Raw genomic sequence first — 47,887 nt, 5'->3', positions numbered from 1 at the left:
CACCAACAGCGCTGTTGGTGGTACTTGCACACGCCACAACGACTAGGAAACCGTGGCCAGGTCCGGCGACGACACGTCATACGTCGTCCCGGTCCGTGTCAGCAACACGAGCAACACGGCCGCCTTGCGCGGGGTGTTCTCGGCGCTGCCCCACTTCACCACGCGGTTTCCGGTCAGCGTCAGCTTCACGTCGGCACCGGATGTCGCCGCCACGGCGAGCACCTCGGGCCGCAGCTTCTCCGGCAGTTCGTTCACGACCCCGACCACGGCGCGAGTGGCCGGGTCCGCGGACGACGGAGCGGCCAGCACGAGTTCGGGCACACCTGGCGCCGCCGCCGGCAGGACCGCGTAGTCCTTGCCGGTGGCGTCGACCAGGTGGAAGCCGTCGGGCATCTTCACCGAGCCGACGGGAACGCGTTCGGTGATCAGCAACCGGACGGTGCCGGGCAGCTGGCGTTCGACCTCGACCGACGAGACGCGCGGCATGGCGGCCACGCGGTCGTGGATGTCGACGAGATCCAGGCGTACCAACGGGGATCCGGGTTCGATCGCGGCGACCGCGCGGACCTCGTCGTCGGTCAGCACCACGGATCCGCGGACATCTACCTGGTGCACGCCGAGCAACGGCGTGAAGAACACGCAGTAGGTCAACGCCACCACGGTGAGCAGCGTCAGCAAAGCGACCAGGCGCCGGCGCAGGATGATCCTGCGCCGCGCCCGGTACTCGGCGCTCTTCGGTCTCCGGTTCGCAGCGGAACGAACTCGCGTGGACCTGCCGCGAACCGGAGCACTCATGACAGCGCGCTGACGATCTCGGGGCCGAGCATCGTGACGTCACCGGCACCCATGGTCACCACGAGGTCGCCCTCGCGGACCAGCGACGCCACCAACGCGGGCACTCGGTCGAACGACGGCTCGTAGTGCACGGAAGTCGTTACCTGGTCGGCGATCAGCGCGCCGGTGACACCGGGCTCCGGCTCCTCGCGAGCGCCGTACACGTCCAGCACGACCACCTCGTCGGCCAGCGACAAGGCCGCGGCGAACTCCGTGGCGAACGTGCGCGTGCGTGAGTACAGATGCGGTTGGAACACCACGACAACACGGCCCGCCGCCGCGACCGGACGCGCCGCACGCAGCTGTGCGTCGACCTCGGTCGGGTGGTGCGCGTAGTCGTCGTAGACGGACACGCCACCGGCACGACCCTTGAACTCGAACCGCCGTCGCACGCCACCGAACGCGGCGAGTCCTTCAAGCAAACCGGCCTGATCCGCGCCCAGTTCCACACCGGCCAGCAAAGCAGCCACAGCGTTCAACGCCATGTGCTCGCCCGGTACCGCGACACGAACCTCGACCGTGACGCCGTCGATCTCGACCGAAGCCAAGCCGCCGGCCTCAAAAGGCTTGTAGTCGACGATCCGCGCGTCAGCAGCCGCACGGCCGTACTCGCGCACACGAATCCCGCGCGCCCGAGCCTCGGCGATCAACCGCGCCGAGCCGGGATCGTCCACACAGGACACCAGCACCCCACCCGGCACGATCCGTTCGAGGAACGAGTCGAACACGGCCGTGTACGCCTCAACGGTGCCGTGGTGGTCGAGGTGGTCCGCCTCGACGTTGGTCACGACGGCGACCGACGGCGAGAAGAACAGGAACGAGCCGTCGGACTCGTCCGCCTCGGCCACGAACACGCCGCCTGTGCCCTGGTGGGCGTTGGCGCCGGACTCGTTCAGGTCGCCACCGATGGCGAACGACGGGTCCAACCGGCAGTGCTGCAGCGCGACGGTCAGCATCGACGTGGTCGACGTCTTGCCGTGCGTGCCGGCGACACACACGACCCGGTGGTCTTCCATCAGCGCGGCAAGGGCTTCAGCGCGACGCAGCACGGTGATGCCACGCTCGCGCGCAGCCGCGTACTCCGGGTTCGACTCCCGGATCGCGGTCGACACCACGACCTCGGTCGCGCCGCCGACCAGCTGGTCCAGGTTCGCGGCGTCGTGCCCGACGGCGATCCGCGCGCCCTGAGCGCGCAGCGCCAGCACGGTGCGCGAGTCCTTGGCGTCCGAACCGGACACCTGCACGCCGCGCGCGAGCAGGATGCGGGCGATGCCGCTCATGCCGGCACCACCGATGCCGACGAGGTGAACGCGCTCGAGACTCACTTCTTGATCACATCCAACACGGTGCGGGCAAGGATCTCGTCGGCTTCGCGACGGCCGGTGCCGAGCGTCGCCGCGGACATCTGCGCCAACCGGTGGCGGTCCGCCATCAGCGGCACGACCAGCGACGCGACCTTCTGCGGCGTCAGCTCCTCGTCCGGCACCAGCACGCCGCCACCGGCGGAGACGACCGGTCCGGCGTTCAGGGCCTGCTCGCCGTTGCCGTGCGGCAGCGGCACGAACACCGCGGGCAGGCCGACGGCCGACACCTCGGCGACGGTCATCGCGCCCGAGCGGCACAGCACGGCGTCCGCGGCCGCGTACGCCAGGTCCATGCGCTCCAGGTACGGCACCGGCACATACGCCGGTGCGCCCGGAACCTGTTGCACGGCAATGTTGTTCTTCGGGCCGTACGCGTGCAGCACGCCAACGCCGGCGCGGGCGAACTCGGCCGCGACGGGTGCCACGGCCTCGTTGATCGAGCGCGCGCCCTGCGAGCCGCCGAACACGAGCAGGACCGGCGCGTTCGGGTCCAGGCCGAAGAACCGGCGGGCCTCGGCGCGCAACGCGGCGCGGTTCAGCGTCGTGATCGAGTGGCGCAGCGGGATGCCGATGATCTGCGCGTCCGCCAGGCCGGAGTCCGGCACGGCCGCCGCGACGTGCGCGGCGAACTTGGCGCCGACCTTGTTCGCGAGACCCGCCTTGGCGTTCGCTTCGTGCACCACGATCGGCACGCGGCCACGCGCGGCGAGGTACGCGGGCAGCGCCACGTAACCGCCGAAGCCGACGACGACGTCCGCACCCACCCGCTCCAGCACCTCACGGGTCTGCTTCACGGCGCCGCGCACGTTCAGCGGCAGCTTCAGCAGGTCCAAAGTGGGCTTGCGCGGCATCGGCACCGGCGGGATCAGCTCCAGCTGGTAGCCGCGGGCCGGCACGATCTTGGTCTCCAGGCCGCGCTCGGTGCCGAGCGCGACCACGCGTGCGTCCGGTCGCAGCCGCATGACCGCGTCGGCCAGCGCCAGTGCCGGCTCGATGTGTCCCGCAGTGCCACCGCCTGCGACCACGACGCACGGACCACTGGGGGCAGGGTGCCCGGTCAAGACTTGCCTCCGGAGATTGGTTTGACTCGAACTCTCAGTTGTATCGCCCGCGACCGCGGGTCGACCGGCCTTGCTCTGAACGGCTCTGGTTCACCCGCCGTGTTTCGCGGCGACGGTACTCCGACGGCGGTGCGGACCTTCCGGCCATACGACGTTCGTCGACGACCGGAAGTTGCGCGGTGCGTCTGCCCGGCGCGCGCGGAGGCGTGGACGGGCGGACCGGCTTGCGCTTGGGCGGCGGCCGGTACGCCTCGGGCGCGGGCAGCTTGAGCAGCCCGCCGACCCGGCCGGGACCGAGCGACCGCAGCGCCGCCACGGCCTCGGGTTCGTGCCGGGCGCAGTTCGCGAGGATGCCGAACACGATCATGGTCATGACGACCGAGGTACCGCCGGAGGAGATCATCGGCAGGGTGATGCCGGTGACCGGCAGCAGCCGCACGACGTAACCGATGTTGATCGCGGCCTGCGCGACCAGCCACACCGTCAGCGTCGCGGACACGATCCGGATCCACGGGTCGGTGTTGCGCGCCGCGACCCGCAGGCCGACCCACGCGAGGCCGCCGAACAGCGCCAGCACCAGCGCGCATCCGACGAACCCGAGTTCCTCGCCGATGACGGCGAAGATGAAGTCCGACTCGACGTTGGGCAGGTACCGCCACTGCGAACTGCCCTGCGCGAGCCCCTTGCCGAACCAGCCGCCCTCGGCGAGCGCGAACATCGCCTGCCGCGCCTGGAGACCCGCGCCCTGCGGATCGGCTTCGGGATCGAGGAACGAGGTCACACGCTGCAACCGGTACGCGGCGCCGATCGCGAGCACGACGGCACCCGCCACCGCGCCACCGGCGATCACGCCGAACAGTCGCATCGGCGCGCCCACGAACCACAGCAGGCTGATCAGCACCACGCCGAGCGTGATCGTGCCGCCGAGGTCGGGCTGGAGCATGACCAGCGCGAACACCAGCATCGCGACCGGCACGACAGGCACCAGGAGGTGCCGGTACTGCGACAGCAACGCCCTCTTGGTGACCAGGACGTGCGCGCCCCACAACGCCAGGGCGAGTTTCACCGCCTCGATCGGCTGGAACGAAATCGGCCCGACGGTGAACCACGACCGGGCGCCACCGCGGACGTCGCCGAGCGGCGTCAGCACCAGCGCCAGCAACAGCACGCCGATGCCCATCGCGGCCGTCGAGAGATGCCTGAGCCGGCGCAGCGGGAACCGCAGGACCAGCCAGAACAGCACCGCGCCGACGCAGACGTAGATCAGCTGCTTCTGGAACACACCGTACGCCGAGACGCCTGCGGCGACCTGCGTCGGCGCCGAGGCCGACAGCACCATCACCAGGCCGAGCACGGTGAGCATGCCGAAGATCGCGAGCAGCAGGTGGAAGTCGGCGAGCGGGCGGCTCAGCCACGCGGTCAGGCCGCCGCGCAACGACATGATGCGACCCGCGGGCCGCACCTTGCGCTTCGGTCTCGTCTTCTCCGCGACGACGCTCATCGGCCGATGAGCTCCTGCACCGCGGCCGTGAAAGCCTGCCCGCGATGGGCGTAGTCGGTGAACATGTCCATGGAGGCCGCCGCCGGCGCGAGCAGCACGGTGTCCCCCGGCCTCGCAAGTTCCTGAGCAGCCCGTACCGCGACGGTCATGGGCTCATCGTCCCCTGTGTCAAGCACACGAACGGGGACATTCGGCGCGTGTCGCGCCAGAGCGTCCGCGATGACCTGCCGATCCTGGCCGATCAGCACCGCGCCACGCAGCCGGTGCGCCTCGGTCCGGACCATCTCCTCGACCGACGCGCCCTTCAGCAGCCCGCCGGCGATCCACACGACATTGTCGAACGCCCTGAGCGACGCCACGGCGGCATGCGGGTTCGTCGCCTTCGAGTCATTGACATATTGGACATCAGCGCCATCGACCGCGACCAGCACCGCACGGTGCGCGGCCGGTTGGAACGCCTCCAAGCCCTCACGCACGGCCTCGGACGGCACGCCGTACGCGCGCGCCAGTGCCGTCGCGGCGAGCGCGTCCGCGATGCCGGGAGGACCGGCCGGGCGGATCTTCGAGACCTCGACCAACGGCTCGTCGTCGGCGAACGCCCGGTCGACCAGCCAGCCGTCGCGCACGCCGAGCTGGCCCGCCGCCGGCTCCTCCAGCGTGAACCCGACGCGATCACGGGCCGGGGACTCCTGCAGCAGGTCGACGACGAGGTCGTCGTCGAGCCAGCCGATCGCCACCTCACCGGTGAGGATCCGGGCCTTGGCCTGCGCGTACGGCTTCATGCCGCCGTGCCAGTCGAGGTGGTCCTCCGCGAGGTTGAGCAACGCGCCCGCCTGCGGCCGCACCGACGGCGCCCAGTGCAGCTGGAAGCTCGACAGCTCCACCGCGAGCACCCGGCGGCCCGCCAGCAGCGCGTCCACCACCGGCAGACCGACGTTTCCGCAGGCCACGGCGTCCGCGCCGGCCGCGTGCAGGATCGACTCCAGCATGCCGACCGTCGTGGTCTTGCCGTTCGTGCCGGTCACCGCGAGCCACACCGGCGGGTCGGCCAGTTCGGCGGCCATCCGCCAGGCCAGCTCGACCTCGCCGATCACCTCGATGCCCGCCGACGCGGCGGCCGCGAGCAGCGGGCTCGACGGCTGCCAGCCGGGGCTCGTGACGACCAGCGAGGTCCCGGCAGGGGGTTCCACCAGCCCTGGCACCAGGTCGACGCCTTCGAGCAGGTTTTCCAGCGCGGCCAGTCGGTCCGGTGACGAGTCCGTCACCACGACCTCCGCGCCCGCCGCGAGCAACGCCTCGGCGGCGGACCGGCCGGTCACTCCAGCACCGGCGACCAGCACCTTCGTTCCGGCCAGCTTGGTCATCGTCCTAGAACCCGCCCGTCAGCCACTCGCTGTAGAACACGCCGAGCCCGAACATGCAGCAGATACCGCCCATCAACCAGAACCGGATGATGACCGTGGTTTCCGCCCAGCCCGCGAGCTCGAAGTGGTGGTGGAACGGCGCCATCCGGAAAAGGCGCCGTCGTGAGGTGCGGAAGACCGCGACCTGCAACGCCACCGAGAGGGCCTCGACCACGAACAGACCACCGATGACGATCATCAGCAGCTCGGTGCGGGTCGCGATCGCGAGACCGGCGACCAGGCCGCCGAGCGCGAGCGAACCGGTGTCACCCATGAAGATCTTGGCGGGCGCGGCGTTCCACCAGAGGAAGCCGATGCAGCCGGCCATCGCCGCCGCGGCGATCACCGCCAGGTCCAGCGGGTCGCGCACGTCGTAGCAACCGGCCACGGCGTAGCTGGAGCAGTTGTAGCGGAACTGCCAGAACGAGATCACCACGTAGGTGCCGAACACCATCGCCGACGAGCCGCCGGCGAGGCCGTCGAGGCCGTCGGTCAGGTTCACGGCGTTCGACCACGCGGCGACCATGCCGTAGCAGAAGACGATGAACCCGATCGTGCCGAACGAGACCACGGTGATGTCGCGGACGAACGACAGGTTGACCGACGCGGGCGTCAGGCCTTCCTTGTTCGGGAACTGCAGCACGAGGACCGCGAACGTGATCGTCGCGATGAACTGGCCGACCAGCTTCGCCGTCTTGTTCAGGCCCAGGTTGCGGGCCTTGCGGATCTTGATGAAGTCGTCGAGGAAGCCGACGAGCCCCAGCGACGTCGTCAGCATCAGCACGAGCAGGCCGGACGCCGTCGGGGTCTGCCCGGACGCCGAGGCCGACATGGAGTTCACCAGGTGCGTGCCGAGATAACCGGCCCACATCGCGACCAGGATGGCGAGGCCACCCATGGTCGGCGTGCCGCGCTTGGTCTTGTGGTGCTGCGGACCGTCCTCGCGGATCTCCTGGCCGAAGCCCTGGCGCGAGAAGATCTTGATCAGGTAGGGCGTCAGCAGGATCGACACCGCGAGTGCGATCGCTGCCGCGATCAGGATGCTCTTCACTTGGTTCCTGCCTCCAGCAGGGCCTCGGCGATGCGCCACAGGCGGTAGGCGTTGGATGCCTTGACCAGCACGACGTCACCGGGCCGGAGTTCCGCGCGCAGCAACGCGATCGCCGCGTCCGCGTCCGGCACCAGAACGGACTCTTCCCCCCAAGATCCTTCCAGGTGCGCACCCTGGTGCATCGCGCGGGCCGCGTCACCGATGACGACCAGCTTGCTGATGTCCAGCCGCACCACGAGGCGGCCGATCTCGTCGTGCTCGCGCACCGCGTCGTCACCGAGCTCCGCCATCGGGCCGAGCACGGCCCAGCTGCGGCGGGCGGGCGTGGTGGCGCGCGAGATCGTCGCGAGCGCCTTCAGCGCCGCCCGCACCGAGTCCGGGTTCGCGTTGTAGGCGTCGTCGACGATCGTCACGCCGTCGGCCCGGTCGGTGATCACCATGCGGTGCGCGGAAACCCGTTGCGCGGCGCCCAGTCGTTCGGCGACCTCGGCGGGCGTGGCGCCCAGTTCGAGTGCGATGGCGGCGGCCACCAGCGCGTTGCCGACCTGGTGCAGGCCGTTGAGTCCCAGCTTGACCTGCGCCTCGCCCTGGGCGGTCTTGAGGGTGAAGCTCGCGCGGGCCTGCTCGTCCAGCTCGATGTTCTCGGCACGCACGTCGGCGTTCGGGTTCTCGCCGACCAGGACGACCTTGGCCTTCGTGCGACTCGCCATGCCCGCCACCAGCGGGTCGTCGGCGTTGAGGATCGCGACGCCGTCTTCCGGCAGTGCCTCGATCAGCTCGCCCTTGCCCTGCGCGATTCCTTCGCGGGAGCCGAACTCGGAGAGGTGCGCGGTGCCGACGTTCAGCACGGCACCGAACTTCGGCGGCGCGATCTCGCAGAGGTGCGCGATGTGGCCGATGCCGCGGGCCGACAGCTCCAGCACGAGGAACTTGGTGTCCTCGGTGGCGCGCAGCGCGGTCCACGGGTGGCCGAGCTCGTTGTTGAACGACTCCGGCGGCGCGATGACGTCCCCGACCGGCCGCAGCACCTGCGCGATCAGGTCCTTCGTGGACGTCTTGCCGGCCGAACCGGTGACGCCGACGATCGTGAGGCCCTCGATCTGGTCCGTGACGTAGCGGGCGAGCTTGGCCAGCGCCGCCAGCACCGCCGCGCCCTCGCCGGTCTTGTCGCCGGCGAGCACGTAAGCGTTGGCGTGCTTGGTCTCCACCGGCGGCGCGATCACCGCGGGGGCGTCGACCTCGCGGCCGGCGAGCACCCCGGCGGCGCCACTGGCGACCGCCTGCGCGGCGAAGTCGTGGCCGTCCACGCGCTCACCGGGCAGCGCCAGGAAGAGGCCGCCAGCCGTGACCTTGCGGGTGTCGAACTCGATGGAACCCGTGACGACCGGGGTGCCATCGGTTGCGTGCAACCGTCCGCCGACGATCTTGGCGATCTCGGCGAGCGTGAGTGCGATCAACGGTGAGCCTTTCTGATCGCGGCGGTCAGCGTCTCGACGTCCGAGAACGGGTGGATCACCCCGGCGATCTCCTGTCCCGTCTCGTGTCCCTTGCCGGCCACCACGACGACATCGCCCGGACGTGCGAGCTCGACGGCCTTCTCGATCGCGAGCCTCCGGTCGCCGATCTCCAGCACCTCGCCCCGGTTCGCGGCGGCGAGGGCCCCTTCGAGCATGGCGGCCCGAATAGAGGACGCGTCTTCGCTCCTCGGGTTGTCATCGGTGATGATCAACACCTCGGCCCGTTCCGCGGCCGCCTCGCCCATCAGCGGGCGCTTGGCCCGGTCCCGGTCACCACCGCAGCCCAGCACGATGATCACCCGGCCGTCGGTCTTGGCCCTGACCGCGTCCAGCGCGAGCGCGACGGCGGCGGGCTTGTGGGAGTAGTCGACGACGGCGGTGAAGTGCTGGCCCTCGTCGACGCGCTGCATGCGGCCGGGGACCTGGACGTTCGCCAGGCCCTGCGCGATGGCCTGCGCGGAGATGCCCTCGAGGTGCAGGCAGGCGATGGCGAGCAGAGCGTTCGCGACGTTGAAGCTGCCGGCGAGCGGCAGGTGGATCTCGATGTCGCCGTCGGGCCCGTGCGCGGTGAACGTCTGCTCACCGGTCGCGCTCACCTCGACGTTGCTCGCGGTCCAGGTGGCGGGCTTGGTCGTGGCGACGGTGATCGTGCTGTCCTTGACCAGGCGCGGACCCCACTCGCCGTCGACGCAGACGACCTCCCTGTGCGCGCGGCCGTCGAACAGCTGCGCCTTGACCTGGAAGTACTCCTCCATGTCCGCGTGGAAGTCGAGGTGGTCCTGGCTGAGGTTCGTGAACGCGCCGATCTCGAACTCGGTGGCGGCGACGCGGCCCATGTGCAGCGCGTGGCTCGACACCTCCATCGCCACGTCGGTGACACCGCGCTCGGCCATCACCGCGAACAGCGCCTGCAGGTCCGGCGCCTCCGGCGTGGTGTGCGAGCTGCCGAGCTGCTCGTCGCCGATGCGCGTGCCGACGGTGCCGATCAGCCCGGTGTTCTTCCCCGCGGCCTTGAGCACGGACTCGATCATGTACGTGGTGGTGGTCTTGCCGGACGTGCCGGTGACCCCCCACAACCTGATCTTCGTCGACGGCTGCCCGTAGACGTGCGCGGCGAGCAGCCCCACGACCTCGCGCGGGCGCGGGTGGATGAGTACGGGCACGTCCTTGAGGGCCTCGCGCGCGGCACCGGCCTCGTCCGTGAGCACCGCGACGGCACCGTTGGCCAACGCGGTCTCGGCGAAGTCGGCACCGTGCACCTTGGCGCCCGGCAACGCGGCGTACAGGTCTCCGGGGACCACGTGCTGTGCACGCAGAGTCACCCCCGTCACCTGGACGTCGGCATGCGCGGGCCTGGTCAGGTGCACGTCGGCGACCGCGGCCAGGGCAGCCACGGAAGCAGGGCGAACGGTGTTGGGGCGGGGCGGGGCGGTCGCGACCTTGCCCTCGAGCTTGGCAGGCACGGGCAAGAGGCTACCGGCGTGCACAGAGTGGCCGAGCGGCGCGTTGGCGTTCGGGTGATGATCTGCACGGATGGGCCGTTCGAGTGGACATCTTCGCTGGTCTTCACGAGCGAGCCCGTCCGGCCGAACAAGTTCCTGCGTGCTTAGTGACTTCCGGCCCTGTGGTCAGTTGTACAGGCGCGGTGAGGTAGAGGGCGGCAGGAGGCGGCGATGAAAACGAGCACGGCGGTGGAACCCAGGAGATTCTCGTTCTGGGCACCGGATTTCAGTCGTTCCGTGACGGTCGGGGTCGACACGTCCGAGTCCGCGTATCACGCTTTCGAGTGGGCCGCGCGCCACGCGTGGTCGCTCCGGACGGACCTCCAGGTGTACCTCGCGGACCCCGGCGACACGACGGTCCAGCGAGTCCTGGAACGACTCCCCATGCTCACCGCCCACTTCCGCCCGAGCGGTGACGACCCGGTGGCCGCACTGGTGAGGGCGTCGGACTCCAGCGCGACCTTGGTCTTGGGGTGCAAGGGCGAACAGCACCGCAGCCTGGGGCTGGGCTCCCTCGTCCTCCCAGTGTTGCGCCGCGCGCGGTGCGGAGTCGTAGTGGTGCGCGGACGGCCCCCGGCCATCCGCGGCGAGTACGGCTGGATCACCGCAGCCGTCGGCGGGTGCGAGGACCCGGTCGTGCTGCGGCGCGCGGTCGAACTCTGCCGCACCCGCCGGGCGAGCCTGCGCCTGCTGCACGTCCACCCGCCGGCCCAGCACGGGGTTTCGGTGCCGCGCGACGAGGCCGCGGTCCGGCGTGCCGTCCTGTTCCTCCGCACCACCGCGCCCGAGCTCACGCCCGAGGTCCAGGTGGAGTCCCGTCATCCGCACGAGGCGTTGGCGTCGTTGGACTCCGATCTCGTGGTGGTTGGCCGGGGTGGGCAGCACGACGGGGTCGGCCTGATCACCCGTGCCGCTCTCTACCACGCGTCCTGCCCGGTGCTGGTGGCTCGGCCGGAGCCCCTGCACGACGATCGGGTGGTGCCGTAAGCGAAACCTGTCGGCCGGGCCCTAACAGGCCTTGCGCAGGACCGTGCCGGTCGTGCCCTTGAGGGACACCGAACGGACCGACGCGCCCTTTTCGTTGGTGTGGGTGGCGGAGAGGCGGACGGTGACCGCGGGACTGCCCGTGCGGTTCGCGTTGACGATCACGGTGCCGCACTCGAACTCGCGCTCGTGCACGTTGGTCGCCACCTCGTGGTGCTCATCGAGCGGGGCACCGAGGTCCCAGCTGTACTCGGCACGCCACTCGGAAGCGTTGTCGTAGCGGTCGGTCTCCTCGATCTCGGAGATGGCCGCGTGCGAGCCGGCCGCCAGCAGGTAGCTCGCGAAGGCGTAGCGGAAGGGCTGTTCGGCGCCGCTGTGGTGCGGCTGGACCCAGGTGATCTTGCCCTTGGCCTCGTTGGCGGCGATCTCGGCCACCTGGCGGCTCCAGCCCTCCGGGTAGTCGGACAGCAGGTCGTTGTCGCCGAAGGTCAGCCACCACTCGTCGAAGCCGCCGTCGAGGTACTCGACGTAGCTGTCCCAGGCACCTTCGTGCAGGCGGGCGTTGGACATGTTGGCGACGGTTTTGAGGCCCGCGTCGACGAACTTCTGCCGGGTGTTGGCGAGCATCGAGCGGTAGGCGTCGCGCATCGACTCGTCGGTCGGGTAGTTCGAAGGGCAGACGCCCTCGTGATAGGTGTCGCAGGCGAACAGGGCGTTGTCCATGAACACGCCGTCGAACGCCTTGCTGGAGGCGATCACGTTGTCGGCCCAGGCGTTCTGGTAGTCGGGGTTGCCGACGTCCATCTGCCAGTGGCCCTCATATCCGTCGTATTCGAATCGCTGACCGTCCGGGTCGAGCAGAAACCATTTGGGGTCAGCCGAGCAGTAACCGACGCCGGTCGGGAGATCGGTGTCGTCGACGCCGTTGGAGCAGGCGTAGCCGCGGGTCGAGGAGAGGTCCTTGTAGACGAAGGTCTGGATCTTGGGATTGGCCGCCTTGAACTTCGCGGCAAGATCGCTTTCCCAGGCGTTGAGCACGACGTAGGAACGCCGGGAGGCTTCGGTCTTGATCATTTCGTCGGACGTCGGCGTGCTGTTCATGTGCAGCCAGTACGACTTCGCGGTGAAGTTGTCTTCTTCTGCCTGAGCTGCGGGAACAAAGGTCACCACCAGGAGACCCGCCAAGATCGAATATCCGAATGAACGCACGCCGAACCCCATCTCGCCTAGCTACGCCGGTTTCGGAGTATTAGACTTGATGGAATGCGTCTCATTTCGAAAATGTGCAGTGCGATATTTCACTGTTAAACAATGAAATGCATCATTGTCACGCCTGAGCGTGTCTCAGATCACTTGCATGAGCGGGTCGCGTCATCAACAATGCGCGACCCGCCAGAACGAGCTACATCTGCAGCTGCACGAACGGCGTCTGCTCGGCCGACATCGGCACCTGGAACCGCTGGGTCAGGTAGGTCGCGATGTCGTGGAACAACGGCGCCGCCGACGCGCTGAACTGGGTGCCGTGCGGCCCGTCGAGCATGATTCCGACGACGTAGCGCGGGTTGTCGGCGGGGAGGATGCCGGCGAACGTGATCCAGTACTCGGACTGCGAATAGCACTTGCAGACCGGGTCGATCTGCTGGGCCGTGCCGGTCTTGCCCGCGATCTGGTAGCCGGGCAACGCGGCCTGCTTGCCCGTGCCGTTCTGGTTGGCGTCACGCGGATCGGACTGGGTCACCGAGCGGAACATGTCGCGCACGGTCTTCGCGGTCTCCGGCGACACCACGCGGACGCCTTCCGGGCGCTGCTTCTCCGAGCGGGCGCCCTCCTCGCCGATCTCGGCACGGATCAGCCGCGGCGGGATGCGGACGCCGTCGTTCGCGATGGCCTGGTACATGCCGGTCATCTGCAGCAGCGTCATCGAGAGACCCTGGCCGATCGGCAGGTTGCCGAAGGTCGAGCCGGACCACTGGTTCAGCGGCGGCACGACACCGGCCTCCTCGGCGGGCACGCCGGACTGGGTGCGCTTGCCGAGGCCGAACTTCTGCAGCATCTCGGCGTAGCGCTCCTTGCCGACCTCCTGGGCGGCGAGCAGCGTGCCGACGTTCGAGGACTTCGCGAACACACCGGTGAACGACATGGGCACGGTGCTGTGCGTCCACGCGTCCCGGATCGTGCGGTCGGCGACCTTCAGCGAACCCGGCACCTGCAGCACGTCGTCCGGCTTGAACAGGCCGTACTCGACGGCGGCCGCGGCCGTGACGATCTTGTTCACCGAGCCCGGCTCGAAGCTGGAGGCCACCGCCGCGTTGCGCTTCTGGTCCTCGGAGGCCTTGCCGAAGTCGGTGGGATCGTAGGTCTTGTCGTTGGCCATGGCGACGATCTCGCCGGTGCGGCTGTCCAGCACGACGGCGGAGGCGGTCTTGGCGCCCGACTTCTTGGCGTAGTCGGTGACCAGGCGCTGCACGGCGTACTGGGTGTCGATGTCGATCGTCAGCTCGAGGCTCTTGCCGGGCTGCGGCTTCACGAGCTCTTGTTCGGTGTTCGGGATGATGAGGGTGTCGTCGCCGGACATCGTGTCGACCACGCGGCGGCCCGTGCGGCCGGCGAGCACGTTGTCCTGGGCGTTCTCCAGCCCGAGGATGCCCAGGGTGGTCGGCGGCTTCTCATCCTGACGCCAGTTCGCGGCGCCGATGATGTTCGACGCCAGGTCGCCGTTGGGGTAGATGCGCTTCGAGCGGTACTCGGAGCCGATCTCCGCCGGGAACTTCGCGACGATCTTCGCGGCCTTCGCCGGCTCGGCCTCCTGCACCAGGACCTCGTAGGTGATGTCCTCCACGAGCTGCTTGTAGACGGACTCCTCGTCGGTCTTCTCTCCGTTGACCTCGGGACCCAGCGTCGACGAGATGAACTTCGCGACCTCGCGCGCGTGGTCGTCGTAGGACAGCGGGTACTGCTCCGGGTCCTTCGCGCGGGCTTCGTCCCACGTCTTGCGGGCCCGTTGCGGCAGCACGTAGAGCGCGCGCACCTCGATCGAGAACGCGAGCTGGTTGCCGTTGCGGTCCAGGATGGAACCGCGCTCGGCGGGGATGTCCAGGCGCGTCGTGCGCTGCTTCTGCGCCTGCAACGAGAGCTCGCCCGACTCAAGGCCCTGCACCTGCACGAGTTTCACACCCGCGATCAGCAGCGCGCCGATCAGCAGGATCCGGCCGACCGCGATGCGCACCTTGCTGTTGCCACCGGTGCGCGCGGCCGGGCGAGAGCCGCGCACAGACAACGGGCGACGCGGCCCTCGCTGCTGCGGACCGGGCATCAGCCACCCGCCGGCGGCGTCTGGCCGGAAGGCGGCGTGGTCGTCTGGGCAGGAGGCGGAGGCGGTGGCGGCGTCGACTTGGTCGGCGCGCTCGGCTTGCCGAACTCCTCGACCGTGCCGTCCGGGTTCTGCCGCAGCCGCGCCGGGTTCGACGGCTCGACCAGGCCCATCTCGGTGGCCCGGCGGGCGAGGTCGGTCGGCGACTCGAGCAGCGCCACCTCGCGGCGCAGCTGCTCCGTCTGCAACGTCAGCCTCTCCGCCTCGGCCCGTGCCTCCTGCAGGCGGTAGGTGTCGGCGGCGGCCTGGGTCGAGAAGTACATGATCCCGGCGACGCCCGCGCCCAGCACGAGCATCACGAGCACGACGAACGGAGCCTTCGAGACCTGCTTCTGCTGCGGCGCCGGGGTGCCGCCGCGCAGGTTCTGGGCGCGCTGCGCACGGCGGGCGTAGGCACGCTCGGCACCGGCGGTCCGCCGCCGCGCCCTGTCGTTCTCCTCGGCCTTCGTCTTGGATGGGTCGCGGGGCGACGGCCCACCGACCCTCGCGGGTGCCGCCGTCATCTCGGTTCTCCGATCCGTTCCGCCGCCCGCAGCCGCACCGGCGCCGCGCGCGGGTTGTCCTCGATTTCCTGCTCCGACGCGAGTTCCGCGCCCTTCGTGAGCAACTTGACCTCGGGTCCGTGGCCCGGCAGTTCGACCGGCAGGCCCGGCGGGGTCTTCGACTTCGCCAGCTCCGCGAGCGCCTGCTTCACCATCCGGTCCTCAAGGGACTGGTACGACTCCACGACGATCCGCCCGCCCATGCCCAGCACGCCGAGGGCGGCGGGAAGGGCCAGCCGCAACGACTCCAGCTCGCCGTTGACCTCGATCCGCAACGCCTGGAAGGTGCGCTTCGCCGGATGCCCGCCAGTGCGCCGGGAGGCCGCGGGGACGACGTTGTACAGCAGCTCGACGAGCCGGCCCGAGTTGGTGAACGGCTCCTTCTCGCGCTCCCTGAGCACCGCCGAGGCGATCTTGCCCGCGAACCGCTCCTCGCCGTACGTGGAGAGGATCCGCGCGAGGTCGCCGTGCGAGTACGTGTTGAGCACGTCCGCCGCCGTCATGCCGGTGCCCTTGGACATCCGCATGTCGAGCGGGGCGTCCTTCGAGTACGCGAACCCGCGCTCTTCCTCGTCCAGCTGCAACGAGGACACGCCGAGGTCCATCAGCACACCGTCCACATGCGAGTAACCGAGGTCTGCCACGGCTTCGTCGATGTGGTCGTAGGTGACGTTGACGAGCTTGACGCGGTCACCGTGGCGCGCCAGGCGTTTCCCGGCCATCTCGATGGCCTGCGGATCGCGGTCGAGCCCGATGAGGGTCAGTTCGGGGTGGGCGCTCAACAACGCGTCGGAGTGGCCGCCCATGCCGAGCGTCGTGTCGACGACGACGGCGGGCTTGCCGGAGAGCGCTGGAGCGAAGAGTTCCAGGACGCGGTCCAGCAGCACCGGAACGTGCCGCGGCTGATCCATCGTCCCTCTACTCCCCTGATGCGCGTTCGGGTGACGTCAGGTCCCCGCCCGCCCGTCGAACCTGGCGCCGGGGAAGGTGCGCCAGGGCCGATAGTCGAGCGGACCGAGGCCTCACGGCACCCGAATCGCGTGTGGAACATCCGGCCTGTTGCTCGGCTGACCGCCATCAGAAGACGCCCGGTATGACCTCCTCGCGAGCCTCGGCGTAGCCGTCCTCGTGCTCTTCGAGATAGGTCTGCCAGGCGGTCGCGTCCCAGATCTCCATCCTGGTGAACGCGCCGACGACCACGCACTCCTTGGTCAACCCGGCATACCGGCGCAGTTCCGGTGCGATCAGAACGCGGCCCTGACCGTCCGGACGCTGCTCGTCCGTACCCGCGAACAGATACCGCTGATAGGCGCGTACGGCGTCGTTGGTGAACGGCGCCTCGGCGACTTTCCTCGCCATCTGCTCGAACTCAGCCCGGGGAAACACGTACAGGCAGTGGTCCTGGCCTTTGGTGACCATGAGACCTCCCGCCAGTTCGTCCCGGAACTTCGCAGGCAGTGTCAACCGACCTTTGTCGTCCAGGCGCGGGTAGTGAGTGCCGAGGAACACGGCAGCCACCTCCCTTGCCGGACGACGAGACCGGCAGTGGAGCCCCCGTCTGCCCCACCGGCCGCCACAGTACCCCACTTTTCACCACAGTCAACGCTGAAACGGGGGTTTGCCCACCAACTCGTGACCCGTTTTCCCAGGTAGACGCAGTGGGGAGGCGTGGGGGGATGGTGGGGGAGCTGGTCAGTCACCACCTTGCCGAGTGAGGGTTCAGCCCCGATTAAGCACTCGAACGGCCTAGAAATTTCGACCAAAACGTGGGGTTGAGGCGCGTTGGTGGGGGAAGGTGGAAAGCGGTGGAGCGAACCCGATGTAGCCCGCAGGTGTAGGGCACTTAGCCGTGGTTTGACACACTGCGTGAAACGCTCACACGTCCGTGTTCCGGACACGGCTGCTGGAGGTTTAGTGACACCGGGAAGCCCAAGCGCGAACAGTCACGCGCCGGTCGATCAGATCCTGGGAGAGTTGCACGGCGCCGTTCAGCGGATCGCCGCCAACGTCGAACGGGTGCTCGTCGGCAAACCCGACGTGGTCCGGCTCGCTCTCGTGGCGTTGCTCGCCGAGGGGCACCTGCTCGTGGAGGACGTGCCGGGCGTAGGCAAGACCTCACTCGCGAAAGCGCTTGCCCGCTCCATCGACTGCACCGTGAGCCGCGTGCAGTTCACGCCCGACCTGTTGCCCAGCGACATCACGGGCTCGTCGATCTACAACCGGCAGGAGAACGACTTCGAGTTCCGGCCGGGACCGATCTTCGCGAACATCGTGGTCGGCGACGAGATCAACCGTGCCTCCCCCAAAACGCAGTCCGCACTCCTGGAGTGCATGGAGGAGCACCAGGTCACCGTCGACGCGAACACCTATCCGCTGGGCTCGCCCTTCATGGTGATCGCGACGCAGAACCCGATCGAGATGGAGGGCACCTACGCCCTCCCGGAAGCGCAGCGCGACCGGTTCACCGCGCGCGTGTCGATCGGCTACCCGGACCCGGCTGCCGAGCTCGCGATGGTCGACGAGCACGCCGGCCACAACCCGCTCGACGACCTGCGGCCCGTCTCGGACGCGGCCCAGGTGCTGCGGCTGATCGAGGCCGTGCGCCGGGTGCACCTCTCCCCCGAGGTGCGCCGCTACGCCGTCGAACTGGTGTCGGCCACGCGCCGGCTGCCGGAGCTGCGGCTGGGTGCCTCGCCGCGATCGACGCTGCACCTCGTCCGCGCCGCCCGCGCCCAGGCCGCGCTGGCTGGCCGTGACTTCGTGGTGCCGGACGACATCCACGCGATCGCGATCCCGGTGCTCGCGCACCGGCTGGTGATGACCGCGGAGGCGCAGGCCGCTCGCCGGTCCCCCGCCGAACTGATCAGGGCCCTGCTGCAGCGGGTGCCGGTACCCACGGCGGCGCTGGATCCGAGCGCCGCGTTCGTCCGCAGCATGAACAACAACGCAGGGACGCCACGCTGACGATGCGCACCGCACTCTCCGGTCTCACCACACGCGGAAGATGCTTGCTGGCCGCGGGGTTCGCCGCCGGAGTGTGCGCCGCGGTCCTGAACGAACGCGATCTGCTCAGGGTCGCGGCGTTCGTCATCGCGCTGCCGTTGCTGGCCGCGTGGCTCGCGACGAGGGCTCGGGTGGGGTTGCACGCCGCCCGGTTCCTCGCGCCGAGCCGGGTGCCGGTCGGGGCGGCGGCCGAGGTGAAGCTCGACCTGCGCAGCACCGGCCGGTTGCCCACGGGCGGCCTGATGCTGGAGGACACCGTCCCGTACGCCCTGGGCGCGCGGCCGCGGTTCCTGGTGGAGCGGTTGCCGCGCAACACGCCCACGACGTTGCGCTACCCGCTCAAGCCGGTCATGCGCGGCATCCAGCAGGTCGGCCCGCTGATGGCGCGGATCACCGACCCGTTCGGGCTGGCCGAGTTCGACCGCGAGCTCGCCGGCCGGTCGAGGCTGGTCGTGGTCCCGCGGGTGGTGCGACTGTCGGGCCTGCCCGGCGGTTCCGGCATGGGCGCCGGCGACGACGGCTCGGTGCGGCTGCGGGCAGGGCAGGGCGAGGACGACGCGGTGGTGCGGCCGTATCGACAGGGCGATGACCTGCGCAAAGTCCACTGGCGGTCCACTGCTCGGCGCGACGAGCTGATGGTGCGCGTCGAGGAACGCCCGTGGCGTGGCGGCACGACCGTGCTGCTCGACCACCGGGTGCACGCCCATCGCGGCAGCGGGCCGTCGGCCTCGCTGGAGTGGGCGATCTCGTTCGTGGCGTCGATCTGCCTGCACCTGCACCACTTCGGGCACCAGATCCGCCTGGTCTCCGAGGACGGCCGGGTGCTCGCCGGCGGGGCGTCCGACGGCGGGCACAGCGACCACGTGGTGCTGGACTCGCTGGCCGCGCTGCAGGGCTCGCACCGGCGTGAGCTCAGCGCCGGGATCGACCCCGGCGCGGGCCAGGAGGTCATCGCGGTGCTGGGCGGCGTGTCGCCGGCATCGGTCGAGGAACTGATCCGGTACCGGCCGCGCGGCATGCGCAGCCTCGCGGTGCTGCTGGACGTGAACGCCTGGGCCGGTGGCACGGACGCGTCGGCCCCGGCGCCGGAGGACGCGCGGCGGTTGCTGACCGGCGCGGGCTGGGGCGTGGCGATCGCGCGGCCGTCGGCCTCGATGCAGCAGGTGTGGCAGGAGTTGTGCGCCTCGGCCGGCAATCGCGGGCCGTCCGTTCGCTCGGAGGTGGGCTGAGATGGGATCCCGTTCCGCTCCCTCGAAGGGCGCAGAGCCCGAGTGGTTCACGTCGGCGACGCCGTGGATCGCCGCGCTGTCGGTCCTGTGCGCCTCCACCGCGCTCTCGGGTGTGATCGAGGGCGACCTGTGGCTGGTGCGCATCGCCGTGGTGATCGTCGCGATCACCGTGACCGGCGCGTTCCTGCGGGCGACCCGGCTGACTCCGCCGCTGGTCGCGGTCGCGCAGGTGTTCGTGCTGTTGTGCCTGCTCACGGCGTTGCACACGCGGTCGGGCATCTTCCTGTTCATCCCCGGCCCTGACGCGCTGGGCGAGCTCGGCGACGTGCTCGCGGAGTCCGTCGCGCAGGTGCAGACCGGGGTTCCGCCGGTGCACGCGACGCCGGCGATCCAGGCGCTCGTGGTGCTGGCGATCGGTCTGGTCGCGGTGCTGGTGGACACGCTGGCCGTCGCGGCCGCGGCCCCGGCGGCGTCCGGATTGGTGCTGCTGTGCGTGTTCGCGGTGCCCGCGTCGCTGGCCGACGAGATGCTGCCGTTCTGGACGTTCATCCTGGGCGCGGCGGCGTTCGCGATGCTGCTCGCGGTCGACGGCCAGCACCGGCACCAGGCGTGGCGGGGCAGGCTCGGGTCCGGGTCGGCCAGCGGGTCGGGTAGTTCCGCGACCTCGGTGGCGAGCATCGCGATGGTGATCGCGCTGGTCGTCGGCGCCGGCTTCACGTTCGTCGGCACCGTCGGCAGGCTGCCGGGCGGAAGCGGTGGCGGTGGCGGCAAGGGCGGCATCGGGCTGAGCGAGATGACGTCGTTGCGCGGCATGCTCAACCGCGGCCGGGAGGTCGAGGTGTTCACCGTGCGCGGCCTGCCGGAATCGATGTACATGCGTGCGACCACGCTCGCCAAGTACGTGCCGAACAAGGGCTGGGAACGCGGTCTCAACCCCAGCGGGAACGCCGCGCGCGGCGAGTTGCCACTGCAGACGGGAGACCGCGGCGAGGGTTCGATCACGAAGATCAAGATCGAACCGAAGGAGTGGAAGAGCTACTGGCTGCCGACCTACGGCGCCGTCCGTCGCATCGACACCCCGGACGACGACTACAGCTTCGACCCGAAGAAGGGCGTGATCTACTCGCGGGCGGAGCGGGAGCCCGACCCGTACGAGATCGAGACGGTGCTCTCGACGCCGTCCAAGGAGGCGCTGCGGATCGCCCCTCCCGGCGGCAAGAACATCATCGAGCGGGACTACTTCGAGTACGACGGTGTCGAGCAGCCGGTGATCGACGCCGCGAAGAAGGCCGTCGACGGCGCCACCAACGACTTCGACAAGGCGGCCAAGCTCACCGAGTTCTTCAACAAGCCGGGCAGCGGGTACAAGTACGAACTGAAGACCCAGGGCGACATCACCAAGGACGCGCTGACGGACTTCGTGACCAAGTCCAAGGTCGGCTACTGCGAGCAGTACGCCTCCGCGATGGCCGTGATGGCCCGCGTGGTGGGGCTGGCCTCCCGCGTGGCGATCGGCTTCACGGGTGGTGTCGTCCAAGGTGAAGGGGCCAACACCTACCGCACGATCAGCACCAACGACGCGCACGCGTGGGTCGAGATCTTCTTCCCCAACTACGGCTGGATGACCTTCGACCCGACCCCGATCGACGACGGCCGCGGCGTCGTGCCGCCGTACCTGCGGGAGACCGCGCCGGGTCAGGAGGAACTGCCGACCGGCGAGAAGAACTCCGAGTCGGTGGTGCCGTCCGCGACCGGGTCGGCCAAGCCGTCCACCTCCGCCGACGGCGAGCAGGACACCGGTGACCAGTCGCAGGGCACGGCCGAGGACACCTCGAAGGACTGGGTCCCGTACGCGCTGATCGCCGTGTTCGCGCTCGCGCTGCTGGTCCAGTTGGCACGGATGACCCGTCTGGGGAGCAAAGTGACTCTCCCGGAGGACCATCGGCAACAGGGACACAAGCGCGACGGGCCGATGGTCGCGCTGCGGCGGACGAGCGGACCGATCTCAGTGGTGTTGTGGGCCCTCGTGCTGCTGCTCGCGGTGGCGTGGCTGTCGTACATCCTCATGGGAATCGTGCTGCTGCTGCTCGGCGCGGCCACCCCTATGGCGATCCGTGCGCTGCGCCGGCGCAACCGCCTGCACGAGGTGGCGAAGCTCGGTCCCAAGGCGGCCTCGGCGGCCTGGAGCGAGCTCATGGCGGAGTCGATCGACCGCGGCGCGCCCGTGCCGGTGGCCGAGACCATCCGGACCGCCGCGCGCCGGTTGGCCCGCGAGCACAACCTGGACGACGCGGGCAAGAACGGGCTGCGGACGGTGATCGGGGCGATCGAGCGGTCCTGGTACAGCGCGAACCCCGGCGCCGACCCGGCGCTGCCCGGTGCGCTGGCGGCGGTGCGACAGTCGTTGCGACAGAACGCCCCGCTGTCGTTGCGGGCGAAGCTGTTCCCGAAGTCGGTGCTGAAGCCGTCGCCCGCACCGGTGGCCGAGACGCCCGAGCGCGAGCCGGTCCCGGTCTAGTTCTCCAGCGGACAAGGCGATGGGCCCGCTCCCTCTCGGGGGCGGGCCCATCGCTTTGAGATCCGGTTACTGCTCTTCGTCGAAACGGCGGCGGAAGCGCTCTTCCATCCGTTCGGAGAACGAGCTGCGGCTGCGCGTCGGCTTGCCGTCCTCCTGCGCTCCTTCGGCCACCTGGTCACCGCGACGAAGTGTCGTCAGGGTGATGAGCGCACCGAAGAACATGAGCAGGAAGCCGAAGACGCTCACCACGGGGATGCTCGCGATCGAGAGCTGCGGGAGCGTCACTCCGATGATGAGTGCGGCCACGCCGACCACGAACAACACGATGCCTTGCACGCGGCGTCGCTTCGACGGCCGCCGCAACTTGGCGCCTCGTACGGTGGATGCGAACTTCGGGTCCTCGGCGTAGAGCGCGCGCTCGATCTGGTCGAGCAGTCGCTGCTCGTGCTCGGAGAGTGGCATCGTTCCTCCTCCGGCACAGCGGTCGCGGGCGCCGGGTGTTTTCGGTTTCCGCCGAACCCGGCGGACGACCCACCCTGGGGACGTCACCCCCCAGGATACGATCCGCGCGCCCCGGCGACTACCCAGTCGGCCTTCTCATACGGTCGGTTCTGTCACCATCATCCTCCTGGGGCAGTGGTGAGGCCTTTGTGAGGCACTTTTACGACCCTTCGGGCCCTTTCTTCACATTCGCCGGACCGTGCGTCTCGGTTCGCTGGAAAGCGTGATCCGGCCGGATCGTTCAGCCGGCCGGACCACCCCCGCTCGATCAGCTCGCGATCCGGTAGGCGCGGATGATCGTCACCTCGCCCGTGTCGCCCGCCGCGTCCGTCGTCCCGGCGCGCAGCGAAGCGAACTTCGCGCCCTTCGGGTGCTGCACGATCGCCTTGCCGCCGGCCACCCGCACCTGCTTCCAGGTCGCGCCGTCGTCGAACGACACCTCGACCGTGACGCGCTTGACCTTCGGCGTGTTCTGCGCCTGCTCGACCTTCAGCGGGACGAGCAGCACACGGCCGTGTGCGGTGTCCTTGTCGTCGAGCTTGGGCTGGAAGCGGACCACCGAGAGCGGCAGGTGCGTGATGTCGGTCGTGTGCTTGGCCTTGAAGGTCCAGGCACCGCTGACCTTCGTCGACAGCTCGGCGTCGCGGCTGTGCTCCATCTCGGCCCGGTACGAGCCTTCCGCGGCCGGGACGTCGAAGATCGCGGCCGGCCGGTCCGACTCGCCGAGCTTGGTGTTGTTGTGGAACAGCGTGGTCTTCGCGGTTCCGGTGAAGCTCCGGCCCTCGCCGCCGTTGCTGTCGGTGAAGAGCGGGACCCGCACGGCGATCTGGTCCTCGAGCCTCGCGAGGCCGAAGCCGGGTGCCTCCGGGACGGACGGGCCGAGGATCGCGGCACCGAACGTCTGCGCGTACTTCTTGCCGCCCTTGAAGGAACGCGAGGGCGCCTCCGTCGAGTACTCGGTGTTGTTGTCCGGGCCGATGCGGTCGTAGATCCAGCTCCACTTGCCCGTCACGGTGCTGACGAGGTCGACGGCGCGGCCGCCCGCGGGCACGTCGGTGAACCAGCCGAAGCCGCCGCTGTCGTCGATCGGGTGCGGCAGCACGGCCACACCCTGCTTGCGGCCCTCTCCCGCCGGGCGGAAGCCGCTGGTGATCTCGGCCAGGTCGGTCGCCTTGGCGGTGCGCTCGTAGCCGGTCGGCATGCCCTTCTCGGTGTACATCAGGCGGTAGCTGACCGGGGTCTTCTCATCGCGTGGCGTGCCCCTGAGCTGCTCGGCGAACGTCGTCAGGACACCCGGCACGTCCGGTCCGAGCCGGGCGGTGAACACCTGGCCCGCCAGTCCGTCGAAGAACGCCCAGCCGTGGCCGAACGGGCTGCCCGCCACCTGCGTGCTGTACGAGACGGTGCCGATCACCCCCTTGGCGGCCGGGTCGGGGGTCTTGAGCGCCACCGGCTTCGCCTTGCGCGCGTCGAGCGTGATCGAGGCTTTGCCAGTCACCTGGAACTTCGGCTGCACCATGAACGCGACCTTGAAGTCCGGGCTGATGACTCCGCTGTCCAGGACGTACTCGCCCTTGGGCAGCCGGATGTTCTTGGCGCCCACCGAATATCCCTTGCCGGTTTTGGTGTTGATGAACACCGTGCCGTGGTTCTCCGCCGGGTTGCCGTCGAAGCCGAGCACCGAGACGCCGACGTCGTAGCTCTCGACCTCGCGGTTGACGCTGACCAGCGTGCGCAGGCCGTTCGACGCGACGATCGCGCCGCTGTAGGCGCCGTCGGCCGCGTTCACCTTGGTGTCAGCGGTGATCGTCGCCTTGGCCTCGCCGCCGGCGGGGACGGTGACCTTCGCCGGTGACACGGTGAACAGACCGGCGGGCGAGGGCTTGCCGTCCGGTCCGGTGATGTCGGCGCTCAGGTCGAGCGTCACGGGTTCCTTGCCCGGGTTGCGGTAGGTGACCTCGCGGACGACCTTCTGGTCGTCGTCGTGCGGCCACTGCTGGACGCCGAAGTTGATGTTGCTCGGCTCCGCGATCGCCTGCTGCGCCAGCATCTTCGGCACGTCGACGCGTCCGGTGCCCTGATCGAACGGCTTGAGCGCCGGGTTGGCCCTGGCCGACGCCATGACCGTCGCCTTGAGCCGTGTACCCGTCCAGTCCGGATGCTGCTGCTTGAGCAGCGCGACGACTCCCGCGACGTGCGGCGTCGCCATCGACGTGCCGGACATCGCGACGTGGCCCTGCGTCCCGGCTTCGGCCGCCACGATGTCGACGCCGGGCGCGGTGACGTCCGGCTTCACCGCACCGTCCGCGGCGGGGCCACGGCTGGAGAACGGCGCGATGCCGTCGTTGCGGTCCACGGCACCGACGGTCAGCGCGGACTCCGCGCTCCCCGGCGAGCCGATCGTCTCCGGGCGTCCGGAGTTGCCCGCCGCGATGACGAACAGCGTGCCGGTCTGGGCCGAGATGCGGTTGACGGCCTCCTCGATCGGGTCGATGTCCGGGGTGTCACCACCGCCCAGACTCATGTTGATGACGTGCGCGCCCTGCTCGGCCGCCCACTGCATGCCGCCGAGGATCGCCGACTCGGTGCAACCACCCGGCCGGCACACCTTGCCGTCGAGGATCTCCGCGTCCGGCGCGACACCGCGGTACTTCTCGCCCTTGCTGGCGATCGTCGACGCGACGTGCGTGCCGTGCCCGACCTCGTCGGTGTTGTCCGGCGAGTCGGTGAAGTTCTTCTCGGCGGCCTGCTTGCCCTGCAGGTCCGGGTGTTTCTCGTCGACGCCCGTGTCGAGCACGGCGACCTTCACGCCCTTGCCGGTGACACCGGCCTGCCACGCCTCGGGCGCGCCGATCTGCTTGGTGCTGCGGTCGAGCGTCACCTTGCGGACGCCGTCGAGCCACACCTTCTCGACCGCGCCACCGCGCAGTGATTCCCAGGCGCGGCCCGACTTCTCGACCGAACCGGTCACCAGATCGGCGACGGACTCCTTGGCGCTCAACGCGGTGATGCCCGATCGTGCGCCCGCCGCCGGCCGCACGATCACGGGCACCGAGTCGCGGCGCGCGTCGTCGTAGCCGAACTCGGCCAGCGACGTCACGTCGAACAGCCTCGGGTCGAGCTTTCCGTTGGCCACCAACGCGACCGCGTCCGCGGGCACGACGTGCTGGTGCCCGTCCCGCGTGAAGGTGCGCACGGGAAGCTTCTCCCGCCCCTGCCCCGGCACGTACCGCACGACGCGGTTGCCGGCCAGATCCACCCGGTCGCCGGTGATCAGCGTGACGCTGTGGTCGCGCTGCCCCGGTGCCGGTTCCTCCGCCCGCGCGACAGCAGCCGTCACCGTGGTGACAAGGCCTGCCGACAGCGCGAGCGCGGTGATCCCCCGACGGGCACCTCTTTGCCCTGCTCTCACTGGTTACCTCCAGTGTTCGATGAGGTGTTGCCTCAGTGACCGTAGGGACACTGAGCGTCACCCCACCTCCTTCTGAAGGTCGGAGGTGGTGACCGCGATCTCATCCCGCAGAGGTACGCGGACTGACCGATCGACCGGTTGACACACCCGCAGCGGGTTTGACGTTGAGTCGTGACCGTCCTTTCGTGCACACTGCGTGCTGCCGCCATCTGCGTGCGGCACTGGGGGCTTTGGGGGAAGGTCGCTTTACTCATGCGTGTTTCATTGCGTGCTGCCATCGCTGTCGCGCTTCTCGTCGGCTTCTACGTGCTCGCGTTCGGGCTCATCGGCGGACTCCTCGCGCTGGAGACGTACGCCCTGATCAACCGGCCGTTCGTCGGCCTGAAACTGGCGTTCTTCGTCGCACCGGTGGTGTTCGCGCTCGTCAAGGGCCTGATCTCGCTGGAACGCCGCGCGCAGGAGGAGGTGCCCGGCACCCTCGTCACGCCCGCGGAGCAGCCCGCGCTCTGGGACCTCGTCCGCCGCCTGGCCGCCGACGTCGGCACCCGCCCGCCGGACGAGATCCGGATCCTCGCCGCGGTGAACGCCGGCGTCGCCGAGGACACCCGCTTCCTGGGTCTGCGCGTGCTGAAGCGCAGGATGTTCATCGGTGCTCCCCTGCTCACCTCCTTGACCGAGAAGCAGCTCATCGCCGTGCTCGCGCACGAACTCGGGCACTACGCCAACAAGGACACACGCCTGGCGGGCGTCGTGGTCTCCGGCCGCAACGCCATGCTGCGCGCCGGTTCCCACATGAACGCCGAACACTGGTTCCAGCGCATGATCGCCAAGCTGTTCCTGGGTTACGCCAAGCTCTACCTCCGTGTCTCCCAGGCGATCAGCAGGCGCCAGGAGTTCGCCGCCGACCGCTTCTCCGCAACGCTTGCGGGCTCGTCCGCCGCCGCCTCGGCCCTGCGCGAACTGCCCGTGGTCGACGCCGCGTGGGACCTCTTCACCAACCGCCACCTGACCGTCGCGTGGGAGCTCGGCTACCTCCCCACGACGTTCTTCGACGGCTTCACCCGCCTGCGCACCTCCTCCGAACTCCACGAGGAGCTGGAGCAGATTCGCCAACACCCGACCGACCCCGACCGCGGCCCGTACGACTCGCACCCGCCGCTGCAGGACCGCATCACCGCCATCGAGGCCATGAACCTGGAGCCCGAGTCGGGCTGGGGCGACCGCCCGGCGATCGAACTGCTCGCCGACCCGATGCCGTTGCTGGACACCGCGGTGCTGAACTCACTGGTGTCCGACGCCGACCAGAAGGAACGCGTCGACTGGGCCACCCTCGGCCACATCGGCGCCCGCGCCCGCGTGGTGCGCGGCACCCAGCGCCTGCTGCAGTCGGCCGCGACCGCGATGAACCAGCCGCCGTCACTGACGACCGTGCTCGACGCCCTGGACGCGGGCCGCCTGGCCGACCTCGGCTCGCACGAACCCGGCAGCCGCGACGCCGGCACCCGAGCCCGCCGCGAAATGGCCAGGGGCGAGGTCCTCCCCGAGCTGTCCGCGTTGGTGGCACTGGCCTTCTCCGACGCGGGCCTGGCTCACTGGGAACTGGACTGGCTGGGACGAACCACCTTCGTCACCTCCTCTCACGACTTCGACATGGCCGACCACCTCGACACCGCGGTAGCCGACAACGGCGGCACCGAGGGCCTGCGGAGCGCGCTGGCCACCGCCGGCGTGGCCCTCGACTACCGCCCCGCGAACTGATCCCTGGAGAACCCCGTGGTGCTCTCACTTCTCTTCAAGCCCAAGGAACTCATCACCGTCATCCGGCTGATGCGCGAGGCCAAGCGCCTGGGCGTGGAGATCGACGAACTCCCTTCCGAGGTAGTGGCAGCCCACGTCCTCCCCAAAACCCACCCGGAGCGCTACGGCCTGGTCCCCGACGCCGACGTGACCTGCGAGTCGCCGATCGAGGACCTGGCCCTCGCCGCCGTGAAGGACGACGTCCGCGCCGGCAACTGGGAAAACGCCGCCGACCTGGTCACCGCCACGCACGGCGACTGGGACCGCCGCCAACGCGTGGTGTGGGCCCTCGCCGACCTGGCCGCCAAGGACGACACCTGGATGAAGGCCTGGCAGGACGCCCGCCCAGGCGACCCGCACTGGCTTGTGGTGCACGCGATGTCACTCGTGTCCCTGGCCTGGGACATTCGCGGCAGCGCCAGGGCTTCCGAGACCACCCGCGAACAGTTCGAAGCCTTCCACCGAGTCCTGTTCGAGGCCCGCGAGGCCGCAGGCGTGGCAGCCTCCGTACTGCCGGACGACCCGACCCCGTTGAACACCCTGCTGACCCTCGCGCGCGGCCTGCAGGTGGACCACGACGAGTTCCGTGCGATCTGGACGGAACTGGTGTCCCGGGATCCGTTGCACCACAACGGACACCAGCAGGCCCTGCAGTACTGGTGCCGCAAGTGGCACGGCTCCGACGAACTGGCTTTGGAATTCGCGCTGGAGGCCGCAGCCAAGTCGCCGAAGTTCCTGGCGTTGCCGCTGCACGCCGCTTACGAGGCGCAGAGCACGACGCCGGACATGTGGAAAGCACCTTCGGTGGTCGCCTCCTTGGACGGGTTGCTGGGCCGGCTTGTCGATGAGGGTGCGGACACGTATGCGCTGCGGGATGACCGTGGGTACGCGGCTTTCGCGTTGATCCAGCTGGAACGGTTCGAGGAAGCCGTGGGGCAGTTCCGGGCACTGGGAGAGCTGGCGGATGCCGGACCTTGGGACTACTTCGAGGATTCCCGGCTGACGTACTTGAGCCTGCGGGGCTTGGCGGTCAAGGCGATGTCGAAGGGCAAAGGGGCCAAGGCTCCGGCCCGGTAGGGACTGGGGTAGGGATGGAGCCTGCCGCGCTGGGCGACATGCGGGTGGGTTGGCAGGAAGCCCACCGCACAGGACGACAAGCGGCTGGGTTGGCAGGAAGCTTGCCGCGCTGGGTTGGCCGGAGCGTCTGCCGCGTGGGGTGAGAATCGGCTGGGTAGCGGTAGGCGCCTACGTGTTGCGATTGGGGCTTTACCTTGAGGGGGCGGGATGCTTCCCTCGTGGGCTCGGCCGGGGCGCGTTTCACCCTGGCTTTGAGGCCGTCTATGCGTCCCGCCAGAGGCTCGAGGTCAAGCTCCAATCGCAATCGTCGCACAGCGGCGATGGACTCCCACGCCCTCGGTAAGGCCCGCGCAACCACCCTCGCAAGGCGACTACCCGCGAGCACGGCGACCACCCCGCTGGAACGTGACCGGCCCCCACACAGCCCAAAGGGCCGCCCTCTCCACAGTGGAGAGAACGGCCCTTCAGAAACAGCCAGACCTAACTCAGTTGCCGGCCAGCTTCTTGGCGTTGGCCTCGACGTCGTCCAACCCGCCGCAGGAGAAGAACGCCTGCTCCGGGAAGTGGTCGAACTCGCCCTTGCAGACCCGGTCGAACGCCTCGATCGTGTCCTTGATCGGCACGAACGAACCCGGCTGACCCGTGAACTTCTCGGCCACGATGAAGTTCTGGCCGAGGAAGCGCTCGAGACGACGGGCGCGACCGACGAGGACCTTGTCCTCTTCGGACAGCTCGTCCATACCGAGGATGGCGATGATGTCCTGCAGCTCCTTGTACTTCTGCAGGATCCGCTTCACCTCCTGCGCGACCCGGTAGTGCTCCTCGCCGACGATCGACGGCTCGAGGATTCGAGACGACGACGACAGCGGGTCGACAGCCGGGTAGATGCCCTTCTGGGAGATCGGACGGGAAAGCTCCGTCGTCGCGTCCAGGTGGGCGAAGGTGGTCGCCGGCGCGGGGTCGGTGTAGTCGTCCGCGGGCACGTAGATGGCCTGCAGCGAGGTGATCGACTTACCGCGCGTCGAGGTGATGCGCTCCTGGAGCTCACCCATCTCGTCGGCCAGCGTCGGCTGGTAACCCACGGCGGAGGGCATACGACCGAGAAGCGTCGACACCTCGGAACCCGCCTGGGTGAACCGGAAGATGTTGTCGATGAAGAGCAGCACGTCCTGGTTCTGCACGTCGCGGAAGTACTCCGCCATCGTGAGAGCGGACAGCGCGACGCGCATACGCGTGCCGGGCGGCTCGTCCATCTGACCGAAGACGAGAGCGGTGTCCCCGAGAACACCCATCTCTTCCATCTCCAGCAGCAGGTCCGTGCCCTCACGGGTGCGCTCACCGACGCCGGCGAACACCGACGTACCGGAGAACTCACGAGCAATACGCGTGATCATCTCCTGGATGAGCACGGTCTTGCCGACACCCGCGCCGCCGAACAGGCCGATCTTGCCGCCCTTGACGTACGGGGTGAGCAGGTCGATGACCTTGATGCCGGTCTCGAGGATCTCGGTCTTGCCCTCGAGCTGGTCGAAGGCGGGCGCCTTGCGGTGGATGCCCCACTGCTCGCCGTCGCGGCCGAGGCCGGGCGAGTCGAGGCAGTCACCGAGGGCGTTGAAGACGTGGCCCTTGACGACGTCGCCGACCGGCACCGAGATCGCGGCACCGGAGTCGGTCACGGTGGCACCGCGGACGAGGCCGTCGGTCGGCTGCATCGAGATGCAGCGGACCAGGTTGTCGCCGAGGTGCTGTGCGACCTCGAGGGTCAGCGTCTTGGCGACCGCCTCGAAGGTGATCTCCGTGTGGCAAGCGTTGAACAGCTCCGGCACGGCGTCGCGCGGGAACTCCACGTCGACGACCGCACCAATCACCCGGACCACACGGCCGGTGCGGGTGGTGGTGGCAGTAGCACTCATGTCACTCATCACTTCCTGCGCCACCGGTAAGCGCGGAGGCGCCACCGACGATCTCGCTGATCTCCTGGGTGATCTGGGCCTGACGGGCCGAGTTCGCCGCCCGGCTGAGGTTCCGGACCAGCTCCGTCGCGTTGTCCGTCGCGGCCTTCATGGCCGTACGACGAGCAGCGGACTCCGAAGCTGCCGCCTCCAGCATGGCGGAGAACAGGCGAGTCTTCACGTACTTGGGCAGCATCGCACCGAGCAGCGCCTCGGCGCTGGGCTCGAAGTCGTACACCGCGCGCGGACCCTTGGGGGCCTCGCCGGTGTACTCGACCTCCATCGGCGCGATCCGCCTGGCGGTCGGCGTCTGGCTCAGCATGGACTTGAACTCCGTGTACACGACGTGGATCTCGTCCACGCCCTGCGCACCGTCCTCCGTGCCCTCCAGGAACGCCTCCACCAGCGCGTCACCGGCTTCGACGGCGTTGATGTAGTTCGGGGTCTGGGAGAACCCGCTCCACGAGGCGGTGACCTCGCGGCGCCGGAACGTGTAGTACCCGATCGCCTTGCGGCCGGTCACGTACAGCACCGGCTCCTTGCCCTCGGACTTGATCAGCTGGATCAGCTGCTCAGCGGCCTTGAGGACGTTGGCGTTGTAGCCACCGCACATGCCCTTGTCGCTGGTCACGACGAGGATGGCGGCGCGCTTCGGGTTCTCGCGTTCCGTCAGCAGCGGGTGGTCGAGGTTCGCCGAGGCCTCGGCCAACGCGGAGAGCACGTTCGTGATCTCGTCCGCGTAGGGACGCGAGGCCGCGACCCTGGTCTGCGCCTTGGCGAGGCGAGACGTGGCGATGAGCTCGTAGGCCTTCGTGATCTTCTTGGTCGAGTTGACCGTTCGGATCCGCTGGCGGAGCTCCCGAATCTGTGCGCCCATGGCTCAGATCACTTCTTGGTGGGCTCGGGCTTGTGGAGCTTCACCGATTCCTGGGCGACCTTGTCGGCGTCCATCGCCTTCTCGGGCGCCTCGTTGACGATCGTCGTGCCGTCAGAAGCGGTGAACTGCTTCTTGAACTCGGTCACGGCGGCGACAACGCGCTTCTGGGCGTCCTCGGGGAACTTCTTCGTCTCCACGATGCCGCCCAGCAGGTCGGCGTGGTTGCGACGGAGCGAGTCCTTGAAGTCCGCGACGAAGCGGCGGATGTCGCCGACGGGGACGTCGTCCAGGTGACCCTTGGTCGCGGCGAAGATCTCGACGACCTGCTCCTCGACGGGCACCGGCGAGTACTGGCCCTGCTTGAGCAGCTCGACCAGACGGGCACCGCGGTCCAGCTGGGCGCGCGAGGCGGCGTCGAGGTCGGACGCGAACGCGGAGAAGGCCTCCAGCTCGCGGAACTGCGACAGGTCGAGACGCAGCGAACCCGCGACGTCCTTCATCGCCTTGATCTGCGCGGCACCACCGACGCGGGAGACGGAGATACCCACGTTGACGGCCGGGCGGACACCGGCGTTGAACAGGTCGGACTCGAGGAAGCACTGACCGTCGGTGATCGAGATGACGTTGGTCGGGATGTACGCCGACACGTCGTTCGCCTTGGTCTCGATGATCGGCAGACCCGTCATCGAACCGCCGCCGAGGTCGTCCGACAGCTTCGCGCAACGCTCGAGGAGACGCGAGTGCAAGTAGAAGACGTCGCCGGGGTAGGCCTCGCGGCCCGGCGGGCGGCGCAGCAGCAGCGAGATCGCGCGGTACGCCTCGGCCTGCTTGGTCAGGTCGTCGAAGATGATCAGGACGTGCTTGCCCTGGTACATCCAGTGCTGGCCGATGGCGGAGCCGGTGTACGGCGCCAGCCACTTGAAGCCGGCCGAGTCAGAAGCGGGGGCGGCGACGATCGTCGTGTACTCGAGTGCGCCCGCCTCCTCCAGCGCGGTCTTGACGCCCGCGATGGTGGAGCCCTTCTGGCCGATGGCGACGTAGACGCAGCGGACCTGCTGCTTCGGGTCGCCCGACTCCCAGGCCTTCTTCTGGTTGATGATCGTGTCGATGCAGACCGCGGTCTTGCCGGTCTTGCGGTCACCGATGATCAGCTGACGCTGACCGCGACCGATCGGGGTCATCGCGTCGATGGCCTTGATGCCGGTCTGCATCGGCTCGGACACCGGCTGACGCTGCAGCACGGACGCCGCCTGCAGCTCCAGCGCGCGGGTGTCGTCCGCGACGATGTCGCCGAGACCGTCGATCGGCTGACCCAGCGGGTTGACGACGCGACCGAGGAAGCCGTCGCCGACCGGCACGGACAGGACCTTGCCCGTCCGGCGGACCTCCTGGCCCTCTTCGATCTTGTCGAAGTCACCGAGGATGACCGCACCGATGTTGCGGACCTCGAGGTTCAGGGCGACGCCGAGGACGCCACCGGGGAACTCGAGCAGCTCGTTGGTCATCGTGCCCGGAAGGCCCTCGACGATGGCGATGCCGTCGTAGGTCTCGGAGACGGTACCGACCTCTTCCCGGCTGACCTCCGGGGAGTAGCTCGAGACGTACTTCTCGATCGCACTGCGGATCTCGTCCGACGAGATCGTCAGCTCCGCCATGTCGTTCCTGCTCTCACTTCTTCGTTCTTGGGAAAGGGCTCGGGGGCTAGCTGGCGAGATTGCGGCGCAGTGCCGCCAACCGGCCGGCGATGCTTCCGTCGATGATCTCGTCGCCGATCTTGATCTGGAGACCACCCGCGAGCGAGGCGTCCACCTCGACGTGCAGGGCGATCGGGCGCGAGTAGATCGTGGTCAGCGTCGCGGTCAAGCGGTCGACCTGCTCCGCGGTCAGCGCCACCGCGGACCGGACGTGCGCGACGGAACGCTGACGGCGCTTGGCCGCCAGGTCGGCGAGTTCGCCGAGGCCGTTCGCGACGCGGACACCGCGCGGGTGGCGGACCAGCTGGTCCACCAGCGTCTTGGTGACCGGGCTGACCTTTCCCTCGATGAGGGTGTCGACCAGCGCGACCTTGCCGTCGACGGCGCCGGCGGGGTCCGCCAGCAGGAGCTCGAGCTCGTTCGAACCCGCCACGATGCGGCCGAGCCGGAACAGCTCGTCCTCCACCGAGTCGAGCTGACCGTCGCGCTCGGCACGCACCAGCAGCGTCGTGCGGGCGAGCGACTCGACGCCGTCGACGAGCTCACGCGGGCTGGACCAGCGCGCGGTCACGACGGCGACCAGCACCTGCAGCGTCGCATCGCTGACCTTGCCCGCGAACAGACCGCGGACGAGCTGCTCGCGACCGGCGGGCTCCGACGAGGCGTCGGCGGCCGCGCGGCGCAGCGAGGGTTGCTTGATCAGCAGGCCGAGCACGGCGAAGAGTTCCTCGCCCAGCTTGGCGAACTCGGCCGTCGACGTGGTGGCGTCGGCCAGCTCCAGCAGCCGCAGTTCCGCGGCTGCCAGAGCTTCACGACTAGCGGCATGCAACGTCATCGGCAGCCTCTACTTGCTCGCCGGCGCCGCGACGGCGTCCAGCTCGTTGAGGAAGCGGTCGACGGTGCCACGGCGGCGGGCCTCGTCCTCGAGGGACTCACCCACGACCTTGCTCGCCAGTTCGACGGCGGTGCGACCGAGGTCGGCACGCAGCTCGGCGACGATCTGGGCGCGCTGCGCGTCCAGCTGGTGCTGGCCCTGCGCGATGATGCGGGCGGACTCGGCCTGCGCCTGCTCGCGCAGTTCCTCGATGATCTGCAGGCCCTCGGCCCGCGCGTCATCGCGGATGCGCGCGGCCTCGGCGCGAGCCTCGGCCAGCTGCTCCTTGTACTGCTCAAGAGTGCGCTGAGCGTCGGCCTGAGCCTGCTCCGCCTTCTCGATGCCACCCTCGATCTTGGCCGTCCGCTCCGCGTACAGCGCCTCGAACCTCGGCGACACGAACTTCTTGATGACGAAGAAGAGGAGCAGGAACGCGACGAGACCGAGGATGATCTCCGCCGGATGCGGAATGACCGGGTTGATCGGCCCTTCTGCAGCCAGGATGAGGGTGTCCATCACGGGTTCTCCTAACGCGATCGGAATTCGGTCAGGCAGTCGCGATGAAGTACACGACGAAGCCGATCAGCGCGAGGACCTCGACGATGGCGAAGGTGGTCCACGCGAGGCTCAGCAGCACGCCGCGGGCCTCGGGCTGACGGGCGGTACCGCTGATGACCGAGGAGAAGATCAGACCCACGCCGATGCCCGGGCCGATGGCCGCGAGGCCGTAACCGATGGCCGCGAGGCCCTGGTTGAGGTTGACGGCGTCCTGGGCAAGCTGGATAGCGCTCACTGTTGCTGTTCCCTTTCCAACTCGGTCCGCGAGTGTTCGCGGATCGGAGGCTTTTTGTTTCTCAGTGCTCTTCTGCCAGCGCCATGCCGATGTAGCTGGCAGACAGCAGCGCGAAGATGTAGGCCTGCAGGCACATGATCAGCGCCTCCAGGAAGGTCAGCGCGATGGCGAAGGCGAAGGACACCGGCGCCACGATGATGGTGATACCGCCATTGAGCAGCAGGAACTCACCAGCCAGGGTGAACACCAGCAGCAGGAGGTGACCCGCGAACATGGCGGCGAAAACTCGGATCGCCAGCGTGAGCGGGTTCAGGACGAACTTCTGGAAGAACTCGATCGGAATCAGCAGCGGGAGCACGAACCACGGCGCGCCCGGCGGAATCGTCTGGTGCTTCAAGTAACCCACGAAGCCGTGCCGCTTGAACCCGACGAAGTGGTACACCGGGTAAACGACGAGCAACGAAACGGCGAGCGGGAAGCCGATGTGCGACATCGTCGGGAACTGGATGAGCGGGATGAGCCCGAACAGGTTGTTCACCAGGACGAAGGTGAAGATCGTGAGGATCAGCGGGATGAACGGCTTGAAGTCCTTCGCGCCGATCTGCTCCCTGGCGATGCTGTTGCGCCCGAAGTCGTAAACCGACTCGGCGGCGAACTGGAACTTCCCGGGGATCAGCTTGAGACGGCTGCTCGCGGTGAGGAAGAAGACGGCAATGATCACGACCGACAGCACCAGCAGGACCATCGGCTTCGTGACCCCGAAGGCGATCTCGGGGAGGAAGAAGTCCTTCACACCGGGAGCGACGAACTCGTCCCCCGAAGCCAGCAACTTGGTCACTGTGTTCCTTCCGGTTCTCCCGGCCGGCGTTCACTCCGCCGGGGGAATCGTCACGATCTGGACTTAACGTACCTTACGGTTCGCAAGCGACTACGAGAGGCACCCCTGCGATCGGGTGTCCCTGGTCTGCGCGGACCATATCAGCAGGTCTCAGGTGCCTTCGGAGGCGGGGACCACCATCTGACTACGGCTGCGCTTGGAAGCTCTGGCCTCCAGCCACGACGTCACGAGCACCGTCGCCACCAGGGTGATTCCGAGGGCCTTGGGCTCCAACCAGTCCTGCCCGCGCAACAAGATCACCGCGGCCAGCAGCACGATCAGCTTGCCCATGAATCCGCCGAGCGCGGCCACCATCACGAACATGGGGTCGAGCGCCGCCGTCTTGCGCATCAACAACAACGTGGCGAGGCTCGAAGCAATGGCGATGACACCGCCGATGAGTGATCCGTAGAGACCTTCCGTCCCCCAGATCACCGTTGACACAACTACGCCGACGGCGAACGTGCCGAGCGCGGCCCACACGGCCGCGCGGAACATTTCCCCGGCGAGCCGCTGGATCACCAGCTCGTGCGTGACAACCTCGTCCGCGTCGCTCATGTCCCAAAGTGTAGGAACCGCTGTCGTGACGCTTGCGGGCAGCCCCGGGTTAACGGTGGTTAAGCGGACCCAAACAAGATGAACGCCGTTTACGACTTGCGGGCGTCCCGGAGCCGCGGGATCACCGAAACCACGAACGTCACGATCAACCCGATGACGAAGCACGTCGCCACGATGATCGGATCGAACAACGTGAGCGCCACCGCGCCGAACGCGAGCACGCCGGCCCACAAGTAGATGAGCAGCACGGCACGCCGTTGCGAATGCCCGATCTCCAGCAACCGGTGGTGCAGGTGCATCTTGTCCGGCGAGAACGGGCTTTCCCCGCGCCGGGTGCGCCGGATGATCGCCATCAGCAGGTCGAGCAGCGGCACGAACAGCACGGCCGCGACGACGATCAACGGCGAGAGCAGACCGAGCAGGTCGGCTGCGCTGCCGGTGGCCTGGTTGATCTTGCCGGACGCGCTGGTCGTGGCGGCGGCGAGCATGAGGCCGATGAGCATCGAGCCCGAGTCGCCCATGAAGATGCGCGCGGGGTTGAAGTTGTGCGGCAGGAAGCCCAGGCACGCGCCGGCGAGCGCGGCGGCGATCAGCGCGGGCGGGTAGGCCTCGACCGCGCCCTGGCGTTCGACGAGCAGGCCGATCGAGAACGCGCAGGTGGCCGCGGCGGCGATGAGGCCGATGCCGGCGGCCAGGCCGTCGAGGCCGTCGACGAAGTTCATCGCGTTGATCATCGTGACCGCGAGCAGCACGGTCAGCAGTGCTCCCTGGTTCTGGTCGAGCGAGATGGTCGCGCCGCCGTCCCACGGCACCCACGCGATCATCCACTGCAGACCGAACAGCACGAGGATGCCCGCCGCCGTGACCTGGCCCGCGAGCTTGGTGAGCGAGTCGAGCTCGAACCTGTCGTCGATCGCGCCCACGAGCACGATGACGCCGCCCGCGACGATGACGCCCCACGGGTCGTTGGAGAAGTCGAACGCCGTCCGCAGCACGGGCAACTGGTGCGCCACGAACATGCCGCACAGCACACCGCCGTAGATGGCGACGCCACCCATGCGCGGCATCGGCTGTACGTGCACATCGCGTTGCCGCGGATAAGCCACCGCACCGAGCTTGAACGCCATCGCGCGCACCAGACCGACGAGCAGGAACGTCACGACGGCGGCGATCAACGCGACGAGCAGGTACTCGCGCACGGGAAGGACGAACGAGGATGCGGGCCCCACGGGCCTACCAATCAATCGGGAGCGGTTCGGGGGTGCTCACCACGGTACGCCCGCGGCTGCATGATCAATTCTGGCAGCCACGCGTCACCGCGCGACGTCGACCTCGATGCCGAGCACCTCGTTGACCTCTTCCTTGCTGACCGCGCCCTCACGCAGGATCAACGCGTCCGGCCCAGTGAGGTCGACGATGGTCGAGGCGATGTTCTCGCCGCTCAACCCGCCGTCGAGGTACACCGGCACCGAGTCGCCGAGCTGGTCCCGCGCCTCCTGCGCGCTGGACGCCGGCGCGTGCCCCGTCTTGTTCGCGCTGGACACGGCCATCGGGCCGACATCGCGCAACAACTCCAGCGCGACCGGGTGCAACGGCATGCGCAGCATCACCGTGCCGCGCGTCTGCCCCAGATCCCAGGCCAGGCTCGGCGCGTGCGGCAACACGATGCTGAGCCCGCCGGGCCAGAACGCCTCGATGAGCGCCCGCGCCTGCCGGGGCACGCTCAGCACCAGCCCGTCGATCGTGGTCCAGGACCCGACCAGCACGGGCACGGGCATGTCCGGCCCGCGCCCCTTGGCGTCGAGCAGACTCCGGACGGCCTCCGCGTCGAACGCGTCGCAGCCGATCCCGTAAACCGTGTCGGTGGGCAGGACGACAAGCCGCCCGCTCCGCACCGCACCGGCCGCGGCGGCCAGTCCAGCCGCGCGGTTGCTCGGTTCGCTGCAGTCGTAAACCGTGCTCACCTCGGTGAGCCTAGCCAGCCACCCCGGTAGAGTGACGCAAGGCCCGCCTTAGTCACTCTCCGTCTTCTGGAGCTGTGCTTTCGTTCTCACTTAGCGCGCTCATCCCCGCCCTGACCAGGGCCTGTTTTGCCCCGAACAGGTTGAGTAGTTGAACTCATCCCCCAAATGGGCGCACCACGGTAAGGTCATGTGTCGACCACAGAGCGCAATCGGGGGAGGGTCGAGCTTCTGTGTCTGAAGAAGCGGTGGTGACGAGCGGCAAGACCAGCGGCGTGTGGAACGACATCTTCGGGGGCGGCCTCGCCGCGATCGCCGAAGCAGGCAAGGCCGTCGCGGTCGCCGTGGAAACCCAGCAACTCTCGGTCGACCCGCACCTGGTCGACGCGATGATCAAAAAGCTGACCAAGATGCAACAGGAACTCGGCGAGGTCGGCCGCAGCCGGGAGTCGCTCGCCATGAACACGATGCTCGGCGGTGGATACGCCGAGCAGATCAGCACGTCGAACAGGACGTTCGGACAAGGCGCCGTGAAGACGCTCGCTGAGATGAACAAGGCCCTCGAGGCCCTGAAGACTCAGATCGAGAAGAGCCGCGCCTCGTACCAGAATGCCGACCAGACCCACGCTGACTCGTTCAAAAAACTCGACGGGAAGTCATGAAGCGCATCCTCATCGCCACAGTGATCGGTCTGGCCACCTTGTCCGGGTGCACCGGCACCGCCGGCGATCCCAAGCCGGCTCCGACCACCGGTGGCGGTACCCCGACCAGTTCGTCCGACTCGGCGAGCGGCCTCAAGGCGCTGAAGCCGTGCGAACTCCTGACCCAGGCCGAGGTGACGAGCCTCAAGCTGGAGTACCCGGGCGAGCCGAAGAAGGTCGCCTTCTCCGAAGGCTGCGACTACAAGGAAGCGGGCTCCGGCGGGTTGCGCGTGGGCATCCGGGCGCAGGAAGGCCTCAAGGACCTCAAGCTCAGCGGCGACAAGGTCACCGACGCGAAGATCGGCAAGTTCGAGGGCAAGAAGGTCGAGGGCTCGAGCGGCTCGAAGGACACGTGCACCGCGGTGATCGCGGTGACCGAGTCGGCCACGGTCGAGATCATCTCCAACGCCTCGCTCGGTTCGGACGACACCGCTGCGGCCTGCGACCGGATGTCCAAGGCGGCCGATCTGGTCGCCGCCAAGCTCCCGTAACGACGCCCGAGGGGGGAAACTCATGGCGCCCGTCAAACCCACCGTCCCACCGCCGAACGCCAACTACGCCGGCCAGCCGCACGAGCAGCTGAAGGGCCAGGTCACCAACAACTTCAGCCCTGAGGCCGCCAACACGGTCATCGACGCGTGGAAGTCCATCGGCGACCAGTTCAAGGAACTGGCGACCGACTTCACGATCCTGGTCAACGGTTCGCAGGACGGGTGGAAGGGCCGGGCCGCCGAAGGGGTGCGCACCGCCCTCGGCAAGATCGGCACGTTCTCCGACACCACCGGTGATGCCATGCTGCGCACCTCGAATGCCATTGCGCAGCAACGGGACGCGGCGGCTCAGGCGAAGACCAGCATGCCGGACCCGGTCTCGTTCAGCCCCTCGTCGATCATGGGCAAGTGGGGCGCCGCCGCGGTCATCAGCCCGGTGGCCATGATCGGCGGCCCGATCGAGCTGATGCAGAAGCACAACGAGCAGAAAGAGGCCCATCAGGAGGCCGCGCGAGTTGTGCAGCAGCGGGACAACACGATGATGGCCGCGGCGATGTCCATGCCCACCATGGAATCCACGCCGCAGGTCACGCAGGACCAGGGCGTCACGCAGACCAGCAGCAGCACGAGCTCGCACAGCCTGAGCAACGTCAACGCCAACCAGCGGTTCTCCAGCAACACCACTGGCATGCCGTCGACGCCGCCCGGCATGAACAACGGCACGACCAACCCGTCGTGGGTGGCACCGCAGCCCAGGGATCCGAACCTGCCGAACAACCTCGACCCGAACAGGCCTGGCAACAACCAGAACCGTCCGGGCTTTCCCGGCCCCGGCGGGTTCCCGCCCGGCAGGCTGCCGGGTGGCGGCGGTCAGGGCAGGCCTCCTGGTGGCGGGCCAGGCATGCGTCCCGGCGGCCCAGGCGCGGGTGGCGGACGCGGCATGGGTGCGGGCGGCATGGGCGGTCCCGGAGCGGCAGGCCGCGGCATGGGCAGCTTCGGCCCGGCCACCCCTGGCGGCGGCGCGGGCGTCGCGGGCGCCGGTCCGGGCGGACCGGGCGCGGCGGGCTCAGGCGCGGGCGGCCGTCAAGGTGCGGCAGGAGCAGCGGGCGGCGGAGCAGGTGCTGGTCAGGGCGGTCAGGGTCAGGAGGACAAGGAGCACAAGTCGAACTACCTCGTGCCCACTGACGAGTTCTTCGACGACGATCGCATGGTCGCGCCGCCGGTGATCGGCGGATGAAGCAGATCGCCCAGCTCTCCCTGCCCGCGTTCGAGATCCTCTGGGAGGACCTGCGGGCGGGGAGCATTCCCTATCCCCTCGACGTCAGCCAGCACGGCGAGACGCTCGACGAACGCGCGCGCATCAAGGCGGCCGTGCACGCCGACCTCGAACGGAGGGGGCTGGCGCGGCGGGGCAGGCCGGAGCCTGACCTCGAGGACGCGCTGAACCTGTTGGCACGCCCCGAGTTGCGCGTGATCGCGATGTGCCTGCCGGACGTGAACCAGGAACGGGTCATCCGCGCCACCGTGGTCGCGCGCGGCGGCTACGCGGTGCTGGTGACGCAGGAGGAAGCGAGCATCACGCTCAAACTGGTGCAGACCAACGAGATCGCCACCAGCCTCGCCAACGTGATGCCACCCGGCCGTCCTGGGCCCGGCAAGCCGGTGACGGTGCCCGCGCAGGCCTTCGAGGCCCCGCAGCAGCAACAACAGGAAGGCTTCCGCCAGGCCGTCCGGACGACGCAGAACGACGACGTCCGCCTGGCCAGGCAGATGCTGACCGGTCCCGCACTGGGCAACGGCCACTTCCTGGTCTCCCTGGAGCGCGGACGGTCCAAAAAGGACTTCCCGCCGGTCACCTGGATCGACACCAGGGCGGGCCGCTACGCGAACGTGCCGGCGCGCGCCGGTTGGTTCACCATCGGTCCGGCGGACAACACGGGCCTCGCCCGGCACCTCGGCCAAGTGCTGGCGATGACGAACGAGCGATAGGGCAGGCCTTCGGCACACACGCGGTCGCGCGCGAGGCGGCGGATCCTCGTAGCGCGCGACCGCGTGCCCTCCCCGACCTGGAAACTTACGACCGTTTGGCCCCAATGCGACGAAACGTCGTGTTATTGGCCAGGATTTGGCAACTCCGCCCACGATTCGCCCAAGAAGGCCGCCATCTGCCCTCGTTCGGCGCATTGACAATTCGTAATTCATCCACGTCGTACTCATTGCGATCAAAAACGACTATTGTGCCAGCATCACCGGAAATGCATGTTGTTCGTTGTCTCATCATGTCCCTGACCAGCACAGATGCAGAGTGCTTGAATCAATGACAGAAAGTGGACAGGACAATGTCAACTCCCGCGGCGGCGACGGGAAGCGATTCTCCGAAGCTGCGCGACGGCACAACCCGCTTCCTCTGCGGAGCCGCGCGCCCAGGGTGCAAGGTGCGCGACAGCGCACTGCCGGCCTTGGCGCTCGTGCCGCTATTCGCCGGGAGCGGGATGCTGCTCGCGGTGTGGCAGCCGCTCGGCAAACGCGCGCCACGGGCCTCACCGCACGTGCGAGCGCCGCTCGTGCTCGGCACGGCCACGGACACGATCGCGCTGCTCTTCGCGCTGCACAAGTTCACCGGCGAGCCCTACGCGAGCGGCAGGTACAGCAGTTCCTACTACGAGGAGTACGAGCCGGGGAGCGGCGGCGGCGCGCTGGTGGTCGCGATCATCGCGATCTCCAGCAACATCGTCACGACCGGCAAGGCCCGCACGGGCACCGTCGAAATCAGCACCGCCAAGGAAAGCCGATGAGCGAACGGAACTTCGAGATCCAGGGACCGGCGATCGGCAGCAACGCCGGCACCGGCGGACGCACCAGAACCAGGAGCGTCCACATCGGACACATCCAGGACGTCGCGGCCGTGCTGCGACTCCTCGACGAACTGCGCGAGGACCTGAACGAGGCCCAGGCGCCGACGTCGACCATCGAGGTGGTCGACGACCTGCGGGTCGAAGCGCGCAAACCCCAGCCCAGCAAGGACCTGACCGCACATCTCATGGACAAGCTGGCCGATCGCGGCCTCGGCGAACAGATGAAGGACCTGGCGAAGGCCTTCGACGCGCTCTTCTAGTGCCTAGCCGGCCCTGCGCGCGGTCGCGAAGCGCGGCCGCCCCGCCAGATCAGCGTGATCAGCGACGTCCGTGAGCACCCGGCGCGCCGAGAGGAGCGCCGGCACGGACTCGCCCTGCGTGTCGTCGTGCTCGATCCCGACGGCTCCGCCCGGCTTGAGCCACCGCGCGGCCGCCGACACGACGTGCCGGATCACGTCCAGCCCGTCCGCGCCGGAGAACACCGCGTGGTGCGGATCGTGCACCCCGACCTCGGGCTGGACCTCGGTTCCCTCTGGCACGTAAGGCGGATTGCACACCACGAGGTCCACCAGACCGTCCAGATCGGACAGCAGCGCGGGATTCGTGGCGTCACCCGAGTGCAACCGGATCGGGGTGTCACCCGCCGCGATGCGCACCTCGGCGTTGCGGCGCGTCCACGCAAGCGCTTGCGGATCGATCTCGACCGCGTGCACCACCGCGTCCGGCCGGGCGGCGGCGATCGACAACGCCAGCGCGCCCGTTCCCGTGCACAGATCCACGACCACGGGCGACGAAACGCCGACCAGCGACTTGAGGCCCCACTCCATCAGCAGCTCGGTCTCCGGCCGCGGCACGAACACGCCGGGTCCGACCTCGACCGAGATCGCCCCCATCGGCGCCCAGCCGAGGATGTGCTGCAACGGAATCCGCGAGGCCCGCGTGCGAACGAGCTTGTGCAGCTGGTCGATCACCGACGGATCGACCAGCGGGATGAGCGGCAGCCGCCCGCGTTCCACGCCGAGCACGTGCGCGGCCAGGTACTCCGCGTCGACGCGCGGACTGTCCACCCCCGCCTCGGCGAGGATCTTCGCCGCCTCGGAGATGGCGAGGCGGAGCGGCTGCCGGTTCATCATCGAAAGGAAGTTATCTCAGAAGTTGATCATGTGCCCGGCCAGGCCGTGCACCGCTTCCTTGACGGCCTCGGAAACCGTCGGGTGCGCGTGCACGTTGCGCGCGACCTCGTGCACCGTGAGGTCCCACTGCTGCGCCAGCGTGAGCTCGGGCAGCAGTTCGGTGGCCTCGGGACCGATGATGTGGCCGCCGAGCAGCTCGCCGTGCGTGCCGTCGCTGATCAGCTTCACGAAGCCGCCGGGGTCGGCGAGACCGTGCGCCTTGCCGTTCGCGGTGAACGGGAACTTCGAGACCTGGACGTCGAAGCCCTTCTCGCGGGCCTGCGCCTCGGTGTAGCCGAACGAGGCGATCTGCGGCTGGCAGAACGTCGCCCGCGGGATCATCACGTAGTCGAGCTCCATCGTCTCGGCACCCGCGATGGTCTCCGCGGCGATGATGCCCATGGACTCGGCGGTGTGCGCGAGCATCAGCTTCGCGGTGACGTCACCGATGGCGAAGATGTGCGGCACGGACGTGCGGCCGCGGCCGTCGATGTCGATCGCACCGCGATCGGTCAGCTTCACGCCGGTGCTCTCCAGGCCGTAGCCCTCGACGCGCGGCACGAAACCGATGGCCTGCATGACCTTGTCGGCTTCCAGGACTTCCTCGGCGCCGTTCTTCGAGACGGTGACGCGGACCTTGGGGCCGGACTCGTCGATCGACTCGACGCGCGTGCCGACGCGCACGTCGACGCCCATCTTCTTGTAGCGCTTGAGCAGCTCGGCGGACACCTCGGCGTCCTCGAGCGGCACCATCCGGTCGAGGAACTCGACGATGGTGACCTTCACGCCGTAGTTGTGCATGACGTAGGCGAACTCGACGCCGATCGCGCCCGCACCGGCGATGATGATCGACTCGGGCAGGTCCTCGGTCATGATCTGCTCTTCGTAGGTCACGACGCGGTCGGACTTCTGCGTGTTCGGCAGCATCCGGGTCGTGGCGCCCACGGCGATGATCGCGTGGCCGAAGGTGATCGTCTCGTCCCCGACGGTCAGCGTGTGGTCGTCGGTGAAGTTGGCCCACCCGTTGTACTCGGTGATGCCGTTCTTCTTCATGAGGAAGTGCACGCCCTTGACGCGCCCGTCCGCGACCTTGCGGCTGCGCTGCCACGCCTGGCCGTAGTCGAAGCTGACGGTGCCGTCGACCTTGATGCCGAACGTCTTCTGCTCGTGCGTGAAGATGTGCGCCAGCTCAGCGTTGCGCAGCAACGCCTTCGACGGGATGCAGCCGACGTTCAAACAGACGCCGCCCCAGTACTTCTCCTCGACGATGGCGGTCTTCAGCCCGAGCTGAGCCGCACGGATCGCGGCGACGTACCCGCCGGGACCCGCACCCACGACCACGACATCAAAGTGTGCGCTCATGAGCACACCCTAGGTCCCGAGCTGCTCCTGCAAGAACTCAACCGTCCGTTTCCAGGCGTTCGCCTGAGCGTGCGCTGTGGCGTGCGGAACACCACCACCCGAGAAGGTGACACCGGGCCCCGGATAGGTCACGTCGGTGGCCGGCCGGTACGGCGGGCCCGCGATCAGGTGTCCTGCCTCGGGATACACGATGTGCTCGAACGGGAAGGGGTGCTCGTGGTCCTTCAGCCGCCGCAGCGCGACCTCGCTCAGCTCGGTGCTCGGCCATCCGTCGTCGTGGCCGGACGAGATGAGCAACACACCCCCGACGATGTTCTCGACCCGGATCTCGGTGTCCTCGGGGATGCCGTCGCTCAGGTCGAACGCGAGCTTCAGCGGCACCGGTTCGTCGTTGACGATCTTGGCCCGCAGCTCGTCGCTCACGTAGTAGGGCAGGTACGGCAGCGGCTCGCCTTTGAGCGTCCACGAAGCGGCTTCGTGCGAGAGCTTCTGCAGCAGGTTCGTGCCGGGCCCGATCGCCTGGGTGACCACGCCGCTGCCGACGATGCTCACGACCGCCCTGATCTGCGGGAACGTCGCACCGACCAGAAGCGCCAGCTCACCGCCGCGGGAGCCGCCGACCACGCCGATCTCGCCCGCGCGTTCGGCCAGGAAGTCGATCGCGGTGCCGAAGTACTCCAACGGGATGTCTTCGAGGTTCTTCGGGAGGCCCTTCATGCCGAAGTAGCCCAGCGCCAGCGTGACGAACCCGTGCGCGGCCAGGAGAGCGGCGTCAGCCTCGTGGATACCGCCCTCGGAGCCGCTGAGCACGATCACGCCCGGCAGGTCGCGTCCGTCGTCCTCAGGCGCGAAGAGGGTGCCCACCAAACCGTTCTCGCGGACTTCCTGCCGCTCGACGCCTTCGGGAACCGTCAGCCGCTTGAGGACTCGGTCACCGACGCCCTCGACCGACAGGCACATCGGTGCCGGCTTCCCGCCTGTGTGTTCCAGCGACCAGAACAACCCCATCGGGTCGACGCCGTGATAGCTGCCGTCCGCCGGAGCGTGCCGGGTGAGGTCGACGACACCGCGGTCGTCGGCGGTGAAGACGGCATGGGACGCGCGGTCACCCGTGGAGAGCTGAACCGTGATCGGCTGGCCGGGTTTCAGGCCGACGACGACGATGTCGACCGGTTGGTCGAGGGGCGCTACCTGTGGGTTCACCAGGATCTCGGCCACAACGCGCCCCTCTCACGTCGGATTAACCGCCTGCGAGCCGTTCTGCCCGGTCGGCGGCGGCCAGCGCGTCCACCACCGCGTCCAGGTCGCCGTCGAGCACCTGGTCCAGGTTATGCGCTTTGTACCCAACCCGGTGATCGGAAATTCGCGATTCGGGGAAGTTGTAGGTCCGCACCCGCTCACTGCGGTCGACCGTCCGGATCTGGGTGCGCCGGGCGTCGCTCTGCTCCTGCGCCTTCTGCTCCTCGGCGAGCGCCACCAGACGGCTCTGCAGGACCTGCATGGCGCGGGCCTTGTTCTGGAGCTGGCTGCGCTCGTTCTGGCACGAGGTGACGATGCCGGTGGGCAGGTGCGTGATGCGGACCGCGGAGTCGGTGGTGTTGACCGACTGGCCGCCCTTGCCGCTGCTTCGGTACACGTCGATGCGCAGGTCTTTTTCGTCGATCTCGACCTCGGTCGTCTCCTCGGTCTCCGGGAAGACGAGGACGCCGGCCGCGGACGTGTGGATGCGGCCCTGGCTCTCCGTGACGGGCACGCGCTGCACGCGGTGCACCCCGCCCTCCCACTTGAGCCGGCTCCAGACACCGTCCGGGGTCGTGGTCTTGGCCTTGATGGCGACCGTGACGTCCTTGAACCCGCCGAGGTCGGAGTCGGTGCCGTCGAGCATCTCGACCTTCCAGCCCTGACGCTCGGCATACCGCGTATACATACGCAGTAGGTCGCCGGCGAACAGCGCGGACTCCTCGCCACCCTCGCCGGACTTGATCTCCAGCAGCACGTCGTCGCCGTCGTGCGGGTCGCGCGGCAGCAGGAGTTCGGTGAGCTTCTCCTCCAGCTTGGGGAGCTGTTGCTCGATCTGGTCGACCTCTTCCTGGAACGACCTGTCCTCGGCCGCGAGCTCCTTGGCAGCCTCGAGGTCGTTCTTCGCCTGCTCGATCTCCCGTGCCGTCTGCACGATCGGCCCGAGCGCGGCGTACCGCTTGCCGAGCTTGCGCGCCCCCGCCTGGTCGGCATGCACGCCGGGGTCGGCGAGCTTCTTCTCGAGCTCGTCGTACTCGGCGAGCAGGCTGTCCAGCGACTGCGACACGGTGTTCGGCTCCCTGCTTGTGGGTCGTCGTATGAACGGCAACGGCGCCTGACCTCGGCGGATTTGCCGAGGTCAGGCGCCGTGAAAGCAGCTACTTGTTGCGCTTGCCGTAACGCGCCTCGAAGCGCGCGACGCGACCGCCGGTGTCCAGGATGCGCTGCTTGCCCGTGTAGAACGGGTGGCAGTTCGAGCACATCTCGACGCGAACCTCGGACGCCGAGGTGGTGCTGCGCGTGGTGAAGGCGTTGCCGCAGCTGCACGTCACCTCGGTGACGGTGTACTCCGGGTGGATTCCAGTCTTCAAGATCTTGTCCCTTTCAGAGGATGGCCGCCGGGTCCCTCGCTGTGATGGGTGAACCGGAGCCGGACTCGACCGTTTAGTTTGCCAGACCCTTCAACACGTGCAAAAACGCGGTTGTTCCCGAGGGGCTCCACTGGCGTTGCGGGTGGCTGAAGTCACAACCGCTTAACCTCCACGATACGCCGTTCGGCGCAAGGTGAGGCCGTTCGGCCACATACGGCTCCGTGTTGTTGGTGGCTGTCCCTCAGACTGTGTGCCGTGTTCTGCACCGCCGAACGAGCGATGAGCCTTCGCGTGTGGCTCGCCGTGCCGTTCCTGTTCTCTTTCGCCGTGTTCGGCCTGATGGGGTCGGCAGGGCTGATCACCGCTTCCTGGACCACCGTGCCGTTGTCGCCCGTGGTGTGCGGGGCTGGGGTGGCTGTGGCTGCCGCGGTGTCCGGTGGGGTTC

At 68.6% G+C, this 47,887-nt stretch carries 42 protein-coding genes; 12 read left to right on the top strand and 30 right to left on the bottom strand.

Features of this window, described 5'->3' with window-relative positions:
- Window positions 1-42: 42 nt before the first annotated feature.
- The 8 genes from B0F77_RS20870 to B0F77_RS20835 are packed head-to-tail and all read right to left on the bottom strand — an operon-like array spanning window position 43 to window position 10,194.
- Complete coding sequence (locus B0F77_RS20870; protein WP_086664624.1) at window positions 43-795, bottom strand: cell division protein FtsQ/DivIB; 753 nt, start codon at window positions 793-795, stop codon at window positions 43-45.
- Entirely contained in the window at window positions 792-2,159 is a 1,368-nt protein-coding gene (murC, locus tag B0F77_RS20865) for a UDP-N-acetylmuramate--L-alanine ligase (protein ID WP_281252531.1), read from the bottom strand. Before murC ends, B0F77_RS20870 begins: the two co-directional genes overlap by 4 nt.
- Entirely contained in the window at window positions 2,156-3,259 is a 1,104-nt protein-coding gene (gene murG / locus B0F77_RS20860; RefSeq protein WP_086664623.1) for an undecaprenyldiphospho-muramoylpentapeptide beta-N-acetylglucosaminyltransferase, read from the bottom strand. Before murG ends, murC begins: the two co-directional genes overlap by 4 nt.
- Window positions 3,260-3,293: 34 nt before the next feature.
- The gene (gene ftsW, locus B0F77_RS20855) at window positions 3,294-4,760 is read right to left on the bottom strand and encodes a putative lipid II flippase FtsW (protein WP_086664622.1); all 1,467 of its coding nucleotides are present in this window, start codon (window positions 4,758-4,760) and stop codon (window positions 3,294-3,296) included.
- Window positions 4,757-6,124 (bottom strand): UDP-N-acetylmuramoyl-L-alanine--D-glutamate ligase, encoded by a 1,368-nt coding sequence (murD, locus tag B0F77_RS20850; RefSeq protein ID WP_086664621.1) that lies wholly within the window; start codon window positions 6,122-6,124, stop codon window positions 4,757-4,759. Before murD ends, ftsW begins: the two co-directional genes overlap by 4 nt.
- 4 nt (window positions 6,125-6,128) lie before the next feature.
- Window positions 6,129-7,214: a phospho-N-acetylmuramoyl-pentapeptide-transferase gene (mraY, locus tag B0F77_RS20845; RefSeq protein WP_086664620.1), complete on the bottom strand. Its 1,086-nt coding sequence runs from the start codon at window positions 7,212-7,214 to the stop codon at window positions 6,129-6,131.
- Entirely contained in the window at window positions 7,211-8,671 is a 1,461-nt protein-coding gene (locus B0F77_RS20840) for a UDP-N-acetylmuramoyl-tripeptide--D-alanyl-D-alanine ligase (RefSeq protein WP_086664619.1), read from the bottom strand. The genes mraY and B0F77_RS20840 overlap by 4 nt, the downstream gene beginning before the upstream one ends.
- Window positions 8,668-10,194, bottom strand: coding sequence for a UDP-N-acetylmuramoyl-L-alanyl-D-glutamate--2,6-diaminopimelate ligase (locus B0F77_RS20835; RefSeq protein WP_086664618.1), 1,527 nt, complete (start codon window positions 10,192-10,194; stop codon window positions 8,668-8,670). Before B0F77_RS20835 ends, B0F77_RS20840 begins: the two co-directional genes overlap by 4 nt.
- Window positions 10,195-10,404: 210 nt before the next feature.
- Here B0F77_RS20835 and B0F77_RS20830 point away from each other — a divergent pair, with 210 nt between their 5' ends.
- Window positions 10,405-11,220 carry a universal stress protein gene (locus B0F77_RS20830; protein WP_086664617.1) on the top strand — a complete coding sequence of 272 codons (816 nt, stop codon included), beginning with the start codon at window positions 10,405-10,407 and terminating at the stop codon, window positions 11,218-11,220.
- A gap of 21 nt (window positions 11,221-11,241) precedes the next feature.
- On the opposite strand, the gene B0F77_RS20825 is transcribed toward B0F77_RS20830, so the two are convergent.
- The 5 genes from B0F77_RS20825 to mraZ form a co-directional block, all read right to left on the bottom strand.
- Window positions 11,242-12,426 carry a putative glycoside hydrolase gene (locus B0F77_RS20825; RefSeq protein ID WP_245848473.1) on the bottom strand — a complete coding sequence of 395 codons (1,185 nt, stop codon included), beginning with the start codon at window positions 12,424-12,426 and terminating at the stop codon, window positions 11,242-11,244.
- 193 nt (window positions 12,427-12,619) lie between these two features.
- A complete protein-coding gene (locus B0F77_RS20820) occupies window positions 12,620-14,488 on the bottom strand; it encodes a peptidoglycan D,D-transpeptidase FtsI family protein (protein WP_245848471.1) in 1,869 nt (622 codons plus the stop codon).
- 41 nt (window positions 14,489-14,529) lie between these two features.
- Complete coding sequence (gene ftsL, locus B0F77_RS20815) at window positions 14,530-15,090, bottom strand: cell division protein FtsL (RefSeq protein ID WP_086664614.1); 561 nt, start codon at window positions 15,088-15,090, stop codon at window positions 14,530-14,532.
- Window positions 15,087-16,040: a 16S rRNA (cytosine(1402)-N(4))-methyltransferase RsmH gene (gene rsmH, locus B0F77_RS20810; RefSeq protein WP_086664613.1), complete on the bottom strand. Its 954-nt coding sequence runs from the start codon at window positions 16,038-16,040 to the stop codon at window positions 15,087-15,089. Before rsmH ends, ftsL begins: the two co-directional genes overlap by 4 nt.
- Before the next feature lie 166 nt (window positions 16,041-16,206).
- Window positions 16,207-16,638, bottom strand: coding sequence for a division/cell wall cluster transcriptional repressor MraZ (mraZ, locus tag B0F77_RS20805; RefSeq protein WP_086664612.1), 432 nt, complete (start codon window positions 16,636-16,638; stop codon window positions 16,207-16,209).
- Window positions 16,639-17,043: 405 nt separating this feature from the next.
- On the opposite strand from mraZ, the gene B0F77_RS20800 reads away from it, so the two are divergent.
- Genes B0F77_RS20800 through B0F77_RS20790 form a run of 3 tightly spaced genes read left to right on the top strand, consistent with a single transcriptional unit; the run spans window position 17,044 to window position 21,879 of the window.
- Window positions 17,044-18,093, top strand: a complete 1,050-nt coding sequence (locus tag B0F77_RS20800; RefSeq protein WP_390826872.1) for an AAA family ATPase — start codon at window positions 17,044-17,046, stop codon at window positions 18,091-18,093.
- 2 nt (window positions 18,094-18,095) lie between these two features.
- A complete protein-coding gene (locus tag B0F77_RS20795; RefSeq protein ID WP_086664611.1) occupies window positions 18,096-19,361 on the top strand; it encodes a DUF58 domain-containing protein in 1,266 nt (421 codons plus the stop codon).
- 1 nt (window position 19,362) lies between these two features.
- Entirely contained in the window at window positions 19,363-21,879 is a 2,517-nt protein-coding gene (locus tag B0F77_RS20790) for a transglutaminase TgpA family protein (protein WP_086664610.1), read from the top strand.
- A gap of 66 nt (window positions 21,880-21,945) precedes the next feature.
- On the opposite strand, the gene B0F77_RS20785 is transcribed toward B0F77_RS20790, so the two are convergent.
- Window positions 21,946-22,341 (bottom strand): DUF3040 domain-containing protein, encoded by a 396-nt coding sequence (locus tag B0F77_RS20785; RefSeq protein WP_086664609.1) that lies wholly within the window; start codon window positions 22,339-22,341, stop codon window positions 21,946-21,948.
- A gap of 307 nt (window positions 22,342-22,648) precedes the next feature.
- On the bottom strand, window positions 22,649-25,792 hold the full coding sequence (locus tag B0F77_RS20780; protein WP_086664608.1) for a S8 family serine peptidase: 3,144 nt from the start codon (window positions 25,790-25,792) through the stop codon (window positions 22,649-22,651).
- A 252-nt stretch (window positions 25,793-26,044) separates the two neighbouring features.
- Here B0F77_RS20780 and B0F77_RS20775 point away from each other — a divergent pair, with 252 nt between their 5' ends.
- Together B0F77_RS20775 and B0F77_RS20770 are read left to right on the top strand one after the other, a co-directional pair.
- Entirely contained in the window at window positions 26,045-27,550 is a 1,506-nt protein-coding gene (locus tag B0F77_RS20775; RefSeq protein ID WP_086664607.1) for a M48 family metalloprotease, read from the top strand.
- A 15-nt stretch (window positions 27,551-27,565) separates the two neighbouring features.
- Window positions 27,566-28,666, top strand: coding sequence for a DUF4034 domain-containing protein (locus tag B0F77_RS20770; RefSeq protein ID WP_086664606.1), 1,101 nt, complete (start codon window positions 27,566-27,568; stop codon window positions 28,664-28,666).
- Window positions 28,667-29,151: 485 nt separating this feature from the next.
- Here B0F77_RS20770 and atpD read toward each other — a convergent pair whose 3' ends face one another.
- The 10 genes from atpD to B0F77_RS20720 all read right to left on the bottom strand — a co-directional run bounded on the left by atpD (window position 29,152) and on the right by B0F77_RS20720 (window position 38,255).
- Window positions 29,152-30,588, bottom strand: a complete 1,437-nt coding sequence (gene atpD, locus B0F77_RS20765; RefSeq protein WP_207310540.1) for a F0F1 ATP synthase subunit beta — start codon at window positions 30,586-30,588, stop codon at window positions 29,152-29,154.
- On the bottom strand, window positions 30,581-31,495 hold the full coding sequence (locus B0F77_RS20760; RefSeq protein WP_086664604.1) for a F0F1 ATP synthase subunit gamma: 915 nt from the start codon (window positions 31,493-31,495) through the stop codon (window positions 30,581-30,583). The genes atpD and B0F77_RS20760 overlap by 8 nt, the downstream gene beginning before the upstream one ends.
- Window positions 31,496-31,503: 8 nt before the next feature.
- Entirely contained in the window at window positions 31,504-33,150 is a 1,647-nt protein-coding gene (gene atpA / locus B0F77_RS20755; RefSeq protein WP_086664603.1) for a F0F1 ATP synthase subunit alpha, read from the bottom strand.
- A gap of 46 nt (window positions 33,151-33,196) precedes the next feature.
- Entirely contained in the window at window positions 33,197-34,030 is an 834-nt protein-coding gene (locus B0F77_RS20750; protein ID WP_211293905.1) for a F0F1 ATP synthase subunit delta, read from the bottom strand.
- A 3-nt stretch (window positions 34,031-34,033) separates the two neighbouring features.
- A complete protein-coding gene (locus B0F77_RS20745; RefSeq protein ID WP_086664601.1) occupies window positions 34,034-34,579 on the bottom strand; it encodes a F0F1 ATP synthase subunit B in 546 nt (181 codons plus the stop codon).
- Window positions 34,580-34,610: 31 nt separating this feature from the next.
- Window positions 34,611-34,856, bottom strand: a complete 246-nt coding sequence (locus B0F77_RS20740; RefSeq protein ID WP_086664600.1) for an ATP synthase subunit c family protein — start codon at window positions 34,854-34,856, stop codon at window positions 34,611-34,613.
- Between the two features lie 61 nt (window positions 34,857-34,917).
- Window positions 34,918-35,694, bottom strand: coding sequence for a F0F1 ATP synthase subunit A (gene atpB, locus B0F77_RS20735; protein WP_245848469.1), 777 nt, complete (start codon window positions 35,692-35,694; stop codon window positions 34,918-34,920).
- A 150-nt stretch (window positions 35,695-35,844) separates the two neighbouring features.
- Window positions 35,845-36,291 carry a Cg1360 family ATP-synthase-associated protein gene (locus B0F77_RS20730; protein ID WP_086664599.1) on the bottom strand — a complete coding sequence of 149 codons (447 nt, stop codon included), beginning with the start codon at window positions 36,289-36,291 and terminating at the stop codon, window positions 35,845-35,847.
- A gap of 89 nt (window positions 36,292-36,380) precedes the next feature.
- Window positions 36,381-37,520, bottom strand: a complete 1,140-nt coding sequence (locus B0F77_RS20725) for a glycosyltransferase family 4 protein (RefSeq protein WP_086664598.1) — start codon at window positions 37,518-37,520, stop codon at window positions 36,381-36,383.
- A gap of 84 nt (window positions 37,521-37,604) precedes the next feature.
- Window positions 37,605-38,255, bottom strand: a complete 651-nt coding sequence (locus B0F77_RS20720; protein ID WP_086664597.1) for an L-threonylcarbamoyladenylate synthase — start codon at window positions 38,253-38,255, stop codon at window positions 37,605-37,607.
- A 230-nt stretch (window positions 38,256-38,485) separates the two neighbouring features.
- Here B0F77_RS20720 and B0F77_RS20715 point away from each other — a divergent pair, with 230 nt between their 5' ends.
- The 6 genes from B0F77_RS20715 (at window position 38,486) to B0F77_RS20690 (ending at window position 42,559) form a co-directional block, all read left to right on the top strand.
- The gene (locus tag B0F77_RS20715; protein ID WP_143466835.1) at window positions 38,486-38,914 is read left to right on the top strand and encodes a type VII secretion target; all 429 of its coding nucleotides are present in this window, start codon (window positions 38,486-38,488) and stop codon (window positions 38,912-38,914) included.
- Complete coding sequence (locus tag B0F77_RS20710; RefSeq protein WP_086664595.1) at window positions 38,911-39,444, top strand: DUF3558 domain-containing protein; 534 nt, start codon at window positions 38,911-38,913, stop codon at window positions 39,442-39,444. Before B0F77_RS20715 ends, B0F77_RS20710 begins: the two co-directional genes overlap by 4 nt.
- 22 nt (window positions 39,445-39,466) lie before the next feature.
- Window positions 39,467-40,681, top strand: a complete 1,215-nt coding sequence (locus B0F77_RS20705; RefSeq protein WP_086664594.1) for a hypothetical protein — start codon at window positions 39,467-39,469, stop codon at window positions 40,679-40,681.
- The gene (locus tag B0F77_RS20700; RefSeq protein WP_086664593.1) at window positions 40,678-41,433 is read left to right on the top strand and encodes an ESX secretion-associated protein EspG; all 756 of its coding nucleotides are present in this window, start codon (window positions 40,678-40,680) and stop codon (window positions 41,431-41,433) included. Before B0F77_RS20705 ends, B0F77_RS20700 begins: the two co-directional genes overlap by 4 nt.
- 446 nt (window positions 41,434-41,879) lie before the next feature.
- Complete coding sequence (locus tag B0F77_RS20695; RefSeq protein WP_086664592.1) at window positions 41,880-42,239, top strand: hypothetical protein; 360 nt, start codon at window positions 41,880-41,882, stop codon at window positions 42,237-42,239.
- Window positions 42,236-42,559, top strand: a complete 324-nt coding sequence (locus B0F77_RS20690; protein WP_086664591.1) for a hypothetical protein — start codon at window positions 42,236-42,238, stop codon at window positions 42,557-42,559. Before B0F77_RS20695 ends, B0F77_RS20690 begins: the two co-directional genes overlap by 4 nt.
- 3 nt (window positions 42,560-42,562) lie before the next feature.
- On the opposite strand, the gene prmC is transcribed toward B0F77_RS20690, so the two are convergent.
- The 5 genes from prmC to rpmE all read right to left on the bottom strand — a co-directional run bounded on the left by prmC (window position 42,563) and on the right by rpmE (window position 47,442).
- On the bottom strand, window positions 42,563-43,429 hold the full coding sequence (prmC, locus tag B0F77_RS20685) for a peptide chain release factor N(5)-glutamine methyltransferase (protein ID WP_086664626.1): 867 nt from the start codon (window positions 43,427-43,429) through the stop codon (window positions 42,563-42,565).
- Between the two features lie 18 nt (window positions 43,430-43,447).
- Entirely contained in the window at window positions 43,448-44,833 is a 1,386-nt protein-coding gene (gene lpdA, locus B0F77_RS20680) for a dihydrolipoyl dehydrogenase (protein WP_086664625.1), read from the bottom strand.
- A gap of 9 nt (window positions 44,834-44,842) precedes the next feature.
- Window positions 44,843-46,051 carry an acyl-CoA thioesterase/bile acid-CoA:amino acid N-acyltransferase family protein gene (locus B0F77_RS20675; protein ID WP_086664590.1) on the bottom strand — a complete coding sequence of 403 codons (1,209 nt, stop codon included), beginning with the start codon at window positions 46,049-46,051 and terminating at the stop codon, window positions 44,843-44,845.
- 22 nt (window positions 46,052-46,073) lie between these two features.
- Window positions 46,074-47,138 (bottom strand): peptide chain release factor 1, encoded by a 1,065-nt coding sequence (gene prfA, locus B0F77_RS20670; RefSeq protein ID WP_086664589.1) that lies wholly within the window; start codon window positions 47,136-47,138, stop codon window positions 46,074-46,076.
- Between the two features lie 91 nt (window positions 47,139-47,229).
- Entirely contained in the window at window positions 47,230-47,442 is a 213-nt protein-coding gene (gene rpmE, locus B0F77_RS20665) for a 50S ribosomal protein L31 (RefSeq protein ID WP_086664588.1), read from the bottom strand.
- Window positions 47,443-47,887 lie beyond the last annotated feature (445 nt).

This window comes from Lentzea kentuckyensis (assembly GCF_002150765.1).
GTDB classification, from domain to species: domain Bacteria; phylum Actinomycetota; class Actinomycetes; order Mycobacteriales; family Pseudonocardiaceae; genus Lentzea; species Lentzea kentuckyensis.
The sequence above is the reverse complement of the archived record's forward strand: the minus strand, read 5'-3'. Positions and strand labels throughout refer to the sequence as shown.

Bases quoted from the DNA above. Each gene is read 5' to 3' on its own strand.
- B0F77_RS20870 (WP_086664624.1), bottom strand. From the start codon at position 795: ATGAGTGCTCCGGTTCGCGGCAGGTCCACGCGAGTTCGTTCCGCTGCG.
- ftsW (WP_086664622.1), bottom strand. From the start codon at position 4,760: ATGAGCGTCGTCGCGGAGAAGACGAGACCGAAGCGCAAGGTGCGGCCC.
- murD (WP_086664621.1), bottom strand. From the start codon at position 6,124: ATGACCAAGCTGGCCGGAACGAAGGTGCTGGTCGCCGGTGCTGGAGTG.
- B0F77_RS20830 (WP_086664617.1), top strand. From the start codon at position 10,405: ATGAAAACGAGCACGGCGGTGGAACCCAGGAGATTCTCGTTCTGGGCA.
- ftsL (WP_086664614.1), bottom strand. From the start codon at position 15,090: ATGACGGCGGCACCCGCGAGGGTCGGTGGGCCGTCGCCCCGCGACCCA.
- rsmH (WP_086664613.1), bottom strand. From the start codon at position 16,040: ATGGATCAGCCGCGGCACGTTCCGGTGCTGCTGGACCGCGTCCTGGAA.
- B0F77_RS20795 (WP_086664611.1), top strand. From the start codon at position 18,096: ATGCGCACCGCACTCTCCGGTCTCACCACACGCGGAAGATGCTTGCTG.
- B0F77_RS20790 (WP_086664610.1), top strand. From the start codon at position 19,363: ATGGGATCCCGTTCCGCTCCCTCGAAGGGCGCAGAGCCCGAGTGGTTC.
- B0F77_RS20785 (WP_086664609.1), bottom strand. From the start codon at position 22,341: ATGCCACTCTCCGAGCACGAGCAGCGACTGCTCGACCAGATCGAGCGC.
- B0F77_RS20775 (WP_086664607.1), top strand. From the start codon at position 26,045: ATGCGTGTTTCATTGCGTGCTGCCATCGCTGTCGCGCTTCTCGTCGGC.
- atpD (WP_207310540.1), bottom strand. From the start codon at position 30,588: ATGAGTGACATGAGTGCTACTGCCACCACCACCCGCACCGGCCGTGTG.
- B0F77_RS20760 (WP_086664604.1), bottom strand. From the start codon at position 31,495: ATGGGCGCACAGATTCGGGAGCTCCGCCAGCGGATCCGAACGGTCAAC.
- atpA (WP_086664603.1), bottom strand. From the start codon at position 33,150: ATGGCGGAGCTGACGATCTCGTCGGACGAGATCCGCAGTGCGATCGAG.
- B0F77_RS20745 (WP_086664601.1), bottom strand. From the start codon at position 34,579: ATGGACACCCTCATCCTGGCTGCAGAAGGGCCGATCAACCCGGTCATT.
- B0F77_RS20730 (WP_086664599.1), bottom strand. From the start codon at position 36,291: ATGAGCGACGCGGACGAGGTTGTCACGCACGAGCTGGTGATCCAGCGG.
- B0F77_RS20710 (WP_086664595.1), top strand. From the start codon at position 38,911: ATGAAGCGCATCCTCATCGCCACAGTGATCGGTCTGGCCACCTTGTCC.
- B0F77_RS20705 (WP_086664594.1), top strand. From the start codon at position 39,467: ATGGCGCCCGTCAAACCCACCGTCCCACCGCCGAACGCCAACTACGCC.
- B0F77_RS20700 (WP_086664593.1), top strand. From the start codon at position 40,678: ATGAAGCAGATCGCCCAGCTCTCCCTGCCCGCGTTCGAGATCCTCTGG.
- B0F77_RS20690 (WP_086664591.1), top strand. From the start codon at position 42,236: ATGAGCGAACGGAACTTCGAGATCCAGGGACCGGCGATCGGCAGCAAC.
- prmC (WP_086664626.1), bottom strand. From the start codon at position 43,429: ATGAACCGGCAGCCGCTCCGCCTCGCCATCTCCGAGGCGGCGAAGATC.
- lpdA (WP_086664625.1), bottom strand. From the start codon at position 44,833: ATGAGCGCACACTTTGATGTCGTGGTCGTGGGTGCGGGTCCCGGCGGG.